Source organism: Sphingomonas zeae (assembly GCF_014197135.1).
Taxonomy (GTDB): domain Bacteria; phylum Pseudomonadota; class Alphaproteobacteria; order Sphingomonadales; family Sphingomonadaceae; genus Sphingomonas; species Sphingomonas zeae.
In genome coordinates this window covers 115344-171467 of record NZ_JACIFA010000004.1, presented here as the reverse complement: position 1 = coordinate 171467, position 56124 = coordinate 115344, and the positions used below count along the sequence as shown (strand labels likewise).

At 65.8% G+C, this 56124-nt stretch carries 54 protein-coding genes (2 of these 54 running past the window's edge); 30 read left to right on the top strand and 24 right to left on the bottom strand.

The window, feature by feature from the left end; translation table 11 throughout:
- From thrS to GGR45_RS07825, 3 genes are all read right to left on the bottom strand, one after another.
- A protein-coding gene (gene thrS / locus GGR45_RS07835; protein ID WP_175311644.1) for a threonine--tRNA ligase crosses the window boundary here: on the bottom strand, positions 1 to 1770 show its 5' portion. It extends 234 nt beyond the left edge of the window; 1770 of the gene's 2004 nt are visible here — the first part of the coding sequence; the start codon lies at positions 1768 to 1770; its stop codon lies beyond the left edge, outside the window.
- A 96-nt stretch (positions 1771 to 1866) separates the two neighbouring features.
- Positions 1867 to 2616, bottom strand: coding sequence for an EAL domain-containing protein (locus GGR45_RS07830; RefSeq protein ID WP_175311795.1), 750 nt, complete (start codon positions 2614 to 2616; stop codon positions 1867 to 1869).
- Positions 2617 to 2879: 263 nt separating this feature from the next.
- On the bottom strand, positions 2880 to 3695 hold the full coding sequence (locus GGR45_RS07825; protein ID WP_175311645.1) for an LD-carboxypeptidase: 816 nt from the start codon (positions 3693 to 3695) through the stop codon (positions 2880 to 2882).
- A 74-nt stretch (positions 3696 to 3769) separates the two neighbouring features.
- On the opposite strand from GGR45_RS07825, the gene GGR45_RS07820 reads away from it, so the two are divergent.
- The 10 genes from GGR45_RS07820 to GGR45_RS07775 all read left to right on the top strand — a co-directional run bounded on the left by GGR45_RS07820 (position 3770) and on the right by GGR45_RS07775 (position 9819).
- Complete coding sequence (locus GGR45_RS07820; protein ID WP_175311646.1) at positions 3770 to 5158, top strand: UDP-N-acetylmuramate--L-alanine ligase; 1389 nt, start codon at positions 3770 to 3772, stop codon at positions 5156 to 5158.
- Between the two features lie 64 nt (positions 5159 to 5222).
- The gene (locus GGR45_RS07815; protein ID WP_175311647.1) at positions 5223 to 5630 is read left to right on the top strand and encodes a hypothetical protein; all 408 of its coding nucleotides are present in this window, start codon (positions 5223 to 5225) and stop codon (positions 5628 to 5630) included.
- A complete protein-coding gene (locus tag GGR45_RS07810; RefSeq protein WP_175311648.1) occupies positions 5627 to 5827 on the top strand; it encodes a helix-turn-helix transcriptional regulator in 201 nt (66 codons plus the stop codon). The genes GGR45_RS07815 and GGR45_RS07810 overlap by 4 nt, the downstream gene beginning before the upstream one ends.
- A 61-nt stretch (positions 5828 to 5888) precedes the next feature.
- A complete protein-coding gene (locus GGR45_RS07805) occupies positions 5889 to 6143 on the top strand; it encodes a DUF6356 family protein (protein WP_061780966.1) in 255 nt (84 codons plus the stop codon).
- A 128-nt stretch (positions 6144 to 6271) separates the two neighbouring features.
- Positions 6272 to 6994: an alpha/beta hydrolase gene (locus tag GGR45_RS07800; protein ID WP_175311649.1), complete on the top strand. Its 723-nt coding sequence runs from the start codon at positions 6272 to 6274 to the stop codon at positions 6992 to 6994.
- Positions 6991 to 7752 (top strand): tetratricopeptide repeat protein, encoded by a 762-nt coding sequence (locus GGR45_RS07795; protein ID WP_175311650.1) that lies wholly within the window; start codon positions 6991 to 6993, stop codon positions 7750 to 7752. The genes GGR45_RS07800 and GGR45_RS07795 overlap by 4 nt, the downstream gene beginning before the upstream one ends.
- A gap of 92 nt (positions 7753 to 7844) precedes the next feature.
- Positions 7845 to 8261: a VOC family protein gene (locus GGR45_RS07790; protein ID WP_175311651.1), complete on the top strand. Its 417-nt coding sequence runs from the start codon at positions 7845 to 7847 to the stop codon at positions 8259 to 8261.
- Between the two features lie 10 nt (positions 8262 to 8271).
- Complete coding sequence (gloB, locus tag GGR45_RS07785; protein WP_175311652.1) at positions 8272 to 8988, top strand: hydroxyacylglutathione hydrolase; 717 nt, start codon at positions 8272 to 8274, stop codon at positions 8986 to 8988.
- Between the two features lie 34 nt (positions 8989 to 9022).
- Positions 9023 to 9451, top strand: coding sequence for a hypothetical protein (locus tag GGR45_RS07780; protein WP_175311653.1), 429 nt, complete (start codon positions 9023 to 9025; stop codon positions 9449 to 9451).
- Positions 9451 to 9819 (top strand): hypothetical protein, encoded by a 369-nt coding sequence (locus GGR45_RS07775; RefSeq protein WP_175311654.1) that lies wholly within the window; start codon positions 9451 to 9453, stop codon positions 9817 to 9819. Before GGR45_RS07780 ends, GGR45_RS07775 begins: the two co-directional genes overlap by 1 nt.
- Positions 9820 to 10046: 227 nt before the next feature.
- On the opposite strand, the gene hslU is transcribed toward GGR45_RS07775, so the two are convergent.
- From hslU to phaR, 3 genes are all read right to left on the bottom strand, one after another.
- Positions 10047 to 11345 carry an ATP-dependent protease ATPase subunit HslU gene (gene hslU / locus GGR45_RS07770; RefSeq protein ID WP_175311655.1) on the bottom strand — a complete coding sequence of 433 codons (1299 nt, stop codon included), beginning with the start codon at positions 11343 to 11345 and terminating at the stop codon, positions 10047 to 10049.
- A 12-nt stretch (positions 11346 to 11357) separates the two neighbouring features.
- The gene (gene hslV / locus GGR45_RS07765; protein WP_175311656.1) at positions 11358 to 11900 is read right to left on the bottom strand and encodes an ATP-dependent protease subunit HslV; all 543 of its coding nucleotides are present in this window, start codon (positions 11898 to 11900) and stop codon (positions 11358 to 11360) included.
- A 407-nt stretch (positions 11901 to 12307) separates the two neighbouring features.
- Entirely contained in the window at positions 12308 to 12865 is a 558-nt protein-coding gene (gene phaR / locus GGR45_RS07760; RefSeq protein ID WP_175311657.1) for a polyhydroxyalkanoate synthesis repressor PhaR, read from the bottom strand.
- A 72-nt stretch (positions 12866 to 12937) separates the two neighbouring features.
- On the opposite strand from phaR, the gene GGR45_RS07755 reads away from it, so the two are divergent.
- From GGR45_RS07755 to GGR45_RS07745, 3 genes are all read left to right on the top strand, one after another.
- The gene (locus tag GGR45_RS07755) at positions 12938 to 13951 is read left to right on the top strand and encodes an alpha/beta fold hydrolase (protein WP_246358112.1); all 1014 of its coding nucleotides are present in this window, start codon (positions 12938 to 12940) and stop codon (positions 13949 to 13951) included.
- A 22-nt stretch (positions 13952 to 13973) separates the two neighbouring features.
- Positions 13974 to 15146 (top strand): acetyl-CoA C-acetyltransferase, encoded by a 1173-nt coding sequence (locus GGR45_RS07750; protein ID WP_175311658.1) that lies wholly within the window; start codon positions 13974 to 13976, stop codon positions 15144 to 15146.
- Between the two features lie 188 nt (positions 15147 to 15334).
- Positions 15335 to 18646, top strand: coding sequence for a TonB-dependent receptor domain-containing protein (locus GGR45_RS07745; RefSeq protein ID WP_175311659.1), 3312 nt, complete (start codon positions 15335 to 15337; stop codon positions 18644 to 18646).
- A gap of 74 nt (positions 18647 to 18720) precedes the next feature.
- Here the strand turns inward: GGR45_RS07745 and alr are convergent, their stop codons facing one another.
- The 3 genes from alr to GGR45_RS07730 all read right to left on the bottom strand — a co-directional run bounded on the left by alr (position 18721) and on the right by GGR45_RS07730 (position 22171).
- Complete coding sequence (alr, locus tag GGR45_RS07740) at positions 18721 to 19749, bottom strand: alanine racemase (RefSeq protein WP_175311660.1); 1029 nt, start codon at positions 19747 to 19749, stop codon at positions 18721 to 18723.
- 531 nt (positions 19750 to 20280) lie between these two features.
- The gene (locus GGR45_RS07735; RefSeq protein WP_175311661.1) at positions 20281 to 21054 is read right to left on the bottom strand and encodes a metallophosphoesterase family protein; all 774 of its coding nucleotides are present in this window, start codon (positions 21052 to 21054) and stop codon (positions 20281 to 20283) included.
- A gap of 28 nt (positions 21055 to 21082) precedes the next feature.
- A complete protein-coding gene (locus GGR45_RS07730; RefSeq protein WP_175311662.1) occupies positions 21083 to 22171 on the bottom strand; it encodes a catalase family protein in 1089 nt (362 codons plus the stop codon).
- A gap of 196 nt (positions 22172 to 22367) precedes the next feature.
- Here GGR45_RS07730 and GGR45_RS07725 point away from each other — a divergent pair, with 196 nt between their 5' ends.
- Genes GGR45_RS07725 through GGR45_RS07715 form a run of 3 tightly spaced genes read left to right on the top strand, consistent with a single transcriptional unit; the run spans position 22368 to position 27032 of the window.
- Positions 22368 to 23396, top strand: a complete 1029-nt coding sequence (locus tag GGR45_RS07725; RefSeq protein ID WP_175311663.1) for a quinone-dependent dihydroorotate dehydrogenase — start codon at positions 22368 to 22370, stop codon at positions 23394 to 23396.
- A gap of 46 nt (positions 23397 to 23442) precedes the next feature.
- Complete coding sequence (ggt, locus tag GGR45_RS07720; protein WP_175311664.1) at positions 23443 to 25185, top strand: gamma-glutamyltransferase; 1743 nt, start codon at positions 23443 to 23445, stop codon at positions 25183 to 25185.
- A gap of 59 nt (positions 25186 to 25244) precedes the next feature.
- Positions 25245 to 27032, top strand: coding sequence for an AMP-dependent synthetase/ligase (locus tag GGR45_RS07715; RefSeq protein WP_175311665.1), 1788 nt, complete (start codon positions 25245 to 25247; stop codon positions 27030 to 27032).
- A gap of 79 nt (positions 27033 to 27111) precedes the next feature.
- On the opposite strand, the gene GGR45_RS07710 is transcribed toward GGR45_RS07715, so the two are convergent.
- The gene (locus GGR45_RS07710; protein ID WP_175311666.1) at positions 27112 to 28635 is read right to left on the bottom strand and encodes a fumarate hydratase; all 1524 of its coding nucleotides are present in this window, start codon (positions 28633 to 28635) and stop codon (positions 27112 to 27114) included.
- A gap of 115 nt (positions 28636 to 28750) precedes the next feature.
- On the opposite strand from GGR45_RS07710, the gene GGR45_RS07705 reads away from it, so the two are divergent.
- The 4 genes from GGR45_RS07705 to GGR45_RS07690 all read left to right on the top strand — a co-directional run bounded on the left by GGR45_RS07705 (position 28751) and on the right by GGR45_RS07690 (position 34734).
- The gene (locus GGR45_RS07705; RefSeq protein WP_246358111.1) at positions 28751 to 31408 is read left to right on the top strand and encodes a putative bifunctional diguanylate cyclase/phosphodiesterase; all 2658 of its coding nucleotides are present in this window, start codon (positions 28751 to 28753) and stop codon (positions 31406 to 31408) included.
- Between the two features lie 79 nt (positions 31409 to 31487).
- The gene (locus GGR45_RS07700) at positions 31488 to 31958 is read left to right on the top strand and encodes a DUF3429 domain-containing protein (protein WP_175311667.1); all 471 of its coding nucleotides are present in this window, start codon (positions 31488 to 31490) and stop codon (positions 31956 to 31958) included.
- Between the two features lie 414 nt (positions 31959 to 32372).
- A complete protein-coding gene (locus GGR45_RS07695) occupies positions 32373 to 34232 on the top strand; it encodes a ribonucleoside-diphosphate reductase subunit alpha (protein WP_415640720.1) in 1860 nt (619 codons plus the stop codon).
- Positions 34233 to 34263: 31 nt separating this feature from the next.
- Positions 34264 to 34734 (top strand): endonuclease domain-containing protein, encoded by a 471-nt coding sequence (locus GGR45_RS07690; RefSeq protein WP_175311669.1) that lies wholly within the window; start codon positions 34264 to 34266, stop codon positions 34732 to 34734.
- A 77-nt stretch (positions 34735 to 34811) separates the two neighbouring features.
- On the opposite strand, the gene GGR45_RS07685 is transcribed toward GGR45_RS07690, so the two are convergent.
- Positions 34812 to 35063, bottom strand: coding sequence for a DUF2171 domain-containing protein (locus tag GGR45_RS07685; RefSeq protein ID WP_175311670.1), 252 nt, complete (start codon positions 35061 to 35063; stop codon positions 34812 to 34814).
- 56 nt (positions 35064 to 35119) lie between these two features.
- On the opposite strand from GGR45_RS07685, the gene GGR45_RS07680 reads away from it, so the two are divergent.
- Together GGR45_RS07680 and GGR45_RS07675 are read left to right on the top strand one after the other, a co-directional pair.
- Positions 35120 to 35317, top strand: a complete 198-nt coding sequence (locus GGR45_RS07680; RefSeq protein WP_175311671.1) for a hypothetical protein — start codon at positions 35120 to 35122, stop codon at positions 35315 to 35317.
- Between the two features lie 51 nt (positions 35318 to 35368).
- A complete protein-coding gene (locus GGR45_RS07675; RefSeq protein ID WP_175311672.1) occupies positions 35369 to 36424 on the top strand; it encodes a ribonucleotide-diphosphate reductase subunit beta in 1056 nt (351 codons plus the stop codon).
- A 466-nt stretch (positions 36425 to 36890) separates the two neighbouring features.
- Here the strand turns inward: GGR45_RS07675 and GGR45_RS07670 are convergent, their stop codons facing one another.
- From GGR45_RS07670 to GGR45_RS07645, 6 genes are all read right to left on the bottom strand, one after another.
- On the bottom strand, positions 36891 to 37223 hold the full coding sequence (locus GGR45_RS07670; protein ID WP_246358124.1) for an HNH endonuclease: 333 nt from the start codon (positions 37221 to 37223) through the stop codon (positions 36891 to 36893).
- Positions 37224 to 37317: 94 nt separating this feature from the next.
- Positions 37318 to 37959 (bottom strand): outer membrane protein, encoded by a 642-nt coding sequence (locus GGR45_RS07665; RefSeq protein ID WP_175311673.1) that lies wholly within the window; start codon positions 37957 to 37959, stop codon positions 37318 to 37320.
- 232 nt (positions 37960 to 38191) lie between these two features.
- Positions 38192 to 38518, bottom strand: a complete 327-nt coding sequence (locus tag GGR45_RS07660) for an MliC family protein (RefSeq protein WP_175311674.1) — start codon at positions 38516 to 38518, stop codon at positions 38192 to 38194.
- A complete protein-coding gene (locus GGR45_RS07655; protein WP_175311675.1) occupies positions 38515 to 38856 on the bottom strand; it encodes a DNA primase in 342 nt (113 codons plus the stop codon). Before GGR45_RS07655 ends, GGR45_RS07660 begins: the two co-directional genes overlap by 4 nt.
- 65 nt (positions 38857 to 38921) lie before the next feature.
- Positions 38922 to 40169, bottom strand: a complete 1248-nt coding sequence (locus GGR45_RS07650) for a multidrug effflux MFS transporter (RefSeq protein ID WP_175311676.1) — start codon at positions 40167 to 40169, stop codon at positions 38922 to 38924.
- 87 nt (positions 40170 to 40256) lie between these two features.
- The gene (locus tag GGR45_RS07645; protein ID WP_175311677.1) at positions 40257 to 40838 is read right to left on the bottom strand and encodes a class I SAM-dependent methyltransferase; all 582 of its coding nucleotides are present in this window, start codon (positions 40836 to 40838) and stop codon (positions 40257 to 40259) included.
- A 149-nt stretch (positions 40839 to 40987) separates the two neighbouring features.
- On the opposite strand from GGR45_RS07645, the gene GGR45_RS07640 reads away from it, so the two are divergent.
- Both GGR45_RS07640 and GGR45_RS07635 read left to right on the top strand, forming a co-directional pair.
- Positions 40988 to 41485: a hypothetical protein gene (locus tag GGR45_RS07640; protein ID WP_175311678.1), complete on the top strand. Its 498-nt coding sequence runs from the start codon at positions 40988 to 40990 to the stop codon at positions 41483 to 41485.
- A gap of 70 nt (positions 41486 to 41555) precedes the next feature.
- Complete coding sequence (locus GGR45_RS07635; protein ID WP_175311679.1) at positions 41556 to 42512, top strand: isopenicillin N synthase family dioxygenase; 957 nt, start codon at positions 41556 to 41558, stop codon at positions 42510 to 42512.
- Between the two features lie 192 nt (positions 42513 to 42704).
- On the opposite strand, the gene GGR45_RS07630 is transcribed toward GGR45_RS07635, so the two are convergent.
- Complete coding sequence (locus tag GGR45_RS07630) at positions 42705 to 43994, bottom strand: homoserine dehydrogenase (RefSeq protein WP_175311680.1); 1290 nt, start codon at positions 43992 to 43994, stop codon at positions 42705 to 42707.
- Between the two features lie 123 nt (positions 43995 to 44117).
- On the opposite strand from GGR45_RS07630, the gene GGR45_RS07625 reads away from it, so the two are divergent.
- On the top strand, positions 44118 to 44681 hold the full coding sequence (locus tag GGR45_RS07625) for a 3'-5' exonuclease (RefSeq protein WP_175311681.1): 564 nt from the start codon (positions 44118 to 44120) through the stop codon (positions 44679 to 44681).
- Positions 44682 to 44703: 22 nt separating this feature from the next.
- On the opposite strand, the gene GGR45_RS07620 is transcribed toward GGR45_RS07625, so the two are convergent.
- The 5 genes from GGR45_RS07620 to GGR45_RS07600 all read right to left on the bottom strand — a co-directional run bounded on the left by GGR45_RS07620 (position 44704) and on the right by GGR45_RS07600 (position 47569).
- Positions 44704 to 45132, bottom strand: a complete 429-nt coding sequence (locus GGR45_RS07620) for a hypothetical protein (protein WP_175311682.1) — start codon at positions 45130 to 45132, stop codon at positions 44704 to 44706.
- 16 nt (positions 45133 to 45148) lie between these two features.
- The gene (locus GGR45_RS07615; RefSeq protein WP_175311683.1) at positions 45149 to 45544 is read right to left on the bottom strand and encodes a hypothetical protein; all 396 of its coding nucleotides are present in this window, start codon (positions 45542 to 45544) and stop codon (positions 45149 to 45151) included.
- A 236-nt stretch (positions 45545 to 45780) separates the two neighbouring features.
- On the bottom strand, positions 45781 to 46047 hold the full coding sequence (locus GGR45_RS07610; RefSeq protein WP_175311684.1) for a hypothetical protein: 267 nt from the start codon (positions 46045 to 46047) through the stop codon (positions 45781 to 45783).
- 45 nt (positions 46048 to 46092) lie between these two features.
- Positions 46093 to 46527: a CoA-binding protein gene (locus GGR45_RS07605; RefSeq protein WP_175311685.1), complete on the bottom strand. Its 435-nt coding sequence runs from the start codon at positions 46525 to 46527 to the stop codon at positions 46093 to 46095.
- A gap of 88 nt (positions 46528 to 46615) precedes the next feature.
- Positions 46616 to 47569: an Mrp/NBP35 family ATP-binding protein gene (locus tag GGR45_RS07600; protein ID WP_175311686.1), complete on the bottom strand. Its 954-nt coding sequence runs from the start codon at positions 47567 to 47569 to the stop codon at positions 46616 to 46618.
- Positions 47570 to 47640: 71 nt separating this feature from the next.
- On the opposite strand from GGR45_RS07600, the gene hflK reads away from it, so the two are divergent.
- From hflK to GGR45_RS07575, 5 genes are all read left to right on the top strand, one after another.
- The gene (hflK, locus tag GGR45_RS07595) at positions 47641 to 48780 is read left to right on the top strand and encodes a protease modulator HflK (RefSeq protein WP_175311687.1); all 1140 of its coding nucleotides are present in this window, start codon (positions 47641 to 47643) and stop codon (positions 48778 to 48780) included.
- Positions 48777 to 49655, top strand: coding sequence for a protease modulator HflC (gene hflC / locus GGR45_RS07590; RefSeq protein WP_415640717.1), 879 nt, complete (start codon positions 48777 to 48779; stop codon positions 49653 to 49655). The genes hflK and hflC overlap by 4 nt, the downstream gene beginning before the upstream one ends.
- A 106-nt stretch (positions 49656 to 49761) precedes the next feature.
- A complete protein-coding gene (locus tag GGR45_RS07585; protein ID WP_175311688.1) occupies positions 49762 to 51291 on the top strand; it encodes a Do family serine endopeptidase in 1530 nt (509 codons plus the stop codon).
- Positions 51292 to 51354: 63 nt separating this feature from the next.
- On the top strand, positions 51355 to 53010 hold the full coding sequence (locus tag GGR45_RS07580) for a helicase HerA-like domain-containing protein (protein ID WP_285138749.1): 1656 nt from the start codon (positions 51355 to 51357) through the stop codon (positions 53008 to 53010).
- A gap of 357 nt (positions 53011 to 53367) precedes the next feature.
- Complete coding sequence (locus GGR45_RS07575) at positions 53368 to 55329, top strand: OPT family oligopeptide transporter (RefSeq protein ID WP_175311690.1); 1962 nt, start codon at positions 53368 to 53370, stop codon at positions 55327 to 55329.
- Here the strand turns inward: GGR45_RS07575 and GGR45_RS07570 are convergent.
- Positions 55304 to 56124, bottom strand: the 3' portion of a protein-coding gene (locus GGR45_RS07570; RefSeq protein ID WP_175311691.1) for a glycoside hydrolase family 130 protein. 463 nt of this gene lie beyond the right edge of the window; 821 of the gene's 1284 nt are visible here — the last part of the coding sequence; the start codon falls outside the window, past its right edge; its stop codon occupies positions 55304 to 55306. The genes GGR45_RS07575 and GGR45_RS07570 overlap by 26 nt on opposite strands.

The window sequence follows — 56124 nt, the reverse complement described above, 5'->3', positions numbered from 1 at the left end:
CAGCTTGGCCGCCGCTTCTTCCGCATAGCCGTCCGCGTCCGACACGATGGTCGCGACCACCGCCTGCACCGGCGCCAGCCAGACGGGGAAGCGGCCGGCATAATGTTCGATCAGGATGCCGATGAACCGCTCATACGATCCGAAGATCGCGCGGTGGAGCATGATCGGGCGATGCCGCTCGCCATCCTCGCCGATATAGGATGCGTCGAGTCGCTCGGGCAGGACGCGATCGGACTGGATGGTGCCGACCTGCCAGGTGCGGCCGATCGCGTCGGTCAGGTGCCATTCCAGCTTGGGCGCATAGAATGCCCCCTCACCCGGCAGCTCTTCCCAGCCATATTGCTCGGTGGCGAGGCCCGCCGCGACGACCGCGTTGCGCAGTTCCTCCTCGGCCATGTCCCACATCTCTTCGGTGCCGAAGCGCTTTTCGGGGCGCAGCGCCAGCTTGATCGAATAGGTGAAACCGAAATCCTTGTAGATCCGGTCCGCCAGTTCGCAGAAGGCGCGGACTTCCTCGACGATCTGGTCCTCGCGGCAGAAGATATGCGCGTCGTCCTGGGTGAACTGGCGCACGCGCATCAGGCCGTGCAGCGCGCCGTGCGGCTCGTTGCGGTGGCAGCAGCCATTCTCATAGAAACGCAAGGGCAGGTCGCGGTACGACTTGATCCCCTGGCGGAAGATCAGGACATGCGCCGGGCAGTTCATCGGTTTCAGCGCCATCCACTGCGCGTCGTCCGACACCAGCGGGCCTTCATCCTCGACGTTGGGCACCTCGTCGGGGATCACGAACATGTTTTCGCGATACTTGCCCCAATGGCCCGACTGTTCCCACTGGCGCGCGTCCATCACCTGCGGCGTCTTGACCTCGCGATAGCCGGTGGCGTCGATCGCGCGGCGCATATAGGCCTCCAGCTCGCGCCAGATGCGATAGCCCTTGGGGTGCCAGAAGACCGAGCCATGCGCTTCCTGCTGGAGGTGGAACAGATCCATCTCGTTGCCCAGCTTGCGATGGTCGCGCTTGGCGGCTTCCTCCAGCCGGGTCAGATGCTCGGCCAGCTGCTTCTTGTTCAGCCAGCCGGTGCCGTAGATGCGGCTGAGCATCGCGTTCTTCTGGTCGCCGCGCCAATAGGCGCCCGACACGCGGGTCAGCTTGAAGGCATTGGGGTCGAGCTTGCCGGTCGAGGCCAGATGCGGCCCGCGGCACATGTCGAGCCACGCATCCTCGCCCTTGCCCGCACGATAGACGGTCAGTTCCTCGTCGTCGGGCAGTTCGGCGGCCCATTCGGCCTTGAAGCTTTCCCCTTGCGCCTTCCAGCGTTCGATCAGTTGCTCGCGGGTCCAGACCTCGCGGATCAGCGGCTCGTCCTTCGCGATGATCTTGCGCATCTCGGCCTCGATCGCGGGCAGGTCCTCCTCGGTGAAGGGCCGGTCCTTCGGCGCGAAGTCGTAATAGAAGCCGTCGTCGGTCGCGGGGCCGAAGGTGATCTGCGTGCCGGGGAACAGCGCCTGCACCGCCTCGGCCAGCACATGCGCATAGTCGTGGCGGGCGAGTTCGAGCGCATCGGCCTCGTCCTTCGCGGTCACCAGCGCGAGAGCGGAATCGCCGTCGAATGGCCGCATGATATCGCGCAGCTCGCCATCGACACGCGCCGCGATCGCCGCCTTGGCGAGGCCCGGCCCGATCGCGGCGGCGATGTCCGCGGGGGTAGTTCCGGGCGCGACCTCACGGACGGAACCGTCGGGCAGCGTGATACGGAACATCGCGGACATGGATACTCTCTTCGATAATTATGGGTCATACGCCAGCGGAGCCCGGCGCGAGGGGCTCTATAGGGAAGAATCCCCGGCAGGTATATGGGGTGGCGGTCAGGCGTGCGCCCGGATCTCCGGTAGCTGCTCCAGCGCAGGCCGGGCATACCAATAGCCCTGGTGATAGCGGACGCCGAGTTCGTTCAGCGTCGCCGCCTCCGCCGCCGTCTCGATCCCCTCGGCGATCAGCAGCGTGTCGAGTTCGGCGCACATGCCGACCATGGCGCGCACGATGGCGCGGCGGCGGGGATCGGTGTCGATGTCGCGGACCAGCTCCATGTCCAGCTTCACCTCGTCGGGGGCGAAGCGGACGAAGCGGTCCAGCCCCGAATGGCCTGCGCCGAAATCGTCGATCGCGACCGAAAAGCCGATCTGCTTATAAGTGTCGATGATGCCCGCGACATGCTCGGGCGAGCCCATCTGCTCATTCTCGGTGAATTCGAAGATCAGCCGGTCGATCGGCAGCCCCTCGGCCCGGGCGGTGCGCAACGTCAGCTGGATGCAGGCCATCGGCGAGTAGACGGCGTTGGGCAGGAAGTTGATCGACAGCCGCGCGTTGCTGTCCATGATCCCGGCCGCCATCGCGGTTTCGATCGCCTTCACCCGGCACGCCTGGTCGAAGGAATAGCGGTTCGCCTCGGTCACCTGCGACAGCACGCTATAGGCGCTCTCGCCGTCAATCCCCCGGATCAGCGCTTCATAGGCAAAGGGACGGCCGGTCGCGGTGTCGACGATCGGCTGATACGCCATCGCGAAGGGGATTTCGAAATCGATACCGTCGCGGCATCCGCTGCAGATTTTGCGCATTTCCATCTGGGCGAACCTACGCGCCAATGGTTAACGCGATGCCTCATAACGTTTTTCCCGCGAAAAGGAGCGGCGCCGCCATGGCTGGCCTGGCCGCCCTTGCGACCCGGGCCACTGTGCGCGCCATGTCTCGAGCGTCATCCGATCCGGCGGCGGGCCGTACCCAGGTCCGACATCAGGTTCCGACACGGCGAGCGCGTCCGTCGGCGGCAGTCCTGGCAGGGCGGTTGGCCATGACGTCTTCAGGACCCCGCCTCTTTCCCTCACGCAATCCCGAACGGCACCAGATGATTGTCCTGTATGTGCCCGATGCGCGCGCGCCCCAGATAGGGCACGCCCATCTCGGTGCACCAGCGCTGGATCATGAACTCCAGCGTCTCGCCCCATTCGGGTTCGTTGGGCTGCACATTGCTGACCGCGCCCAGTCGCACGCCCGCCACGCCCTTTAGCTGGGTGGCATTCGCCATGGTGAACAGCATCCGGTCGACCGCATACATATGCTCCGACACCTCCTCGATGATGAGGACATGGTCGGTCAGGTCGGGAAGCCAGGGCGTGCCGATCAGCGCATGGAGGATCGACAGGTTGAACGCCGCCGCCGGACGGCCGTCCAGGCCCGGCTCCAGCCCCTGCCGGTCGCCGCTGGTGAACCAGCCGAGCGAGCGCGCCACCGTCACATCACCTTGCTGCCGCCTTATGTCGCTCGCCATCGGCCCGTGCACCGGCCGCCCGATCCGCCGGGCATAGAGCGCGCCCAGCACGAAGCCCAAGTCGGAGTATCCGATATAGGTCTTGTGCCCTGCCGCCGCGTTCAGATTCGGCATGACCCGCGACAATATGCGGTTCGATCCATATCCCCCGCGCAGGAACCAGATCGCGTCGATGCCGGGATCATTGGCGAACTCCAGAAAGGCCGAGGCGCGGCGTTCGTCATTCCCGGCGAAATGCCCGTCCTGCTCATAGCATTGCGGATGGAAAATCAGGTCGACGTCCGGATAGGCGATCGCGGCAAAGGCGCTGACCGGTGCTTCGGCGGCGGGGTTGCCGATGCTGGCGGGCGCGAGGATTCCGATCTTCATGTCAGCGCGTCCCCTTGTATCCCCATCCGGCCGGGCATTGCCCTGTGCCGCAGAACCGCCGATAGCGTGGGCTTATGACCAACGGCAATTCCTGTTTTCTGGTGGGTATCGGCGGATCGGGGATGATGCCGCTGGCGATGATCCTGCGTGCGCGTGGATGGACGGTTGCGGGTTCCGATCGTGGGCTCGACCAGGGCCGCGTCGCGGCGAAGTTCGAGGCGCTGCGGGCCGCCGGCATCGCGCTCTACCCGCAGGACGGATCCGGCGTCACTTCGCCCGATCAGCTCGTCATCGCCTCGGCGGCGGTCGAGGAGACGGTGCCCGACATCGTCGCCGCCAACCGGCTGGGCTGTCCCCGCGCCACCCGGGCGCAGATGCTGGCCAGCCTGTTCAACGACAGCAAGCTCCCCATCGGCGTGGCCGGGACCAGCGGCAAGTCGACCGTCACCGGCATGATCGCCTTCATCCTGCACCAGACGGGCCGCGATCCGACCGCGATGAACGGCGCGGTGATGAAGGATTTCGTCTCGCCCGACAGCCCCTTTGCCAGCGCGCTGGTCGGCGGCGGCGACGCGTTCGTCAGCGAAGTGGACGAAAGCGACGGCTCGATCGCGCTCTACAACCCCGCCATCGCGGTGCTGAACAATGTCAGCCTCGACCACAAGTCGCTGGAGGAATTGCGCGACCTGTTCGGCGGCTTCGCAACGCGCGCGGCGCATGTCGTTGCCAATGCGGGCGATGCGGAAACGGCGGCGCTGCTCGCCGACCTGCCCAACCTCACCACCTTCGCGGTGGAGGGCGCGGCCGATCTCGTCGCCGAGGCGCTGAAGCCCGAACCCTTTGCGATCAGCTTCGACCTGATCACCGGGGGGGCAGGCTATCATGTCCGGCTGTCGGTGCCGGGCCGCCACAATGTCTCCAACGCGCTGGCCGCGATCGGCGCCAGCGTGGCGGCGGGCGTGCCCCTGATCGACGCGATCCGCGCAGTCGAGCGCTTTACCGGCCTGAAGCGCCGGTTCGAAAAGGTCGGCATGGGCGGCGGCGTGACCGTCATCGACGATTTCGGCCACAACCCCGACAAGATCGCCGCGACGCTGGACACGCTCCACGCCTTTTCCGGGCGGTTGCTGATCCTGTTCCAGCCGCATGGCTATGGCCCGCTCAAGGTCATGCGCACCGAGCTGGTCGATAGCATCGCCGCGCGGATGAAGCCGGAAGACGTGCTCGTCCTGCCCGACCCGGCCTATTTCGGCGGTACCGTGGCACGCGAAGTGACCAGTGCCGACATCGTCGCCGACCTGCGCGTGCGGGGTATCGACGCCCGCCACATCGCCGACCGTGCCGAGGCGGCGGCGGCGCTGGTGGCGGAGGCGCGGCCGGGCGACCGCATCGTGGTGATGGGCGCGCGCGACGATACGCTCAGCCTGTTGGCGCAGGACATAGTAGACCAACTTGCCACGTAAAGGACGCTTGACGTAAAGCGAACTTTCCATGTAAAGCCTCCTTCACATTCGAAGGAGGTTCGTCATGTCCCTACGCCCTGAAATGAAGCGCTATACCTATCGCCTGCTCCTGACCTTCTGCGTGTACGCTATTGCGCTGGTGGGGGCGAATATGTGGTTCCGCCATGCACCGCCCTCGGGCTTGCTCGCCTATGTCGTCGCTATATTGCCCGCACTGCCGATCATGGGTGTCTTCGTCGTGATCGGCCGGTTGCTGGTCGAGATGCGTGACGAATATGTCCGTATGCTCATGGTCCGACAGTCGCTGATCGCGACCGGCTTTGCCCTGTCCGTATCCACCGCCTGGGGATTTCTGGAAGGCTTTGGGCTGGTCGAGCATGCGCAGGGCTATTGGACGACCGTCCTGTGGTTTGCGGGACTGGGGCTGGGCGGCTGCTTCAACGCCTTGACCGAATGGCGGGCGGCGCGATGAACAACCACCTGCGCACCCTGCGCGCCGAGCGCGGCTGGAGCCAGCAGGATCTGGCCGAGCGGCTGGACGTCAGCCGCCAGAGCGTCAATGCGATCGAGACGGGGCGCTATGATCCGTCGCTCCCCCTGGCCTTCAAGATCGCCGAACTGTTTGCTTGCGCGATCGAGGACATCTTCGTCAGTCCCTCCAAAGGCTGATTTGGCCAATTCCCATCACCGTGATAGGATCGGCGCGAACGGCCCTAGGAGAACGCCCGTCATGTTCCGCCGCCTGTTTACCGAACATCCCGAAAGCGTCGGCGAAAGCTATGTCGAGCATTTCGGCGTCGCGGCGCGTTTCGGGGGCATCATGATCGTCGGCGGGCTGGGCGCGATCGTCCATGCGGTGGTGCCGGGGCTGTGCACCACCACGGGCAGCGACACCGTGGCGCGGCTTCATGCCGAGATGGTGGCCAAGCGGCGCAAGAAACAGGCCGCGCAGGCGCAGATGAAGAGTGTGGAATATGTGATCTGAGCGGAGGGATGGCCCGTCCACCACCGCTTCGCGGCGGTCCGTTCAGCCTGAGCGAAGAGGGGGGATTGGCGGGCGGTGATTCTGACCGTCGGGTTTCCATTCCCTCGCCCGCATCCTAAATCCCGGTCATGACCGACACCCCCCGCCCCAAGCTCGCTTACAATTGGACGCCGGGCATCGGCCCCGCGATCGTCTTCCTGCCGGGCTATGCCTCGGACATGCAGGGGTCGAAGGCGGTGGCGTTGGAGGCATGGGCCAAGGCCAACGGCCGGGCGTTCCTGCGCTTCGACTATGGCGGCTGTGGCGAATCGGAGGGCGCGTTCGAGGATCAGGCGCTGGCCGACTGGCGGGACGACGTCGTCGCGATGCTCGACAATGTGGTGAAGGGTCCCGCCATACTGGTCGGGTCGTCGATGGGCGGCTGGCTGATGCTGCTCGCCGCGCGGGCTCGGCCGGATCAGGTCCGGGCACTCGTCGGCATCGCGCCCGCCCCCGACTTCACCGACTGGGGCTTTTCGGAAGGCGAGAAGATGACGATCCTCCAGGCCGGGCGGCTGGAGCGGGCCAATCCTTACGGCCCCGCCCCCACCGTCTATACCCGCCGTTTCTGGTCGTCGGGGGAGGCCAACCGGCTGACGTTCGGCCCGATCGCGTTCGACGGGCCGGTACGTCTGCTCCAGGGGATGGCGGATCCCGATGTGCCGTGGAACCGGACCACCCATCTGGCGCAGCTGTTCCGTTCAGCCGATGTGCAGACTGTTTTGATCAAGGACGGAGACCACCGGCTGTCGCGTGAGGCCGACATCGCGCTGCTGATCCGGGCCGTCGAGGACGTGTTGCACTGCCTATGATCCTGTTTCCCCTGGCGCTTGCCGCCGCCGTCCAGTCCGCGCCCAAGACGCCGCCCCTCCCCAGCGATCCACGCGAGGCGCGCTATCAGCGCTGCGTCACGCTGGCCGAGCGCGATCCCGCCGCTGCCAAGATCGAAGCGGGCAAGTGGCGACTGGCGGGCGGCGACTATTTCGCGCAGCAATGCCTGGGGCTGGCCTTCGCGACCGAGCGGAACTGGAGCGCCGCCGCTAGTGCCTTTGAACAGGCCGCCCGCGCCGCCGAGACCGCGCATGACGTGCGCGCCGCCAATTACTGGGCGCAGGCGGGCAACGCTTTTCTGGCGGCAGGCGATGCCACTCACGCCCGTTCCGCGCTGGATGCCGCACTGGCGGCGGGCGAGCTGAGTGGCTTTGCGCTTGGCGAAGCGCAGCTCGACCGCGCTCGTGCCTCGGTCGCGGGCGGGCAGATGGCCGCGGCGCGGGTCGATCTGGATGCGGCGCTGACCCATGCCCCCGCCGATCCGCTCGCCTGGCTGCTCTCGGCAACGCTGGCACGGCGAATGAAGGACTTGCCCCGTGCGCAAAAGGACATCGCCCAGGCGCTGGCCCGTTCCGCCGACGATGCCAGCGTCCAGCTGGAGGCGGGTAACATCGCCGCCGTCGCGGGCGACGAAGCGGGTGCGCGCAAGGCGTGGAGCGAGGCCGCCCGCCTGTCCCCCCCCGACAGCCCGATCCGCGCCGAAACCGCCAAGGCGCTGTCGCAATTTCCGTCCCGCTGATCGCTTATCGTACGTAAAGGTCCGGTATCTCCGATCGGGATAGCATAGCCCACCCCCGCCCGAACGGCCCCGTTGAACAGGCAGAACATCCGATGCGCTATCTCCACACCATGATCCGCGTCAGCGACCTGGACGCCAGCATCCGCTTTTTCGAGTTGCTGGGCCTGCGCGAAGTCCGCCGGATCGACAATGACCGCGGCCGCTTCTCGCTGATCTTCTTGGCCGCGCCTGGGGACGAAGGCCGCGCCGAGGTCGAGCTGACGCACAATTGGGACCCCGAAATCTATACCGGCGGACGCAATTTCGGGCATCTCGCCTACCGCGTCGACAATATCTACGAAACCTGCCAGCGGCTGATGGACGCTGGAATCACCATCAACCGCCCGCCGCGCGACGGCCATATGGCCTTCGTCAAGACGCCCGACGGCATCTCGATCGAGCTGTTGCAGGACGGTGCGTTGCCGCCCACCGAACCCTGGGCCTCGATGCCCAATGTCGGAAGCTGGTAAGAGCGACGTCATGGAAATCGTTCGCGTCCCCGTCCTCTCGGATAATTACGCCTGGCTGATCCATGATGCGGGCCAGACCGTCGCGCTCGACCCCGGCGAGGCCGCACCCGTCGCGGCGGCGGCCGCGGCCCGCGGCTGGACGATCGATCAGGTCTGGCTGACCCATTGGCATCCCGATCATGTCGGCGGCGCCGCTGCGCTGAAAGCGCAAGGGGCCAGGGTAGCGGGTCCGGCGGCGGAGGCGGCGAAGATCGACGGGCTCGACACGCTGCTGGCCGAGGGCGATACCATCGCAGTCGGCGATGCGGCGGCGACGATCTGGTCGGTGCCCGGCCATACGGCGGGGCATATCGCCTTTCATATCCTGGACCGGGCGACCATCTTCACCGGCGACACGCTGTTCGCCATGGGATGCGGGCGGCTGTTCGAGGGGACGGCGGAACAGATGCACGCCAATATGCGCCGGTTTGCGGGGCTGCCGGGTGACACCCGCGTCTATTGTGGGCACGAATATACCCTGTCCAATGCCCGCTTCGCCGCGGCCGCCGAACCGGAGAATGACGCCATCGCCGAGCGGCTGGCCGATGTCGTCGCGATGCGCGAACAGGGCGAGCCGACCATCCCGACGACCATCGCGCTGGAGCGGGCCACCAACCCCTTCCTCCGCTCGGTCGATGCCGAGGAACTGGCGCAGCGTCGTGCAGCCAAGGACGCGTTCAAGGGTTGAACCAGGGCTACAGGGGCATTTTGACGGAGACGGAATGATGCGTATCGTGACGTTGTTATCTGTTGTGATCCCCATGGCGGCCTTGGGCGGCTGTACGTTGACTCCGGCGCAAAAGGCGCAGGTCGAACAGCGCGCCCAGACCGAGCGCGCCGATCTCGACAAGGCGCTGCGCGGCCTGACGCCGGGCACGCCGACCATGTGCATCAGCCAGTATCGGACGCAGCAGGTCCGCTCCTATGGCCCCACTTTGGTCTATACCGTGTCGCCGCGCCTGAAATATGTCAGCCGGACGGCGGGCGGATGTAACGGGGTGGGCGGGTCGGGCAACAACATCTTCGTGACCCGCACCACCACGGGCCAGCTCTGCTCGGGCGACATCGCCCAGACGGTCGACCGCAGCTCGGGCTTCTTCACCGGCAGTTGCAGCTTCGGCGAGTTCACCCCCTATCGGAAGCAGGGGTGATGCGCAGCAAAACGACCATCGCCGCTGCTCTCGGCTTGGCGCTGACCCTATCAGCGGCCAAGTCCGACCCCTTTGCCGGGCGCGTCGCGGGGCCGCCAGCGCAGTGCGTCGATACCGGCACCGCCATGTCGGGGCCGGTCATCGCCGACAAGGATACGATCATTATCAACGCAGGCCCCCGTCTGTGGCGCGCCAAGGTGCGCGGGCAATGCGCGGGGATTCAGCCGTTCAACACGCTGATGATCGAGCGCTGGGGCTCGCAAGTGTGTCGCAACGACCGGTTCCGGGTGTTGCAGCAGGGTCTGTCGATCCCTTCGCAATGGTGTTTCTTCGACGGGTTCGTGCCGTATGACCGGGTGAAGAAATAAGCATTTTCGCTTGGGGCCTGCCCTCCCCCATCCCAGTTTCAGGTAAACGATGCCCCGCATCGTTTAGGTCATGCCGGGGGCATGACCGACCTGAAACTCGCCTGCGGGAGGGGAGCGGCAAGATCAGCCGTTGCGCCTCTGTTCCTACGTGTCGATCTGGGCACGCCCCTCCCGTAAACGGGAGGGGATGGGGGAGGGCTTCGGTGTCTCACCGAGCCCCACCCCGATCACAAAACAAACCGGCTCAAATCCGTATTGCGCGCCACCGCTGACAGCTGCTTGTCCACATAGGCCGCATCCACGATCAGCGTCGAACCCTGGCGGTCCTCCGCCTCGAAGCTGACCTCCTCCAGCAGCTTCTCCATCACCGTCTGAAGCCGCCGCGCGCCGATATTCTCGACCTGACCGTTCACTTCCGCCGCGATCCGAGCGATCGCCGCGATGCCGTCCTCGGTGAAGGAAATCTCGACCCCCTCGGTGCCGATCAGCGCCTTGTACTGGGCGGGCAGCGACGCCTTGGTGTCCGACAGGATCGCGACGAAATCGCTCTCGGTCAGCGCCTTCAACTCGACCCGGATCGCCAGGCGGCCCTGCAACTCGGGCAGCAGGTCGGACGGCTTGGCGACATGGAAGGCCCCGCTCGCGATGAACAGGATATGGTCCGTCTTCATCGGGCCGTATTTGGTCGAGACGGTCGTCCCCTCGATCAGCGGCAACAGGTCGCGCTGCACGCCCTCGCGGCTGACCGAACCGCCGCGCACGTCGGACACCGCGATCTTGTCGATCTCGTCGAGAAAGACGATCCCGTTCGCCTCGGCATCGGCCAGCGCGGCGCGGCTGACCTCGTCCTGGTCGAGCCGCTTGTCGGCCTCTTCCTCGACCAGCTTGGTCCAGGCGGCGGAGACGGTCAGCTTGCGGCGCTTGAGCGGCTGGCCGCCGCCGAACGCCTTGCCCATCATTTCCGACAGGTTGATCATCTGCGGCGCGGCGCCGGGGATTTCGAACGGCATGGCCGGGGCCTGTTCCAGTTCGATCTCGATCTCGGTCTGGTCGAGATGGCCGTCCCGGAAACGCTGGCGAAAGGCTTCACGCGTCGCCTGGCTCGAATCCTTGCCGACCAGCGCGTCGAGCAGGCGGTTCATCGCCGCGTCCTCGGCCTTGTCCTTCACCGCGACGCGGCGGCGTTCCTTTTCCAGCCGGATCGCTTCCTCGACCAGGTCGCGGGCGATCTGTTCGACGTCGCGGCCGACATAGCCGACCTCGGTGAACTTGGTCGCCTCGACCTTCACGAACGGCGCGTCGGCCAGCTTGGCGAGACGGCGGCTGATCTCGGTCTTGCCGCAGCCGGTGGGGCCGATCATCAGGATGTTCTTGGGCGTCACCTCGTCACGCAAATCCGCGCCGAGCCGCTGGCGGCGCCAGCGGTTGCGCATCGCGACGGCGACGGCGCGCTTGGCGTCGGCCTGGCCGATGATATGCGCGTCGAGGGCGGCGACGATCGCCTTGGGGGTCAGCTGGTCGTTCATGGAAATCCTGGCTTACTGTGCGCCGTCGATGGCTTCGAGCGTGACGCGGTCATTGGTATAGACACAGACATCGGCGGCGATCGCCATTGCCTTGCGTGCGATCGTCTCGGCATCCTGTTCATAGTCGACGAGCGCCCGCGCCGCGGCGAGCGCGTAATTGCCGCCCGAGCCGATCGCGCAGATGCCGTTTTCCGGCTCCAGCACGTCGCCGTTTCCGGTCAGGATCAGCGTCACGTCCTTGTCGGCGACGATCATCATCGCCTCCAGATTGCGCAGGAACTTGTCTGTCCGCCAGTCCTTGGCCAGCTCGACCGCCGCGCGCAGCAGCTGGCCGTTATGCCGCTCCAGCTTGGCCTCCAGCCGCTCGAACAGGGTGAAGGCATCCGCCGTCGCGCCCGCAAAGCCGCCGATGACCGAGCCGTCGCCCAGCCGCCGGACCTTCCGCGCATTGGGCTTCATGACCGTCTGGCCCATCGAAACCTGACCGTCTCCGGCCACCACCACCCGGCCGCCACGGCGCACCGAGCAAATCGTCGTGCCATGCCAGCTGGGCATGGCGTGTTCATTCCCGCTCATGCGCGGCGATATGGATGCGCGGGGCGACGGGTTCAATGGAGGGATGAAGGTCCGCCCACGACCTCCGTTCAGCCCGAGCGAAGTCGAAGGCCCAAGGCGCGCCATAGCGGCTGGGTGTACCTATTCCTCCCCTTGCGGGGGAGGTGGCAGGCCGCAGGCCTGACGGAGGGGTGTCACGGGTTGAGGGGAAGAGGACTGTCCTCGCAGCCGGTGACACCCCTCCGTCAGCTTCGCTGGTCCCCCTCCCCTTGCAGGGGAGGAATAGAGAAGGCCCTGCGTTTACCGTTACAGCATGGCCTTCGACTTCGGAGCGATGCGCCGAAGTTTATCCTGAGCGGCTGGCTTGCCAGCCAGTCGAAGGGCTCAGGCTGCACGGAAGACGGGAATTACTCGCCCAGCTTCTCGATCTTGTCCTTCAATGCCGCGAGTTCGGCCTTCAGCGCAGCCATCTCGGCATCCTTGCTCACCGCCGGAGCGGCCGGCGTCGGAGCGGGCGCAGGTGCTGCGGCCTGGAACCCCTGCGTCGCGGCCTCGAACATCGCCAGGTTGCGCTTGGCCATGTCGGCGAAGGGCGTATTGGCAAATGCGCCCTCGACCGCAGACTTGAACTGTTCCTGATTGCGGCGGAAGCTGTCCATCGACGCCTCCAGATAGCCCGGCACCATCGCCTGCATCGAATCGCCGTACATCGAGATCAACTGGCGCAGGAAATTGACCGGCAGCATCGTTTCGCCCCGGCTTTCCTCTTCCATGATGATCTGGGTCAGGACATTATGGGTGATGTCCTCGTCGGTCTTGGCGTCGACCACCTTGAAGTCGCGCCCCGCCCGGATCATCGCCGCCAGATGATCGAGCGTGATGTAGGAGGAGGTTTCGGTGTTGTAGAGCCGCCGGTTCGCGTATTTCTTGACGATCACGACGCCGTCCGATGCCTGCTTCTTCATGGACCCCCGCCTTTCATGGTTTTGCCGCAGCCTAACGCCTTGGATTTCGCATCGCAACATGGTCCGCGACCCTTGCCGCTGTTCCTGGCGATGCTGCGCAGCGAAGCCGCGGAAAATCCTGAACTCGCGCGACGGGCGCTGGCGGGGCTGGTCCGGTTTCAGAAAGCAAAGCGCGAGCGGCCGATGCGTGCGCTCCCTGTCCGGCGGCGGCGCGGCCGGGTGCGCTTGCGCGATGGCGGGGGTGACGGGCGGCCGGTGCTGTTCATCCCCTCACTGATCAATCCACCGTCGATCCTCGACATCTCTCGCGACCGCTCCCTGATCCGTTGGCTAGGCGGACGAGGCTTTCATCCCTGGCTGATCGACTGGGGCACGCCGGGCGTGAAGGACCGCAACCTTGATGTGGCGGCGCATGTCGAGCGCTTCCTGATGCCCTTGATCGCGACATTTCCGCAGCCGCCCGTGCTGGTCGGCTATTGTCTGGGCGGCACGCTGGCCGTGGCGGCGGCGGCGCGCAGCAGGGTCGCGGGGCTCGCCGCCATTGCCGCGCCCTGGCACTTCACGGGCTATGGCGAGGAGGCTCGCGCCGCGATGGCCGCGCAATGGGCGACCATCAAACCGACCTCCGAAGCGCTGGGCCTGGTCCCGATGGAGGCATTGCAGGCAGGCTTCTGGCGGCTCGATCCCGCGCGCACCGTCGCCAAATATGCGGCCTTCGCCGATCTCGATCCCCGCAGCGAGGCAGCGCGCCGGTTTATCCAGTTGGAGGACTGGGCGAACCAAGGCGCCCCCCTGCCCCACGCCTTTGGCCGCGAGCTGTTCGAAGACCTGATCGCCGAAGATCGTCCTGGTCAGGGGCAATGGCGCGTCGCGGGGGCGACCGTCACACCCTCGCAATGCGACGCCCCTAGCGTCGAGTTCATCGCCACCGCCGACCGGATCGTTCCCGCCGCCACCGCCATCGGCCTGTCCGATCGACGAGCGGGGGGCTCCGGCCATGTCGGCATGGTCGTCGGCGGCCGTGCGGAGCAACAGCTCTGGCAGCCGCTCGCCGACTGGATCACCGCCCTCCCACCACCTAGATAGACGCGAACCTAAAGGAGCCTTCATGACCGAGATCGTCATCACCGCCGCCAAGCGCACCCCCGTGGGCAGCTTCCTGGGCGCCTTTGCCGCCACGCCCGCGCACGAACTCGGCCGGGTGGCGATCACCGCCGCGCTGGAGCAGGCGGGCATCAAGGGCGAGGACGTGTCCGAGGTGATCCTCGGCCAGGTGCTGACCGCCGCGCAAGGCCAGAACCCCGCCCGCCAGGCGTCGATGGCGGCGGGCATCCCCAAGGAAGTCCCCGCTTACGGCGTCAACCAGGTCTGCGGCTCGGGCCTGCGTGCGGTGGCACTGGGAATGCAGGCGATCGCCAATGGCGACGCGACCATCGTGGTGGCGGGCGGCCAGGAGTCGATGTCGCTCTCGCCCCACGCCCAGACGATGCGCGGCGGCACCAAGATGGGTCCGCTGACCATGGTCGACACCATGGTCCATGACGGCCTGACCGACGCCTTCAACGGCTATCACATGGGCATCACCGCCGAAAATCTGGCCGAGCAATATCAGGTCACGCGCGACGAGCAGGATCGGTTCGCCGTCCGCTCGCAGAATCTGGCCGAAAAGGCGCGCGGCGAAGGCCGGTTCAAGGACGAGATCGCGCCCGTCACCATCAAGGGCCGCAAGGGCGAGACGATCGTTGCCGACGACGAATATATCCGCGCCGGTGCCACGATCGAAAGCGTCTCGGGCGTTCGCCCCGCCTTCAAGAAGGACGGCACGGTGACCGCCGCCAACGCCTCAGGCCTCAACGACGGCGCTGCCGCCATCGTGCTGATGAGCCGCGAGGAGGCCGAGAAGCGCGGCGCCCCCGTGCTCGCCACCATCAAGAGCTGGGCCTCCGCCGGCGTCGATCCCTCGGTCATGGGCATCGGCCCCGTCCCCGCGACGAAGCGCGCGCTGGAAAAGGCGGGCTGGAGCGTCGGCGACCTCGACCTGATCGAGGCCAACGAAGCTTTCGCTGCACAGGCGCTGTCGGTTGGCAAGGAACTGGGCTTCGACCCCGACAAGGTCAACGTCAACGGCGGCGCGATCGCGCTCGGCCACCCGATCGGTGCCAGCGGCGCGCGCGTGCTCACGACTCTGATCTATGAGATGCAGAAGCGCAACGCCAAGAAGGGCCTGGCGACGCTGTGCATCGGCGGCGGCATGGGCATCGCTATGTGTATTGAGCGATAAACACGCCACTTTTCGAAAATTTCACGCTTAACCGTTATATTGCAGGGATGTGTCGAACGTGTCACATCCCTGCAACAAGCCTGACCTTTTTTTCATCTCGTGTTCTACATACGCTTGTCTTGGCGCTCAAAATTTCTTTCCCTTGGATGAACGGACATAAAAGTCCGGATATAAGGGGGTAAACCTAAATGAAATTTCGGGCACTTTTGGGTGTGTCGGCGCTCGCCAGCACCCTGGCTCTCGCCTTTCCCGCGAATGCACAAACGACCTCGGACGCTCAGGCTGCCGACCCCACTATCGGTGGTCAGACCGTCGATTCGAATAACCCCAACAGCGATGCCCAGGCAAACGAGCAGGACGCCGCGAACCGTGATGTGGTCGTGACGGGCTCGCGCATCCGTCGTCCCAATGACGAGTCACCAGTTCCGATCACGACCCTGACCGCGGCCGAATTGGGCGTGACCGCCCGTACCGCGATCGGTGACGTGCTGAACGACTTGCCTCAGCTCCAAAGCACCTACAGCCAGGCAAATTCGACGCGCTTCCTCGGCACTGCCGGCCTCAACCTGCTCGATCTGCGCGGTCTGGGCACGCAGCGTACCTTGGTATTGGTCAACGGCCGCCGTCACGTCGGTTCGGACATCCTGGTCAACGCGGTGTCGGTCGACATCAACACCATCCCGACCGACCTCATCAAGAGCGTCGATCTGGTAACCGGCGGCAACTCGGCTACCTATGGCTCGGACGCGTTGGCGGGTGTCGTCAACTTCATCCTGCGCGACGATTTCGAAGGGCTCCAAGTCCGTGGCCAGGGCGCGGTCAGCTCGCGCGGCGATGCGGGCAGCTATTTCACCAGCGTCCTCGGAGGCAAGAACTTCGCCGAGGGCCGCGGCAACATCGCGGTGAACCTGGAATATTCGCATCAGAACGAACTTTACGCCTCGCAACGCGACTATCTGCGTCAGACCGATGGCTTCGTGGCGGTCGATTCGGACGCGGCGGGCCGCGCCGCCGGACAGCGGTTCATCAACTATGACGGCATCCCTGATTCCGTCTTCTTCCGCGACGTTCGCGTCGGCACATTCTCGGCAGGCGGCACCGTCGCCTTCGCGAGCCCGAGCGGAGCTTGCGGACGCGACAACACCCCCACTGCCGCGTTCGGCAATGCGGGTCGGCCCTTCACCTGCAATTATCTGTTCCAGCCGGGCGGCAGCCTGGCGGCGCAGACAGGCTCGCGCGTTGGCCTGGGCACCACGATCGGCAGCGGCACGGCAGCCAACCCGATCTCGGCCAGCAGCACGCCGACCGGCGCGTTCATCGGCGGCAATGGCGACACCCGTCGTGAGGGCCAGTTGTTGCAGATCCTGCCGCGTTTGGATCGCTATTCGGCCAATCTGATCGGCCACTTCACGGTCAGCGACGCGTTCGTCCCCTTTATCGAGGCGAAATATTCGCGCACCGACTCGCTTGGCCAGGGTTCGTCGGGGCCGGCGTTCTTCACCGGCAGCACCCTCGACGCCTTCTATGAGCGTCCGCGTCTGGACAACCCGTTCCTAAGCGCCGATGCGCGCGCTACACTGACGGCGCAGGCGCTGGGGCTCGCCAATGCGGGCTTCAACCCGACCAACGGCCAGCGTTTCCAGGCGACCTCGACGCTGACAGCAGCGCAGGTTCAGGCCAATACGGTCAATGCGATCAACAGCGGTTCCTATCGCTTCATTCTCCGCAAGAACCTGACCGATCTGGGCGTCCGCACCGAAGAGGCGCGTCGTGAAACCTTCCGCATCGTCGGCGGCGTTCGCGGCGACTTCAACGACGACTGGAACTACGAACTGTCGGTCAACTATGGTCAGTTCAACGAACGGACCAAGGTGCTCGGCAATTTGAACACGCAACGTGCCCTGCTGGCGCTCGACGCAGTGCGCAATTCGTCGGGACAGATCGTCTGCGGATCGCAGATCGACCCAAGCCGAGCCTATGACGACATCACCGGCAATGCGGCGACCCTGGCCGCCGACATCGCCGCCTGTCAGCCGCTTAATCCGTTCGGCGTGGGCAGCGTGTCGCAAGCCGCCAAGAACTATGTGCTGACCGACACCGTATCCCGCGGCAAGATTACCCAGCTGGACGTGATGGGTTATATTAGCGGCGATCTCAGCCAGCTGTTCACCCTGCCGGGTGGCGATGTCGGATTCTCGCTGGGCGGTGAATATCGTCGCGAGACCGCCTTCTATCAGCAGGATCCTTTGGTCGAGCAGGGCTATACCTTCTACAACGCCATCGCGAAGTTCGCGCCGCCGTCGTTCGAGGTAAAGGAAGCGTTCGGCGAAGTCCGTATTCCGCTGCTTAAGGATCTGCCGCTGATCCAGCAGTTGGCGGTCGACGGCGCAGCGCGCGTGTCTGACTATAAGGGATCGGCCGGCACGGTCTGGGCTTATAGCGGCAACGTGGTCTGGGCGCCGGTGCGCGACCTGCGGTTCCGTGCGAACTATTCGCGTTCGGTCCGTGCGCCCAACCTGGCGGATCTCTATTCGCCGCAGTCGCAGAATTTCGCCAGCGTCGGCGATCCCTGCTCCGCGCGTAACATCGCGGGTGGCACGCAGTACCGTGCCGCCAACTGCGCTGCGGCTGGCATTCCGTCCACTTATGACTATGTCTATGCCCAGACGCTGGAAATCCTCAGCGGCGGCAACCCGGATCTGAATGTCGAAAAGTCGGACTCCTACACTTATGGTGTACAGTTCCAGCCGTCGTTCATCCCGGGCTTGTCGATCTCGGCGGACTATTACAACATTAAGGTCAATGACGTGATCACCGCGCCGAGCGCGCAAGGGATCATCAATTCGTGCTACGATTCGCCTACGGCCGGCAATCAGTTCTGCCAGTTGTTCCAGCGCGTCCCCGCTGGTCAGACCGGACCGAACGGCGAAGAAGCCTATCGCATCATCGAGGGCAGCCTTCGGCAGACCCTGCTGAACTATGCAAAGCTGCAGGTCCGCGGCATCGATTTTGCGCTGAATTATGACAAGCGCATCGGCAACGTGTTGCTGACCAATCACATCATCTATACCCACGTCTTGCAGAACGACTCGTTCATCGATCCGACGCAGCCGGGCTATGCTGACACCGTGGTCGGTGAACTGGGAGCGCCGCGCGATCAGGTGAACTGGAACATCGGCGCCGACTTTGGCACGGTCTTCGCCAACGTCCAGATGCGCTACCTGACCAAGCAATCGGTGGGTGCGATCGAGAACCACACGACCTTCCAGGGTCGCGAGCCCCAGAACATGGATGACTATGACATCCCCTTCTATCCGGATGTCTTCTACATGGATCTGAAGTTCGGCGTGAACATCACGAAGTTCACCAACTTCTACTTGGGCGTCGACAACGTGACCGATCGCCTGCCGCCGTTGGGTGCCAGTGGCATCGGCGCGGGCAGCGGCATCTTCGAGCCGCTGGGTCGCAAATTCTATGCGGGCTTCCAGGCGCGCTTCTAAGACACAAACTTACCCTCGGGCCGACAGGAAACTGTCGGCCCTTTTTTATGCGCGCGTCATTTTGAAAAGCGGGATCACCCCCGACCGAACCGCCGCCCTAATCCGGTCAGCAGTTCGTACTGCGACACGCCCGATGCGGCCGACGCGGTCGCCAGGTCATAGCCCATGGTCAACCAGTCGCCTTCGGCAAGGTCGGGGCGCACGGTGACGTCGATGGCGAGCAAATCCATCGACACCCGACCCAGCACCGGCAGTCTCACGCCGTCCACCACCGCTGCGCCCAGGCCGGACAGCGCGCGACGATAGCCATCGGCATAGCCCAGGTTCAGGATCGCCACCTCGGTATCGGCGGGCGCGGTCCAGGTGGCGTTGTAACCGACCGTCTCGCCCGCGGGCACGTGGCGGCGCTGCAGGATCTGCGCCTCGGGAAAAGCGACCTGGCGGAGAAGCTCAGCCATGTCGGGGCGCGGTATGCCACCATAAAGGGCCAGGCCCGGCCGGGTCAGGTCGAAATGATAACCGGCCCCCAGCCCGATCCCCGCGGAATTGGCAAGGCTCATCCGCCTGGCGTCGGTGCGCCCGGCCAGGCTGGCAAAGGCCGCCCGCTGCCGCGCGTTCATCGCGACATCCTCATCGGCGCAGGCGAGGTGGCTGATCAACGTCTCGATCGTCAAACCGTCGAGCAGGCCGCCCTGTACCGCCTCTACCGATACTCCCAGCCGGTTCATGCCGGTATCGACCATGACATCGCAGGCCCCGCCGCCACTATCCCGCCAGCGTCCGATCTGTTCAGGCGTGTTGAGCACCGGGCGGGCCAAACCGGCCCTGGCGGCAGGAACGTCCTCGGCACGCAAGCCGTGCAGGACGGACAGCGTGAGCCCTAGCGGCGCCAGCGCCTGCGCCTCGGCCCAGCTGGCGACGAAAAAGTCGCGGCACCCGGCCCGTACCAACGTCTCGGCGACCAGCGACGCGCCCAGGCCATAGCCATTGGCCTTGACCGCCGCGCCGCACGCCGCCGCCCCGCTGAGCCGATCGAGCGCCTGCCAGTTGGAGACAAGCGCATCGCGATCGATGCGCAGGCGGAGGGGGGCCGGTATTTCCATCACCCTCCGGGCTTTAGGCCGCATTGGTCAGGGGGAAAAGGCGGGTTCGGCTATCCACGCCACTTCCCGACCGACTCCCAACCCCCGTTCAGCCTCGTCTTATCGATGTGGCGTCATATGGTGGCCGCGGAGGATGCAGTACCGGGTCAGGAGTCGCCATCCCTGGCCCGGCGGCCGGATCGGGTTCATCCGATTCCGCAAGGGAACGCAGCTCAGCCGGACCGCGGCCGCCACTCCACCGGGTCCTCATGGGTATCGGGCTGGAGGCCTTGGGCCAGTACGAACAGGGCGGTGGCGGCGCAACCGCGCCAAGTCCGCGCCTTGCCCTGTTCTGCCTGAAACCGGCCAGGAACGACAGGCTCGATGCCGCGCTGATCGCGCGCTGCAGAGCCGAACTCGACAGCATGCGCGAGGCCCCCGACCCGCTATCTCACGCTGATCCAAAGCGTCCCGGACGGCGGACACCGGGGCCGGCGTGCGTGCTACGCCGCAGCTCTGCCCGCCAGTTTCCGATGGAATCGACACGGCCGATCACCCCGTGCGCATATCCTCGGTAATCACATGCGGCGCGGTTTCGCCGAATCGGCGGACCAGCGTCTCGAATCCCTGCCCTTCGATCCGAAGTTCGTTGAATGCGGGCGGCGTCTTGCGCGTGCGCTTCGACAGGGTGCCTGCGCCGACCATGCGGATGATCCAGCCATTGCGGTCGACCGGCACGTCGAACGGATCATGGACATGGCCGCTCAGCACCGCATGAGCCCCCGCCGCCGCCAATTGCGTGAGCGCCGCATCGCCGTTGCGGGTCTTGGCGGTCCCCTTGGTCCCGCCCTCGATCAGCGGGTGATGCGCAGCGACCAGGATCAGATGGTCCTTGGGCGCGGCCTCGATCAGCGCCAGTGCACGCCGGAGCGAGCCGAGGCTGACCCGCCCCTTCGACCAGTTCCACCGCCACTGGGCGCGCGCCGTCGTCTTGAGCGGCACCACCGTCACGCCGGGCAGGTCGAGCGGCTTCTCGATCATCCGTTCGATCGCGGCATAGCGCTGATATGGCGCGAACAGCCGTCGGAACGGATCCCAATAATAGGGGATGTCGTGATTGCCGACCTCGACCGTCACCGGCACGCCCAGCGATTGCAGCCATGCACCGCCCGCCTGAAACTCGCGCTTGGTGGCGCGCATGGTCAGGTCGCCGGTCATGATGACCGCATGCGGTTTCTCCTCCGCGACCCGCTCGGCGAACCAGGCGAGCGCGGCGGGGTCCTCGGCACCGAAATGCACATCGCTGACATGAAAGAGGCGGATCATGCTGCCGGTCCTAGCGCGTCCGTCCCCGTCACGGCAATTCGGCCATTTCGCGCGGCTCGTGCATCGGGCAGCCATTCACCCGCCCCCGATAGTCCGCCGAGAAACGATAGGTGTCCTTGCGCGCCCGGTTGATATTGCCCAGCGGTCGATGCGCGGCCAGGCCGTGCCAGATGCTGTAAGACAGCGCATCGTCGATCGCGTTGGTCTGACCATCCTGCCAACTGATTTGGGGCGGCGCCGTGAAGGTCGCCACGGTGATGTAGGGGCTGTCCTCCTCGCTCCACTCGGCGGTGGCATCCTCGATCGGCATGGCTTCCAGATCGTGGTTGAGCTGAACGCGCAGTTCCCACTGGCCGCCCTGCTCGATCATCACCTCGCGCACGACCTCGCGCAGCGCATCCGGGCGGCCGTGCGTGTTCACCGTGTCGCCGGTCAACTGGGTCAGCGCGGGGCTGACGGGCGCGAGCGAGAATTTGGCGATATGCGCGCCGTAACGGAACGGCGTCTGGCTGTAATAGGTCTCGCCCAGCGGGTGCACCGGCTTGGCCCCGCCCAGCGTCTGGAGCGTCGGGCTTTCGATCCCGACGGTCTCCAGTGTCGCCTCGATCCCGCGCAATATGCCGGACAGCAGCTTCTTTCCGCCCTCCATCCTGTCGGTGGTCGCGGCAAGCATCTTCAGGTTCTTGGCAAAGGCGTCCGCCGTCGGCGCGGTGAAGACCGGCGCGTTGGCCATCACGAAATCCTGCGTCGCATCGCCCTCCGAGCCGGACAACCGGTCGCCCTCGACCCCGATGACCTTGAGCGCGAAACCGCGTGGCAGGCCGATGGCGTCATCCAATATGTCGCCCGGATTGGTCGAGATACGACCGACCGCGTCATATTCGCCGCCTCGCGCAAAGAGCCCCTGCGCCAGTTCGGGTGGCAAATTGTCATGGACCTTCAGCTTGCCCCGGATGATGCCATGCGCCTTGGCATGGACCGCGCGGACGCCGTGGCCATAGTCGTTGGAAGTCGTATCGAGGATATGCGTGAACGACTGCTTCATCTGGTCGACGGTGTCGCCTTCCTCGGGCTTCACGTCTTCGACCTGGGGGGTGAATACGACGGGGGTCTTCATCGGGGCTCTCCCTGTGGGTCCCCACCAACCCATGTTGGGTGATAGCGTTCCTTTGAGTTCCTGACTTGGCGAAGGCGCAAGCCCGCTGATCTTGCCGCTCCCCTCCCGCCTGCGGGAGGGGAGAAAGAAAAGCGGAAGAAAGCAGCGACAGCCACCCACCTTCCCCCTCTCCCGGCAATCCGCTAACCGGTCCGACATGGCCTTTTATCACCCGCTCCTCTTCGCGCTCGATGCCGAGCGCGCCCATGGTCTCACGGTGGCGATGCTGTCGCGCTGGGGTTCGCTGGGCGCGCCGCTGGGGGCCGATCCGGCGCGCTATCCGCGTCTGGCGACCAAGATGGCGGGGATCGACTTCGCCAACCCGCTGGGGCTGGCGGCAGGCGTCGACAAGAATGGCGAGGCGATCGACGGCTTTTTCGGCCTGGGCTTCGGCATGGTCGAGATCGGCACGCTGACGCCCAAGCCCCAGCCCGGCAACCCCAAACCCCGGCTGTTCCGGCTGGTCGAGGACAGGGCCGTGGTCAACCGCTATGGCTTCAACAATGCCGGGCTGGACGCCGGGCTGGCGCGAGCGAAGGCCGCCCGGCGCAAGGGCGTGCTGGGCATCAATGTCGGCGCGAACAAGGACGCCGTCGACCGGATCGCCGATTATCGCCACGGCGTAGCCCATGCCGCGCCGATCGCCGATTACGTCACGATCAACATCTCCAGTCCCAACACGCCGGGACTGCGCGATTTGCAGCATGGCGCGGCGCTGGCGGAGTTGCTGGCCGCCGCACGCGAGGCCGCGGGCACGGTGCCGCTGTTCCTGAAGGTCGCCCCCGACCTCGAACCCGCGCAGATCGACGAGATCGCGCGCGCCGCGATCGACAACCGGCTGGACGCGATCATCATCGGCAACACCACCATCACCCGCCCCGATGTGCGAAGCGACAACGCCCAGGAAACCGGCGGCCTGTCGGGTCGCCCCCTGGCCCCCCTCGCCCGGGCGCGACTGGCCGATTTCCGCAAGGCGACCGGCGCGGCGCTTCCCCTGATCGCAGCGGGCGGCGTGGATTCCGGCGCGGAGGCCTATGCCCGCATCCGCAGCGGGGCGAGCCTGGTCCAGCTCTATTCGGCGCTCGTCTATCAAGGCCCCGGCCTGGCCGCGCGCATCCTGACCGATCTCGACGCGCTGCTCGCTCGCGACGGTTTCACCAGCGTATCAGACGCCATCGGCGCCTGACGTTACGGCTTGGCGCGGGGCGAGCCTTGTCGCTAGGGTAACCTATATGAAACAATGGCTCCTCTCCGTGGCGGCGCTCGCGCTCGCTCCATCCCTGCCCGCCGAGGCGCGCCAGTCCCCTAAGGCCCCGACCGAGGGCATGGTCAGCGCCGCCGATCCCCGCGCGGCGGCCGCCGGGGTGGAGATCCTGCGTGCCGGGGGCAGCGCCACTGACGCCGCCATCGCGACCATGCTGGCGCTGAACGTCGTCGAGCCGCAAAGCTCCGGCATCGGCGGCGGCAGCTATTGGGTCCGTCATGGCACCAAGGGCACCGATACCATCGACGCGCGCGAGACCGCGCCGATGGCGGCCACCCCGAACTGGTTCTACGGCCCCGATGGTCGTCCGCTCAGCCATGCCGAAGCGGTGCCCGGCGGACGCAGCGTCGGCGTACCCGGCGCGCTGCGCGGGATGGCGCTGGCGCACGCCCAAGGGGGCAGACTGCCCTGGGCGCGGCTGTTCCAGCCCGCGATCCGGCTGGCGCGCGACGGGTTCAAGCTGACCCCGCGCCTCCAGACCGCGCTCACCCGCTATGGCGGGCATGTCGACGCCGCCACCCGCGCGCGGCTGACCGGCCCCGACGGACAGGTGCTCCCGCTCGGCAGCATCATCCGCAATCCCGAACAGGCCGCTCTGCTGGAGCGGATCGCCAAGCTCGGACCCGACAGCTTCTATGTCGGCCCGCAGGCGCAGAAGCTGGTCACGACCGTAAACACCGCCACGCGCAATCCGTCGAAGATGACGGCCGGCGACCTGGCTTCCTATTCCGCCAAGCCGCGTCCGCCACTCTGCGCGACCTATCGCGCCTATCGGATTTGCAGCATGGGGCCGTCTTCGGGCGGCGGATCGACGATGCTGTCGATCCTGAAACTGCTCGAACGCTTCGACATGGGGCGACTGGGCAAGGATTCGCCCCAGGCCTGGCATCTGTTCGCGGAGGCCTCACGCCTCGCCTATGCCGATCGCGACATGTATCTGGGCGATCCCGATTATGTCCGGGTGCCACTGAAGGGTCTGTTCGACCCTGCCTATATCGCCAGCCGTTCGGCGCTGATCGCCCCCGACCGGACGATGGCGTCGGTCTCGCCGGGCACGCCCCCCGGTGCGCCGCCGCGCGTGCGTGCTCCGGTCAGTGAGGTGCCCGGCACCACCGACCTCGTCACGGTCGACAGCGCGGGCAACGTCGCCGAGGTGACGACGACGGTCGAGGGATCGTTCGGCTCCGGCCTGTCGGTCGACGGGACGATGCTCAATAACGAGCTGACCGATTTCGACATCGTGCCCGCCAAGAATGGCGATCTGGTCGCCAACCGGGTCGAAGGCGGCAAGCGGCCGCGCAGTTCGATGGCGCCGACCATCGTCTATGGCCCCGACGGCAAGGTTCGGTTGGCGATCGGCGCGGCGGGCGGATCGACCATCATCGCGCAGGTCGCCAAGGCGATCATCGGCGTCATCGACTGGAAGCTGAGCGCGCAGGACGCGATCGCGCAAGGCCTGCTTTTCGCGCCATACAAGGTCGCGACGGTCGAACAGGGCACTACGCTTGAGGCACTCGTTCCCGGTCTGCAAGCGCTGGGCGAGACGGTGGTGGTCGCGCCGATGGGGTTGAAGGCCAATGCCATCGAACGCGTCGGCGGTCGCTGGGTCGGCGCCGCCGATCCGCGCAGCGAGGGCGCGGCGATCGACGTGACGGGTCGGACGACCGTCATTCAAAGGGTGGGCGACAAACCGAACCGTCCGGCGGAATAAGAAAACAAAGAGCCCGATCGCGCGTTACGCTCGCGACACGGGCCGGTGGGAGAGGCACCATGCGTACGCTCGAATATTTCCCCAATCTCGTGACCATGTTCTTTACGCGCGCCGCCGAAAAGGGCGACGCGCCCTTTCTCTGGCGCAAGGAAGGCGAGGCCTGGCGCTCCATCAGCTGGGCTGAGGCGGCGCATCGGGTCGCCAGCCTGTCGGCAGGCCTGAAGGCGACCGGCCTACAACGCGGCGACCGGGTGATGCTGGTGTCGGAGAACCGGCCCGAATGGTGCATCGCCGACCTCGCCATCATGGCGGCGGGCGGCGTCACCGTGCCGACCTACACGACCAATACCGAACGCGATCACGCGCACATCATCGAGAATTCGGGCGCGCGCGCGATCATCGTCTCGACGCAAAAGCTGGCGACGACGCTGATGCCCGCAGCACTCCGCTCCAACCATGTCCAGACGGTCATCGGGATCGAGCCGCTGAAACTGGGGCCGAGCCAGATCGAATGCCACCAATATGACGCGATGATCGCCGAGCATCCGGCCGACCCCGTCGTGGTCGCGGCGCAGGCCGATTTCACCCGCGAGGACCTCGCCTGCATTATCTACACCTCGGGCACCGGCGGCGCACCGCGCGGCGTGATGCAGCATCACGGCGCGATCCTGCACAATTGCGCCGGATGTAGCGCGGTGATCGCCGAGGATTTCGGCTGGGGGGACGAGGTGTTCCTGTCCTTCCTCCCCCTCTCCCACGCCTATGAGCATACCGGGGGCCAGCATTTCCCGATCTCGCTTGGCGGGCAGATCTATTATTCCGAAGGGCTCGACAAGCTGGCCGCCAATATTGAGGAGGTACGCCCGACGATCATGTTCGTCGTGCCCCGCCTGTTCGAGGTGCTGCACACGCGCATCACCAAGGCGATCGAGAAAAAGGGCGGGCTGAGCGCGCGGCTGCTCGACCAGGCACTGGCGCTGGGCGCGAGGAGTTACGACGGCAAGCTGCGGCTGATCGATCGTCCCGCGCAGCTGGCCGTCAACACGCTGTTCAAGCCCAAGATCGCAAAAAGGTTCGGCGGCCGGCTGAAGGCGATGGTGTCGGGCGGCGCGCCGCTCAATCCCGAGATCGGGCTGTTCTTCCACGCGATCGGCCTCACCCTGCTGCAGGGCTATGGCCAGACCGAGGCCGCGCCGGTCATCGCCTGCAACCGTCCACGCGCGGGCGTGCGGATGGACACGGTCGGCCCTCCGCTCGACAATACCGAGGTGCGGATCGCCGAGGACGGCGAGATCCTGGTGCGCGGCGAGCTGGTCATGCACGGTTATTGGCGCAACCCGACCGAGACCGAGCGGGTGCTGAAGGACGGCTGGCTCCACACCGGCGACATCGGCGAGATCGATGCGGCGGGCCGTCTGCGCATCACCGACCGCAAGAAGGATCTGATCATCAACGACAAGGGCGAGAATGTCGCCCCCCAGAAGGTCGAGGGGATGCTGACCCTGCAGCCCGAGATCGGTCAGGCGATGATCGCGGGCGACCGGCGGCCCCATATGGTTGCGCTGATCGTGCCCGATGCGGAATGGACGGCCGAATGGTGCGCGAAGTCGGGGACGGGGTGCAACCGCGCCGCGCTGGACGACGATCTCGATTTCCGCGCGGCGATCTCGGCGGCGATCGACCGGGTCAACAGAGACCTGTCGGTGACCGAACGCATCCGCCGCTTCATCATCGCCGACGAACCCTTTTCGATCGAGAACCAGCAACTGACGCCGTCGCTGAAGATCCGCCGCCACGTCCTGCGCGAGGTTTACGGCGAACGCCTGGACGCTCTCTACAGAAATTGAGGCTTATCGCTTCTGCGGCTAGGCACGCCCCTCCCGTTTACGGGAGGGGCAAAAAAAGGAGAAGGTGGCGGTCCCAGCCTTACGCCGGGGTCAGCAGACCTTCCTTGGCGATCTTCTCGCGCCACACCAGCGGCGCCAGCGTGTGGACATTCTGGCCTTCGGAATCGACCGCGACGGTGACGGGGAAATTCTCCACGTCGAATTCGTAGATCGCTTCCATGCCCAGGTCCTCGAAGCCGACGACCTTCGATCCCTTGATCGCGCGCGCCACCAGATAGGCCGCGCCGCCCACCGCCATCAGATAGGCGGACTGGTGGTCGCGGATCGCCTCGGTCGCGGCGGGGCCGCGTTCGGCCTTGCCGACCATCGCCAGCAGGCCCTGGTCCAGCATCATGCGGGTGAACTTGTCCATGCGGGTCGCGGTGGTGGGACCGGCGGGGCCGACCACTTCCTCGCCGACCGGATCGACGGGGCCGACATAATATATGACGCGGCCCTTGAACTCGACCGGCAGTTCCTCGCCGCGGTCGAGCATGTCCTTGATCCGCTTGTGCGCGGCATCACGGCCGGTCAGCATCTTGCCGTTCAGGAGCAGGCGGTCGCCATGCTTCCAGCTCTTCACTTCTTCCGCCGTCAGCGTGTTCAGATCCACCCGCTTGGCGGCCTGGAGGTCGGGCTTCCAGTCGACCTTGGGCCATTCGTCGAGCTTAGGCGCCTCCAGATAGACGGGACCCGAGCCGTCCAACGTGAAATGCGCGTGACGGGTCGCGGCGCAGTTGGGGATCATCGCCACCGGCTTGGACGCGGCGTGGGTCGGCCAGTCGAGGATCTTGACGTCGAGGATGGTCGACAGACCGCCCAGCCCCTGCGCGCCGATGCCCAGTGCATTGACCTTGTCGAACAGCTCGATGCGCAGCGCCTCGATATCGTTCCTGGGGCCGCGCGCCTTGAGCTGCCCCATGTCGATCGCGCCCATCAGCGATTCCTTGGCGAGCAGCACCGCCTTTTCGGCCGTGCCGCCGATGCCGATGCCCAGCATCCCCGGGGGGCACCAGCCCGCGCCCATCTGCGGCACCATTTCCAGCACCCAATCGACGATCGAGTCGGACGGGTTCATCATCTTGAACTTGGACTTGTTCTCGGACCCGCCGCCCTTGGCCGCGACGTCGACGGTGACCTTGTTGCCCGGCACCATCTCGACATGCAGCACGCTGGGCGTGTTGTCGCGGGTGTTGCGGCGGGTAAAGGCGGGGTCGGCGAGGATCGAGGCGCGCAGCTTGTTCTCGGGGTGGAGATAGGCACGGCGCACGCCCTCATCGATAACGTCTTGCAGCGAGCGATCGCCCGACAGGCGGCAGTCCTGGCCCCATTTCACGAAAACCGTGACGATGCCGGTATCCTGGCAGATCGGGCGGTGCCCCTCTGCGCACATCCGGCTGTTGGTCAGGATCTGAGCGATGGCGTCCTTGGCCGCCGGGCTTTTTTCGGCCTCATAGGCCTCACCCAACGCGCGGATATAATCCATGGGGTGATAATAGCTGATGAACTGGAGCGCGTCGGCCACGCTCTCGATCAGGTCGGTGTCGCGGATGAGGGTCGTCATGCGCCGTCCTTAGCGAAAGCGGCGCTGCCCGCGCAATGCGCAGCGCCGACTTCAAGCAATCTTAACCGCAGTTTCGCTAGAAAGAATCCAGTCAACTGGAAACCCGCCCGCCTGCATGTCGCCCGCTCCCTCCAAAGATCTGTCCTTCCTCGCCGTGATGGGTCTGGTCGAGGATAATGACGAGCTGCTGGTGTCGCTGCATCTGGCGCGATTGACGACCTTGTGTCGCACATGGCCGCTGGCGATCCTGCAGAATCTGGTCGCCGTGGCGACCATCCTGGGGATCGGGGCTTTTGCCGAGCCCCCGTCCCAACTGGCTGAAAAGGCAGTGGCCGGCGGCCTGATGGTGGCCGCCGCCCTCACGTTCGGCGTCGTATTGTGGCGCGGCGTGGCCCGCCAATGGCCCTTCTACCGACTGAAACAATGGCTGAGCATCATGGGCCTGCTGGTCGCGCTCGCCACCGGGCCGATGCTGCTGATCGTGGCGAACACGCATCATGGCACCACCGGATGGGTATCGGCGCTGACGCTGGCCTGTACGATGTGGGCGACGGCTTCGATGCTGAACGCGGTACGGGGCGCGTTGCTGGGCTATTCCTTCGGCTTCGCGTTTCTCGCGCCCGTCACGGCGCTGGCCTGGGGCGTGTCGATCATGCCCGTCCTGGCGGCGGTCGCCCCGCCGATGTTGTTCCTGGTGCTCAAGGCCCGGCGCGTCGGTCGGATCGATTATGACGGCGCCCGCGCGCGCGCCCATGCCTTTGGCCAGGGGCAGCAGGCCGTGAAGATGATTGCCGAGTTCGAGGAACACGGCACTGGCTGGTTTTGGGAAACCGACCGGCATGGGCGGCTGACCTATCTGTCGGATAAGGTCACGCGCGATCTGGCGGCCTCTGGAATCGACAGTCATGGCCGGTTGCTGACCGAACTGTTTCAGATGGATCCCTCCGCGCCGGGCACCGAGCGCACGCTGCCCTTCCACATGGCGTCACGCACCAGCTTTTCCGACTATACGGTCTGCGCGGTGGTGAAGAACGATGCGGTGCCCGAACGCTGGTGGTCGATCTCGGGCCGTCCGATCCTGGACAGTATCGGACGGTTTCGCGGCTTTATCGGCTCGGGCTCGGACCTGACCGAAAAGCGCCGGTCGGAGGCGGAGATCACACGTCTGGCGCTGTTCGACAGCCTGACCGGGCTGGCCAACCGTCAGCGGATGACGCTGTCGCTCGACAAGACGTTGAAGCAATCGGTCCATCCCTGGCGGCCCAACGCGCTGTTCCTGATGGACCTCGACCGGTTCAAGGCGGTCAACGACACGCTGGGCCATCAAGCGGGCGATCTGTTGCTGCAACAGGTCGCGCGGCGGCTGGAGAGAGTGGTCGGCGATGTCGGGCTGGTCGGACGGCTGGGCGGTGACGAGTTCCAGATCCTGCTGCCTGGAATCGACGCGCGCGACCGACTGGCGCTGTTGGCGGAGGGGATCATCGCGGCCTTGTCGCGTCCTTACGACATTCAGGGCAACGAGGTGACGATCGGTTGTTCGATCGGCATCGCCATCGCACCGCATGACGGCGAGGATTCGCATACGCTGATCCGCAATGCCGATCTGGGGCTTTATGCCGCGAAGGGCGACGGGCGCGGCGTCCACCGCTTCTATGCCGAGGCGATGCTCGAGGGTGCGCGCAGCCGCAAGCGGATGGAAGAGGATTTGCGCGTCGCCGTCGCGCAGGGCCAGTTGCGCCTCGTCTACCAACCGATCGTGTCGACTCGCGATGCGATGGTCGTCGGCTATGAGGCGCTGCTGCGCTGGGATCACCCGGTACAGGGCAATATGCCGCCTTCGCAGTTTATCCCCATCGCCGAGGATTGCGGTCTGATCGAGCAGATCGGCGAATGGGTGATGCGCACCGCCTGCACCGAGGCGGCAGGCTGGCCGCAGGCCGCCCGCGTCGCGGTCAACGTCTCCTCGATCCAGTTCGCCAAGCCGCATCTGCCCGCGCTCGTCGCGCAGGCGCTGGCACAGTCGGGACTCGCCCCATCGCGACTGGAGCTGGAGATCACCGAGAGCGTCTTCCTGAACCAAGACCAGGAATCGCACCGCCAGTTCGCCGCGTTGAAGTCGCTGGGCATCCGATTGGCGCTCGACGATTTCGGCACCGGCTATTCGTCGCTCGGCTATCTGCGCCATGCGCCGTTCGACAAGATCAAGATCGACCAGTCCTTCGTGCGCGGCGCGATCGGCACGGATAGCCGCAATGCGGCGATCATTCGCGCGATCGTGACGATGGCGGACACGCTGGGCATGGAGACGACCGCCGAGGGGGTCGAGATTCAGGACGAGATCGAACTGATCCGCAATCTGGGGTGCAGCCATATCCAGGGCTTTGTCTATGGCAAGCCGATGGAGGCGGCTGACGTCGCCCAATCGATGAGCGAACATGGTGGTCGTGCCGAGCCGGTCGGTCTGAAATCCCATCGTCGTCCGCGCCTGAAGATCCTGCGCGCCGCCCAGATTCTTTCCGACGACGCAACGATCGACGTGCGCATCCGCGACCTGTCGGCCACCGGGACCATGATCGAGGGTCTGCCCCCCGCCTATATCGTGGGTGGGGCGGCGGTGGGCATCCGGATCGGCGCGTCGTCGCCGATCCGCGGCTATATCCGCTGGGAACGCGAAGGGCGGGTCGGCATCTCGTTCGCCACGCCGCTGCCCGAGGATCATCCCTTGCTGGACAATGCCCAGGACGCGGGGGACTCGCCGCGCCAATCGGCGTGACGGGCTCCGGTCGCGCCATGAGGGGATCGGGACGAAATAGCGCGGGGATAGGAACGCCGCGCCGCACGTTCGCGCCGTCATGACCACCCTTTCTCCCACTCCGGCCCCCACACCGGAGGGCGCATCGCCCCGCGTTCCCGTGCTCAGCCTCGTCTTCGGCTACGGCCCGGCGCTGGTCCTGCCGCTGGCCGCTCTGGCCGTCTGGGCGGGCATACCGGCGGCGCTGCTGGTCGGACAGATATGGGGCGCGGCCATCCTGATCTTTCTGGCGGGGGTCGCACGGGGCCTGAGCTTCTTCACGCCGGGCGGCACCCATGTGTCGCAGATGGCGATCATGATCCTACGCTTCTCGCTGGGGTTGCTGGCGTTGATCGCGGGGCCGTCGACCGGCTTCGCGCTGCTGATCCTGGGCTATGCCTCGATCGCGCTGACCGATCCCTGGCTGGCGAGTTGGGGCGGCGCGCCGGGCCATTTCGCGCGGCTGCGTCCGCCCCAGATGGCGGTCGCGATTGTCGGGCTCGTCGGGCTGTTCCTGCTCGCCCTGCGCTGACCCGCCGAACCGAAAAAAATTTTTAGGGGCTTGCGCTTCCAGAACCCCGCGGACATCCATGCGTCGCGGCTTTTGGGCGGCCCAAACGCGCTCGCCATTCGTCGCAACCAACCCCCTCTCCACGCTTTACCCTCTTGCGGTGCCGCCCGGGATTTTCCACTATGGATAGTGGAAGAGGTCGGGGGCGGCCCCAAGTACTGGTAGGATGGGGTCATGTCGAAATGCATGATCGGATGCGCAGAAAGACCCGAAATCGGGGATTTCGGCCTCCCCCTCGTTCCAATCGCGACGCGCATGGCGCGCGGTGCTAGGGGTTGGACACCGACTCGAACGTAACAAGAACAAGGAGCGGCGTCAGTGATGGATTTCAGGGATAGCCGGGATAGCGACATGACGACTGATATGCTCGAAAAGATGGCCGCGGACACGGCTGCTCCAGTGCCGACCCCGGCGGATACCAAGTCGGTGCGCCCGCAACCTTATCCGGTCGAGGTTGACCATGCCCGCGACGCGCGGCTGACCGACTTCGGCAAGGAAACGCTGAACGACCGCTACCTCCTGCCCGGTGAAAGCTATCAGGACCTGTTCGTACGCGTGGCCTCGGCCTATGCCGACAATGCCGAACATGCGCAGCGGCTGTACGACTATATCTCGAAGCTGTGGTTCATGCCCGCCACGCCCGTCCTGTCGAACGGCGGCACGGGTCGCGGCCTGCCGATCAGCTGCTATCTCAACTCGGTGCCCGACAGCCTGGACGGCATCGTCACCACCTGGAACGAGAATGTCTGGCTGGCGTCGCGCGGCGGCGGCATCGGCACCTATTGGGGCCAGGTGCGCGGCATCGGCGAGCCGGTGGGCCTGAACGGCAAGACCAGCGGCATCATCCCCTTCGTCCGGGTGATGGATTCGCTGACGCTGGCGATCAGCCAGGGTTCGCTGCGGCGCGGCTCGGCCGCCTGCTATCTCGACATCTCGCACCCCGAGATCGAGGAGTTCCTGGAAATCCGCAAGCCCAGCGGCGACTTCAATCGCAAGGCGCTGAACCTCCATCACGGCGTCCTGATCCCCGACGCCTTCATGGAAGCGGTACGCGACGGTGCCGAATGGCATCTCAAGAGCCCGAAGACCGGCGAGGTCCGCGCCACGGTCGACGCACGCGCGCTGTTCCAGAAGCTGGTCGAGACCCGTCTGGCGACCGGCGAGCCGTACATCGTCTTCGCCGACCATGTGAACAAGAACATGCCCAAGCACCACCGCGAGCTGGGGCTGAAGGTGTCGACCTCGAACCTGTGTTCGGAAATCACCCTGCCGACCGGCATGGACCATAAGGGCAAGGACCGCACCGCCGTCTGCTGCCTGTCCTCGCTCAACCTGGAAACCTGGGACGAGTGGAAGGACGACAAGGGCTTTATCGAGGACGTGATGCGCTTCCTCGACAATGTCCTTCAGGACTATATCGACCGTCACGAGCCGGGCATGGAGCGTGCCGCCTATTCCGCCGCGCGCGAGCGTTCGGTGGGCCTGGGCGTGATGGGCTTCCACAGCTTCCTCCAGGCACGCGGCATCCCCTTCGAGGGTGCGATGGCCAAGTCGTGGAACCTGCGGATGTTCAAGCACATCAACGCGCAGGTGAACCAGGCTTCGATGACCCTGGCGGTCGAGCGCGGGCCGTGCCCCGACGCGGCCGATGTCGGCGTGATGGAGCGGTTCAGCTGCAAGATGGCGATCGCGCCGACCGCGTCGATCAGCATCATCTGCGGCGGCACCAGCGCCTGCATCGAGCCGATCCCGGCGAACATCTATACCCACAAGACGCTGTCGGGCTCGTTCGTCGTCAAGAACCCGTATCTGGAAAAGCTGCTGATCGAAAAGGCGAAGAACGCCGAATCGGTCTGGAATTCGATCCTGGAGCATGGCGGTTCGGTCCAGCATCTCGACTTCCTGAGCCAGGAAGAAAAGGACACCTTCAAGACCTCGTTCGAGATCGACCAGCGCTGGCTGCTCGAACTGGCGGGTGATCGCACGCCCTATATCGACCAGGCCCAGTCGCTGAACCTGTTCATTCCGGCGGACGTGGAAAAGTGGGACCTGCTGATGCTCCACTTCCGCGCCTGGGAGCTTGGCATCAAGTCGCTCTACTATCTGCGCTCCAAGTCCGTGCAGCGCGCCGGGTTCGCGGGCTCAGGCGGCGTCGAAGCCGACAACACGATCAGCGCACCGAAGTTCGAGATCGGCGAGACGACCGATTATGACGAGTGCCTGGCGTGTCAGTGAGGTGATAACTGCCTGACGGGACGGCCAAACCATGGACCCTCACGCCCCCAAACCTCCCTCTCCCCTTGTGGGAGAGGGAAGGGGCCTGCGGCCGGAGGCCGTGGGAAGGGTGAGGGGAAACGCCCAAGGCCTGACCAAAAGGCAATTATTGCCCGCGACCACGGTCGGCCGATCGCGTGAGCTGCGCAAAAATGCTGGCGAACCCGAACGCCGACTGTGGCGCGCCCTACGTGAGACGTTGCCGGGTATGAAGTTTCGCCGGCAAGTCCCGATGGGTCCGTACCACGCCGATTTCTGCTCGCATTCGGCACGGCTGGTCATCGAGATCGACGGCGACGACCATATGTCGAAACAGGAAAGCGATGCCGCGCGCACCGGCTTTCTCGAACACGAAGGTTATGACGTGATCCGCTTCACCAATACCGATGTGATGACCAATCTCGACGGTGTCTTGGATAGAATCGGCGCGCGGATCGCGCATGAGCAAAAGGGCCGTCCATGATGGACGACCCCCTTACCCTCCCACGGCCTGCGGCCGCGGGTCCCTCCCTCTCCCACAAGGGGAGAGGGGGTAAAGAATCACTCCGCCTCTTCGAACTGGTCGACGGCGTTCTGCGCGGTGGCCGACAGGCGGACCTTGTCGCCCTCGACCTCGGCGACCAGGCCGATCGGCAGATAATGATGCTTGGCGCCCTGCCCGTCCTGGGTCTGGGGACTGTCGTTCTTGGTCAGCTTGATGCGGTCGCCATCGACATGGTCGACGGTGCCGACATGGACGCCGTCCGCACCGATGACTTCCGCATGTTCCTTGATCTGGCTGACATCGACCATTTTGAGTCTCCTGTGTTGGGTTCGGTTTCGGAACGCGCAACGCCGGAAATGGTCGCATGACGGGTGCTGCGATCATGTACGCCGTTGCGGCGATCTTAACCGGCATCGGCGCAACGCTGCTGCTGCAACTCCGCTCGCCCCGGTCGGATCAGGGCCGCTACGCCCGGCTGATCGCGGGCACCATGTTCGCCATGGGCGGGATCATTCTCGCCGGTTTCGCCACCGCTTTGCGCTCCTGGGCGAGCAGCGGCTGAACCGGCCTTCACCCTCTTCACCTCATTTGATTTGTATCCGGAGTAACCCCGATGCCTCTCCTCCAAGCCTCCAAGCAGTATAAGCCCTTCGAATACCCCTGGGCGTTCGAGTTCTGGAAGCGCCAGCAACAACTTCACTGGCTGCCCGAAGAAGTGCCGCTGGGCGAGGATTGCCGTGACTGGGCGCAGAAGCTGACCGATCATGAGCGCAATCTGTTGACCCAGATCTTCCGCTTCTTCACCCAGGCGGATGTCGAGGTGCAGGACTGCTATCACGAAAAATACGGCCGGGTGTTCAAGCCGACCGAGATCAAGATGATGCTGACCGCCTTCTCCAACATGGAGACGGTGCACATCGCCGCATACAGCCATCTGCTCGACACGATCGGTATGCCCGAGAGCGAATATGGCGCCTTCCTCGAATATGCCGAGATGAAGGACAAGCACGACTATCTGCAGAAGTTCGGCGTCGACAATGACGAGGATATCGCACGCACGCTCGCCATGTTCGGCGGGTTCACCGAGGGCGTGCAGTTGTTCGCATCCTTCGCGATGCTCATGAACTTCCCGCGCTTCAACAAGATGAAGGGCATGGGCCAGATCGTCACCTGGTCGGTGCGCGACGAGTCGCTGCACTGCGAGGGCATCATCCAGTTGTTCCACGCCTTCACCAAGGAGCGCCAGTGCCTGACCAAGACGGTCAAGGATGACATCGCCGACCAGTGCCAGACGACGGTGCGGCTGGAGGACAATTTCATCGATCTGGCGTTCGAAATGGGTCCGGTCAGCGGCATGACGGCGAAGGATATCAAGAAATATATCCGCTACATCGCCGACTGGCGGTTGGGCCAGCTGGGTCTGAAGCCGATCTACATGATCGACGAGCATCCCCTGCCCTGGCTGACCCCGCTGCTCAACGGCGTGGAACATGCCAACTTCTTCGAAACCCGCGCGACCGAATATTCCAAGGCGGCGACGCGGGGCCAGTGGAACGACGTCTGGGACGCCTTCGACAAGCGCCAGAAGGCCAAGACGGGCAAGGCCGCCAACGAAGAGGCGAGCGAAACCGGCGACATGTTCTCGGCCGCCGGCGTCGCGGCGGAGTGAACCGAAAGGGCGGGCTTCGGTCCGCCCTTTTTTTATCGCGCGAAGCCGCGATGGCGCGAAGAAGGTTGGTTCGCGCGGAGGCGCGGAGGTTTTTGGTTCGCGCAGAGGCGCAGAGGTGCAGAGCCGCAGAGGGGAAGCGCGGCTGGCTTATTCCGGCCATCCCCCCTTCCGTTCAGCCTGAGCGTAGTCGAAGGCCAAGGGAATCCCTCCGCCCCACAAGGCAATTTCGGACCGAAGGCCCTACCTGCTTCCCTAAAAGCGTTTACCCAGGAGGCGGCTCGCGTGGCCAAGGCTATCCCGTGCCCTTCGGCTACGCTCAGGCGGAACGGAGCGGGGCACCTACCCTGCTATAATCTTCTTCTCTGCGCCCTCCGCGCCTCTGCGCGAACCCAAAAAATTCCGCGTCTCCGCGCCTCCGCGCGAACCAACCTTCTTCGCGTCATCGCGGCTTCGCGTGAGCCAAAAATCACCGAGCACCCCGCGTCGGCGCATGGAAATCCGCCGGTTTCCCCGCAATCCACCGCAGGAACCGTGCCATATCCGGGTGGGCGCGCAACAGCGCGAAATCGGAATAACCCCGCGCCAGTTCCGCATTGGACAACGTCGCATGGATGGTCCGGTGACAGATCGGGTGCACCGGCACCGTCTCGCGCCCGCCTTCGCTCTTGGGAACGGGGTGGTGCCATTCCACCTTCACCCCCAGCGGCCGGTCGCATAACGCACATGCGAACGGCGCATCCCGCTCGATCCGTTCGGCGGCCGCCACCAGCCCCGCCTTGCGCTTCACCCGTCCGACCATCGTCCCCGATATGGGGAGCCGGACACGCATAAAAAACGGGGTCCGGCATCACTGCCGAACCCCGTTCCTTTACGCCAACTGGATCCGATCAGGATCAGAAGTGTGCGACAACACCCGCCATCGGACGGAAGGAGTGCGCGTCATCGAAGGTCGAAACTTCCATACGCAGGCGCAGACCCGAGTTGCCGGTCAGGCCGCCCAGACCGATGTCCTTCGGGCCGACTTCGGCGCCGACGCCGTACACGGTCGCGTGATAGTCCTGCTTCAGGTCACCGACGACGCCCGGAGCGAAGTTGTGGAAGTTGTTCCAGCGATAGCCGACCTTGCCGTAGAACAGGCCGCTCTCACCGGCGCGGAAGCCCGCGCGGCCATAGGCGCCATACTGCCAGTCGATGTCACCCGACACGCCCTTGGCGACCGCGCCCTCGGCGCCGACGAACACCGGACCCAGCGGCACGTTGAAGCCGACGATACCTTCGACCAGCGCGCCGTCCAGATTGTAGCCCTTGGGCTGCGCGGGGATGCCGGCGACCGACTGGCGATCGAACTGCTCCCAACCACCCATGATCGCGACATAGGGCTCGATACCAAAGGCGCGGGTGCCGTCGGGAGCGGTCGCGGTGTCAGCGGCCGGGGCCGGAGCCGCCGCCGTATCGGTGGTGTTCATGTCCTGAGCCATGGCAGGCACGGCAACGAACGCAGCCGCCGCAGCGGCGACGAGGGAAAGCTTACGCATGTGAGATACCCTTCTCTTATTCTATGTGGGGCGGCGGATCGAACCGCTCAGCCCAGGCCCGCTTAACCGGCAACAAGGCCAGGGGTTGCACGGGATCTGAGATTTTTGGTCGCCTTGTCGGAACCTGTTGCACCATGGCCACAGTTCCTGTCACCAAGATGAACCAAATGGGGGCGGAATACGGCAATGGCGGATTTCCGCCACTTTTCGGCCGTGTTTCCACCCCCTCTCCTTACCGGGCAGCCGTGCAGCGCAGAGAATCACCCGTGGGGCGTGTCAAAACAACCTCACCCCCTTTACCGCGAAGATCGTGACCAAAGCCTGCATAATGGATGCCGGAGGCGACGGGCTGTCCCTTCAGCCGCATCTCCAGATCATCGTCGAAACGCACGAGCGCGCTGTCGTCGCGATTGTCGAAGCGCACCCAGAAGCGGCTGCCATTCTCACATTGAAAAGTCGTGGAGACCATTGGCGGCAGTGCGGCCCGCGGATCAGGCATGGCCGAACAACCGACCAGCACGATCCCGCCCGCCGCCAAGGCAACAGGAAGCCGGTTCATGGCCGCAAGGCGGTATCGTCGGCCTCGTCGATGTCGCCGTCCGCGACCGTGTCGTCCTCGAAATCTTCCTGGAGATCGTCTTCGTCGATATCCTCGGCCTCCATGTCGACCGAAGCATCGCTGGTCCCGACTTCCTCCGAGTCCATGTCGATCTCGTCGATCGGCTCGTCCTCGACGCTGTCATCGCCCAGATCGGGTTCGATATCGGTCAGCAGCACGCCATCGCTCGGGCCGTTGCGCGTCACCTCCAGAATTTCGGCGCGCTGGCTCTCGTCATAGCCTTCCTCGTCCCAGCCATCATCGCCGGGTCCTTGGCTCGGGACCTGATGTCCGCCCATCTCTGCCTCCTCTTGAACTGTGAAGGAGGAACACGGGGGCAGGCCGGGCGGTTCCCGCGCGTCGCTTATGCGGGGCGGAACATCCGCCCACGCTCGGTCATGAAGACAAAGCCAAAGGCCACGCATCCGGCGATCAGAAAGCCCAGCGTCAGTGGCTGCGTCGTCCCGTCATAGGCGTGGCCGATCCCTGCGCCGATCAGTGAGCCGATGGTGACGCTGGTAAAGCCCTGCACGCTCGACGCGGTGCCAGCGATCCGCCCCATATTCTCCATCGCCATCGACGAGAAGTTGGAGGTCGCCAGACCGAAGCACGCCATGGTGATCGCCTGGAGCACCGCGAAGACGATCAGCGACTCGCCGCCGAAATGCGCGATTCCCAGGTGGATCGCCGACACGAGGATCAGGATCGTGACCGAGCTGTGGCTGATGAGCCGCGTGCCCAGCCGCATGACGATCCGCGAGTTGAGCAGGTTCGCCGCCGCCATCGTGACCGAGGTCGTGGCGAAGATCAGCGCGAGCAGCTTTTCGCGACCAAAGGTCTGCGCCATGATCGGCTGTACCGAATTGAGATAGCCGTACAGCGCCGCCATCAGCGCGGTGGCCGCCAGCGTATAGCCCAGCGACAGCCGGTCCCCGAGCGTCTCGCGCCATCCGCCGAGGATCCGCGACAGCGAAATGGGCAGTTGCGCCTCGGGCGCCAGCGTCTCGGGCATCCGCAGCGAGAACCAGGCAAGGACCAGCGCGGCGAGCGCGGCGATCGTCCAGAAGATCAGCCGCCAATTGCCGAACAGCAGCACCAGCTCTCCGAACGCAGGCGCCAGAATCGGCACGATCATGAACACCATGAAGGCAATCGACATGACCTGCGCCATGGCCCGCCCGTGATAGCAGTCGCGGACCAGCGCCACCGTCGCCACCCGCGTCGCCGCGATCGCTGCCCCGGCGCAGACCCGCGCGACCAGCAACAGGGTAAAGCTGCCGGCCACCGCGGACGCGCCATTGGCAACGATATAGATGACCAACGCGACGATCAGCACCCGCCGGCGCCCATAGCGATCCGCCAGCGGCCCATGCACCAGCTGCGCGACCCCGAACCCGATCAGGAAGGCGGTGACGACGAACGGCCGCGCGGCGGGCGACGCCCCCAACGCCTCCCCGATGGCGGGCAGCGCGGGCAGCATCGAATCGATCCCCAATGCGGTCAGCGCCATCAGCGCCGCGATCAGCAGGACGAATTCGACAAAGCCGATAGGCGCGCCGGGGGGCTCGGCGGCGACGGGCGTCACCGGATCAGCGGAACGGGATTCGGACATGATGCCTGCCCCATAAGGGAGATGGACGGAGAGGGGAACCGGGAAAACCCGGCTGGCGCCTCATGGTTGCCCTTCCGACTTTCAAGGTCAGCCGGGTTTGGCCGCATCGTAATAATGATTCTGCCCTTCATCGGTCAGGCGATCGGCCAGGACCAGACCGCACCCCTGCAACCGCGCGGCATAGGCCTCCACGCCCAGCGACCGGGACATGCGCCCGGTCAGGCTGTCGCGCCATTCGCATCGCTGGTGCGGGGCACTGAACAGGAAGCGTCCACCCGGTTCCAACGCCTTCGCCACCTTCGCCAGCAGCCTGTCCTGATCGGCCTCCCCCAACAGGAACATCAGGCCGATCGCCACGACACCGGCAAAGCGCCGCCCGAAAAACGCGCTGTTCTGCACCGGCTCGCAAAGGGCGGGCATGTCGGGAAAATTGCTCCGATAGGCGGCGATGAGCGACGGGGACGCATCGATCCCCCACACTGCAAAGCCTTCGCCGACCAAAGCCTGCGCGATCGGCATCCCGGAGCCGCAGCCCAAATCCAGGATCGCCGTCGATGGCGGGAAGGCGTCCATTGCCCAGCAGCGAACGACATTCGCGCCGACCTCCGAACGGATCGCCATGAACGTCTTCGCAACGGCGTCCCAGCCTTCGGACGTGTCGGTCGTCACCCCATGGCTCCTTCCAGCATTGCCGCGCCCTTGGCACCGACAGCGCCATCCATCTGTTAAAGGCGGACATTCAGCGTGGCTAAAGCATAGCGGGCCGACAATCCCCGGCCAGCCATATCGGCCCACAGGACGCGTAAGGAGTTTACCCCATGTCCATCCTGTCCCGCTCCCCCCTTGCCCTTCCACTCGTCGCGGCCCTGGCGCTGTCGGCCTGCGATCGGCCCAACCCCGGTACGTCGATCACGGTGAACAGTTCGGACGGCGAGACATTGGCGTCGGTCGACGGCAAGTCGGGAGAGGTGAAGCTGGACCTGCCCGGCTTTTCAGGGGCGTTCACGCTGCCCAAGGTATCGCTGGAGGCCGATAATTTCGAGCTGAACGGCGTGCACCTCTATCCGGGGTCGAAGATCCGCAATGTCGATGTCGGCAATGGCCGCGACAAGGCGTTCACCATGACCTTCGACAGTCCGGCCGATCCGGCGACCGTGCGCGACTGGTTCCGCGACAAGATGGGCGAGGCGGACTTCACGCTGACGGATCAGGGCGGTGCACTGGTCGGCAGGACGGCGGAGGAAAAGCCGTTCCGTGTCGACCTTAGCCCGGCGGGCAGCAACCGATCGACCGGGACGATCACGTTAGGCGGATAAGTCGCCCTGTTCCGAAAATTCAGGCACGCTATACAGATGACAGCCTGTTAGATTTTCTGGACATATTGCCATGACCGACACCCGCTCCGCCGAGGTTCCGACGCTCAGCCTCGCCGACCAGGACCGCGATCCCGAGGGCTTTGCCGCCGCGCTGGGCGAATCCTTCGAGCGGTTCGGCTTCGCCATCGTTGCGGATCATGGCGTCCCCGCCGGGCTGATCGACCGCGCCTGGGCGCAGACCAAGGCGCTGTTCGACCTGCCCGAGGAGGAGAAGCGCCGTTACCATGTCCCCGGCGGCGGCGGCGCGCGCGGTTATACCCCGTTCAAGACCGAGATCGCCAAGGACGCCAAGGTCGTCGACCTGAAGGAGTTCTGGCATGTCGGCCGCGAACTGCCCGAGGGCCACGCTTATGCTGACCGGATGCCCGCCAATATCTGGCCCGACCGGCCGGAGGGGTTCCGTGAGGATTTCGTCGCGCTGTTCTCGGCGTTCGATCGCGCGGGCGACCGGCTGCTTTCGGCGATCGCGCGGCATCTGAAGCTCAATCCGCACTGGTTCGATCCGGCGGTCAAGGACGGCAACTCCGTGCTGCGCCTGCTCCATTACCCGCCGATCTCCGCGGATGCGGAAGGGGTGCGCGCGGGTGCGCATGAGGATATCAACCTCATCACCTTGCTACTCGGCGCGGAGGAAGCGGGCCTCGAACTGCTCGACCGCGATTCGGGCGAGTGGTTGGCAATCCGTCCGCCCGAGGGCGCGATGGTGGTCAATGTCGGCGACATGCTCCAGCGGCTGACCAACCATGTCCTGCCCTCGACCACCCACCGCGTGGTCAATCCGCCGGTCGAGCGGCGCGGCTTCTCGCGCTATTCCATGCCCTTCTTCCTGCATCCGGCGCCCGATTTCCTCATCAAGACGCTGCCCGGCACAATCAGCGAAGGGCATCCGGATCGCTATCCCGAGCCGATCACGGCGCATGACTATCTGTTCGAGCGGTTGGTGGAGATCGGGTTGATCAAGAAGTAACGCAGGGCGTCGCCTGGAGCCTGCCCTCCCCCATCCCCTCCCGCTTGCGGGAGGGGAGCGGCAAGATCAACGGTCTGAATTTGAATAACTCCCCTCCCGCTTGCGGGAGGACCCTCTTAAGCTCCCCTCCCGCAAGCGGGAGGGGCCGGGGGAGGGCAACGGGGTCTCACCGAGCCCACACTCCCCCAACAATCACCCCAGAATATGCATCAACAGCGGCTGGCCGACCAAACTCTGACTCCCCCGCAACCGCTCGAGCGCCTGCGCCACCGCACGTTCCGGCCCCTCATGGGTCACGATCGCGATCATCACGCCCCCATCCGCCGCTTCGCCGCGCTGGATCAGGCTTTCGATCGAGACCCCCGCATCGCGCATCGCGGCGGCGATCTCGGCCAGCACGCCGACCTTGTCCTGCACGGTGAAGCGCAAATAGGCGCGGCCACGCCGTTCGCCGCTATCGGCCTTGGCCGCGGGGATCAGCTCGTGCGCGGGCATGGCGAAGGACGCGCCATATTCGCCGCGCGCGATGTCGATCAGGTCGGCGACCACCGCGCTGGCCGTCGGGCCATCGCCTGCGCCGGCGCCTTGGAACAGCAACCGCCCGACGAAATTGCCCTCCGCGACCACCGCATTGGTCGAGCCGGTGACATGCGCCAGCGGATGGTCGAGTGGAACCAGATGCGGGTGGACCCGCTGGAACAGGCCGTTGGCGCCTTCCTCCGCCACCCCGACCAAGCGGACGCGATACCCCAGAGACGCCGCCTGCGCGATGTCGGCGGCCAGCACATGGCGCACGCCGCCGATCGCGACATCGGCAAAGGCAGGTTGCGTCCCGAAGGCGATCGCGGCCAGGATCGACAGCTTGTGCGCGGCATCGACACCGTCGATGTCGAAGCTGGGGTCGGCCTCGGCATAACCCAGCGCCTGCGCCTCGCTCAGCACCTCGGCGAAGTCGCGGCCTTCGGCTTCCATCTTCGACAGGATGAAATTGCAGGTTCCGTTGAGGATGCCATAGACGCGCGCAATGGCGTTGGCCGCCGCGCCCTCTCGCAAGCCCTTAATGACCGGGATGCCGCCCGCGACCGCCGCCTCGAATTTCAGGGCTGCGTTCGTTTCCTCCGCCTTCTGCGCCAGTTCCAGCCCATGATGCGCCAACATCGCCTTGTTCGCGGTCACGAAGCCCCGCCCGGCCCCCAGGGCGGTGCGCGCCAGCGTCAGCGCCGGGCCGTCCGACCCGCCGATCAGCTCGACCACCACATCGGCATCGGGATGCGAAGCCAGCGCGGCGGTGTCATCCACCCAGGCGAAGCGCGACAGGTCGACACCGCGATCTTTGGTCCGGTCACGCGCCGAGACGGCGACGATCTCGATCGGGCGACCGGCACGCCGGGTAATCAGGTCGCGGTTCGCATCGAGCAGGCGAATGACGCCGCCCCCCACCGTTCCCAATCCCGCCAAAGCCACTCGCAAAGCATCGCCCATCGTCCAAATCCTGTATCCGGAGCGTTTGTTGAGTGCAGGCGGGTAGCGGATAGAAATGGTCGCTGTCGAGCCGGCCAGCGACCTTTTATTGCTTGAGCGCGGTCAAGCCGCTAAGGGCTGTTCATGATTTCCCCCGATTTCGTGGTCATCGACGTCGAAACCGCCTGTTCGCGGACCAGCAGCATCTGCCAGATCGGCATCGTCGGCTATGCGGCGGGCGTCGAGGTGCTGGCCTATGAAACCCTGGTCGACCCCTGCGACGAATTCAGCGTCTTTAATATCAACATTCATGGCATCACCGCCGACCATGTGCTGGGCCAGCCGACCTTCGCCGCGCTGCATTCCGAACTGGCAGGGCATCTGGGTGGTCGCGTGACGGTGGCGCATTCGGGATTCGACAAGGGGGCGCTCGGCCGCGCGTGCGAGCGCGATGCCCTGCCCCCCATCGCCGCGCGCTGGCTGGACAGCGTGACAATCGCCCGGCGGGCCTGGCCGGAACTGCCCAATCACAAGCTCAATACGCTGGCGGCGTTCCTCGAACTGGAACACCGCCATCATGACGCGCTTAGCGACGCGCGGGCGGCGGGCCAGGTGGTTCTGCGCGCGATGGCCGCGACGGGCATGACGCTGGCCGACTGGTTCCTGCCGCCGCCGTCGGCACGGTCGCGGCGGCAGGGCCTGCGCTGAAAGGCGTGAAATCCGGGGGCGCCTAGGGTTCGAGATGCCCCCGCGGCCCCGGCCCATCGAGGGAGATGGGAATGCGGTCGCCTTTGTCGCGCATCTTGTCGGCCAGCTTGCTGATCCCGATCCGCGCCTCATTGGCGAGCAGCAGCGCGGGCGTCATCAGATCGAACCCGACCTGACATCCGCCTTGCCGCGCCGCGCAGGGTGTGGACGATGTCTGCAACGCCCCGATACCCGTCAGTTGAGGATTGGAGGGCGTCGGTCCGGTCGGCGGCTCATCGCGGATCTGCGGAACCCGGTCATCGGCCTGACGCCGCCCGCAGACGATGATGTCCTCCCTCGATCCGCCAGAAGCCGGACAGGGATCAGCCGCGAGGATAGAGAAGCGCTCGCTTCCCGGTGCCGGCGGCGCGGCGGGGGCACCCTGCATGGCGATCAGCAGCAGCGGGATCATCGACCTTCCCCTTCGATCATGGCGCGGGCTTGCGCAGCGTCGGCTTGCCGCCGCTGCCCTTGGCATTGGTGTCCATCGCGACCCCCGCAAAGCCGCCGCCGACCTGAAAGGGCGACAGGTCCTTGACCGGCGTGGTCCGGGCGAGCAGCCGGGTCCGCTCCTCCATCACGCCTTCATGTCGGGGATCGCCGGGTTCGGGCGGCACCTCGAACGGAATGCGGAAGCGATCGGCGTTGCGACGGCCGCAAACGGTGATGTCGGTGGCGTTGGGGTCGTAGACGCAGCGCGTCTCGACGCTCGTCAGCCGCCGGGTCTGGGCGAGGATCGTGTCGACCGAGGGTGGCGCGGCTCCGGCATCGCCCCCCTGCCCCGCCATTCCCGCCATCACCATGACCAGCATCGTCGCAATCATGACGCCCTCCCGGCATCGTCCGCCCCTGCGCCTGAAGACGGGGGCGAACCCTAACATGCCGGGTTTCTCGGTCGACCGCCAGCGTCATGACGGCCTCGTGTCGATCAGGGCTCGAGATGGCCTTGTGGTCCCGGACCATCGAGCATGATCGGCACCCGCGTGCTCTTGTCGCGCATCCCGTCGGCCAACTTGCTGAGCCCGGCTCGCGCCTCATTCGCGAGCATCAGGCGTGCACGCTAATCAATCGCGGTGCGAAACAGGGTGCGCGGCTTGCTGGTGCAATATTTGTCGCCGACCACCGCGCAATAGCTGCCATCATTGGCGAAGGCCCGCGCCTTGGAGTCGGTCGGCACCGCATGGCTGGGCGTCAGGCGATAGGGCGAGGCACGCTTGCCGCCATGGCAGCTGGACAAGGTGCAGGACGAAGTCAGGCGTGGCAGGGACAGCCTGTGCTCCTGCTCCGGAACTGGAGCGGCCCATAGCAACAGCAGCGGCGCCATCATCACTCTCCCCTTGCTTCTATCTGTCCCAATTCACCCTTTTTGATGTCAGTCCTGCCCGACCGGCGCGACGCCGAGGCGCGGAATCTCGATCGCAGGGCAGCGGTCCATCACGACCTTCAGCCCGGCCGCCTCGGCACGCGCGGCGGCGGCGGCGTTGACGACGCCCAATTGCATCCAGACCGCCTTGGCCCCGATCGCGATCGCTTCGTCCACGACGTCGCCCGCCGCCTCTGACCGGCGAAAGATATCGACAATGTCGATGGGGTCGCCCAGCTGGCCCAGTTCGCGAAAGACGAACTCGCCATGGACATGCTCGCCGGTGATCTGCGGATTGACCGGGATCACGCGGTAGCCATGGTCCTGCAACCGCTTCATCACGCCGTAGGACGGACGGTCCGGCCGATCCGAAGCGCCGACCAGCGCAATGGTCCGCGCATTCGCCAACAGATCACGGATATCGTCATCGGCAGTCAACGGCATGGACACATCCCCTGTTGGCCGCCCCGAATCAGGATTCGGACGAAAATGGCGGGCTATTGGGCCTCAACGCCCCGCCATGCCGCCGGTTTCATGCCTGGCCGTCCAGCCAGCCCGCGATCCGTTCCGCCAGCGGCGCAAAGACCGAGTCTCCCTCCCCGGCCGCAGGCGGCTCCCCTGCGTCGGAGGCGGTGCGAATCGCGATGGTCAGCGGCACCCGGCCCAGGAACGGGATGCCCAGTTCCTTCGCCGCCGCCTCGGCCCCGCCTGATCCGAACGGATCCGACATGCTGCCGCAATGCGGGCAGCAATAACCCGCCATATTCTCGACCAGACCGATGATCGGCACCCCGGCCTTGGCGAACAGATCGATCGCCCGGCGCGCGTCGATCAACGCCAGGTCCTGTGGCGTCGAGACGATCACCGCCCCCGCCGGGCGATGCTTCTGCACCATGGTCAGCTGCACGTCGCCGGTACCGGGCGGCAGGTCGAGCACGAGAAGCTCGGTCGCACCCCAGTCGCCATCGACTAGTTGGCTGAGCGCGCCCGCCGCCATCGGCCCGCGCCAGGCGATGGCCTTGTCCGGCTCGACAAGCTGCCCCATCGACAGGAGGGAAACGCCAAAGCGTGTGGGCACCGGTTGCAGCTTGCCGTCCTGCGCGACCGGCTTCACCCCCTCGGCCGCCATCAGGCGCGGCTGTGACGGGCCATAGATATCGGCATCGACCAGCCCGGTCTTGGTCCCGCGTCGCGCCAGCGCGATGGCGAGATTGGCCGACAGGGTCGACTTGCCCACGCCGCCTTTGCCGCTGGCCACCGCAAGGATGCGCCGCTCCCGCTTCTCGGCAGTCAGGACGACGCGCACATCCTCGACGCCGGGCTGCATCGCGGCAGCCTTCACCTCTTGCTCCAGCGCCTGCCGCCCCGCCCCGTCCAGCCCGGTGGTGTCGAGCACGACCCCCGCCCGTGTGCCCTCCATCCGCACGTTCGCGCGCTTGCCCGCCACCGCGGCAACCGCCGCCTTTACCGTCTCGATAATGCTCATAGGCCGCAGATAGGACGCGATACGCGGCTTGGCACTGTTTTTGTCGGCGAACCGTTCCTATAACGATGAGTATGAGAAAGCTGACGGGCCGGTTTCAACGCCCCCCCATACTAGCCGCCAACACGCCAAAAGGCCCGTGGGGCGGGTCCGGCGAGGACCCCGACGGTGGCCCCCGCAACCCGTGGGCGGTGCCGCCGGGCGGCCGCAAGGCGCCAGGCAAGTCCACCGCGCTGGACGAGTTCATCCGCAAGGCGCGCGGATCGGGCGGCGGCCCCGGCGAAGGGCCGGGCGGCCCTGGCGGCGGCTTTGGCGGGATTCCAGGCGCGCCGGGCGGGCGCACGCTCTGGGCGATCGGCGCGGCCATCCTGATCGGTATCTGGGTGCTTTATACCTCGATCCACCCGATCGGTCCGCAGCAGCGCGGCGTCGTCACCTATTTCGGTCGCTATACCGGCATTCTGGATCCGGGCATCCAGATCACTGCCCCCGCCCCGATCGCCAGCGTTCGGGTGCTGGACGTGCAGAAGATCCGCACCGAGAATTTTCCCGAAGGATCGGGCGAGAATCTGGTCCTGACCAGCGACCAGAATATCATCGACCTGACCTATTCGGTCCGCTGGGACATCGCCAACCCGCGCGACTATGCCTTTCGTCTGGCGCAGCCGCAGGAAACCGTGCGCGCCGCGGCCGAAAGCGCGATGCGCGCGGTGATCGCCGATACCTCGCTCGACCAAGCGCTGGGTTCGGGCCGCACCGGCATCGAACAAAAGGTCCAGGAACTGACACAGGCCATCCTGAACGAATATCGTTCGGGTGTGCGAATTCAGGGCGTGGCGATCAAGCAGGCCGCGCCGCCGCAGCAGATCGTCGACGACTTCAACAAGGTGACGGTCGCGCAGCAGCGCGCGGTGGCCGACGTCAACCAGGCGCGTTCCTATGCGCAGCAGGTGGTGGCCCGCGCGCAGGGCGAAGCGGCGCAGTTCGACAAGGTGTATGAACAATATCGCCTCGCCCCCGAAGTGACCCGCCGCCGCATGTATTACGAGACCATGGAGGCCGTGCTGGCCAAGTCGGACAAGACCATCGTCGAGACGCCGGGCGTCGTTCCCTATCTGCCCTTGTCCAAGGGGCAGGCCAAGCCGCTGCCGCCCGAAATCACCGCAACGGCCCCCAGTGCGACGGCCGGTACCGCGCAGGGAGGTGGCCAGTGAACGGCCTGCCCCATGGCCTGACCGCGCGGAACCCGATCGTGCTGGGCGTCGCCCTGCTGATCGCGGTCATCATCGCGGCATCGACCTTCGCCATTGTGCCCGAGACCAGGCAGGCGGTGATCTATCGGTTCGAACAGCCGCGCCGGGTGGTCAACGGCTATAGACCCGGCGAAGACCTGGGCAATAGCGGCGCGGGTCTGATCGCGCGCATTCCCTTCGTCGACCGGATCGTCTGGGTCGACAAGCGCGTACTCGACCTCGACCTGGAAAAGACTCAGGTGTTGTCGACCGACCAGCTGCGCATGAATGTCGATGCCTTTGCGCGTTTCCGGGTCACCGATCCGCGCCGGATGCTGGCGACGGCGGGCGGCGTCGACGGCGTCATTAACCAGCTTCGGCCGATCTTTGGCTCGGCCCTGCGCAACGAACTGGGCAAACGGCGCTCGTCCGAACTGCTCAGCCCCGAGCGTGGTCAGGTGATGGATGCGATCCAGGTGCGACTCGACCGGATCGCGCGCCAGTACGGCGTCCAGATCGTCGATGTCCGCATCAAGGAGGCCGAACTGCCGCCGGGCACCCCGCTGCAAAGTGCCCTCGCCCGGATGCAGACCGCACGTCAGCAGGAAGCGATCACCATCGCCGCGCAGGGCCAGAAACAGGCGCAGATCGTGCGTGCCGACGCCGATGCCGAGGCCGCGCAAATCTATGCGCAGGCGTTCGGCAAGGATCCGAACTTCTATGATTTCTACCGCGCGATGCAGTCCTATCGCCACACATTCGGCGCGGACGGCAACAATCAGGAACGCGGGGCCACGCAGATCATTTTGTCGCCCGAGAACAGCTATCTGAAGGAATTCACCGCGCCGGGCCGATAGGTGGATATCCCACCTTTCCGCTCGTTCATATTCAAGCGTCGTTCAGCCAAACCGTGGCAAATAGGTCACGGTCAAACTGAATTTTCTTTGAGAGGACCTTAGCCCAGTGCGCTACGCCTACGCCATTACCAGTGCGCTCCTCCTCGGTGGCGCGACCGCGACCCTGGCCCTTCAGCCCGGAACCGCCCAAGTCGCGCAGAACGAACCCGGCGCGATCCAGGCGGTCGCCCCGCGTGCCGGCGCTCCGATGAGCTTTGCCGACATGGTCGCCAAGCTCCAGCCCGCCGTCGTCAACATCTCGACCAAGCAGTCGATCACCACCAAGCAACAGGCGAACCCATTCGCCGGTACGCCGTTCGAGGGCTTTTTCGGCCAGTTCGGCGGCCAGGCCGGACCGCAGCCGCAGAAGCGTGAGGGCATGTCGCTGGGCTCGGGCTTCCTGATCTCGCCGGACGGCTATATCGTCACCAACAACCACGTCATCGCGCCGGGCGCGGCGGGCGCGTCGGTCGATTCGATCACCGTGACGCTCAACGACCGCAAGGAATATACCGCCAAGGTCGTCGGCCGCGACGAAACCTCCGACCTCGCGGTCCTGAAGATCGACGGCAAGAACCTGCCCTTCGTCCGCTTCGGCGATTCGTCGCGCGCACGGCCGGGCGACTGGGTGCTGGCGATCGGCCAGCCCTTCGGCCTGTCGAGCACCGTCACCGCCGGTATCGTCTCGGCCGTGCACCGCGTCACGGGCCAAGGCGGCGCGAACGATCGCTTCATCCAGACTGACGCCGCGATCAACCAGGGCAATTCCGGTGGCCCGATGTTCGACATGAACGGCAATGTGATCGGCATCAACAGCCAGATCTATTCGCAGTCGGGCGGCAATATCGGCATCGGCTTCGCCATCCCGGCCGAGGACGCCAAGCCGATCATCGACCGGCTGATGAAGGGCCAGAAGATCGAGCGCGGCTATCTGGGCGTGCAGATCGGCGGGCCGGTCACCGACGATGTCGCCGCATCGCTGGGCGTGCCCAAGGGCCAGGGCGAGATCATCGCCAAGGTCGAACCCGCCGGTCCTGCCGCCAAGGCCGGGCTGAAGGCGTTCGACGTCGTGACCAAGGTCAACGGCCAGTTGGTGACGCCCGAGCAGACCCTGTCCTATCTGATCGCGAACGTCCCGCCGGGCGGCCGTGTCAACCTGGAGGTGCTGCGCAACGGCAAGCCAGTGTCGCTTACCGCCACCGCCGCGACCCGCCCGTCGAACGAGGAACTGCGCTCGACCCTGGGTGACGGCTCGGACGCCTTCCCCGACGAGGACGACGATGCGCAGACCACCCCGACGCCCGGTGGCGGTCTGGGCCTGGCAGTACAGGTGCTGACCCCGGCGATCGCGCGCGCGATCAACGTCGATCCGTCGACGCAGGGCGTGGTCGTCGCGGCGGTCGATCCGTCGAGCGACGCGGCGTCCAAGCTGAAGCGCGGCGACGTCATCACGGCGGTCAACGGCACCCCTGTGCGCAGCGCCGCCGATCTCCAGCAGGTCGTCGCCGCCGCCAAGGCCGCGGGCCGTCCGCAGGTGCTGGCGCAGATCACGCGTGGCAAGATCGCCGGTGCGCTGATCCCGCTGCGGATCAAATAAGGCGTCTGCCTCGATAGGCAGCCATGAAAAGGCCGTCGTGTATCCGCACGGCGGCCTTTTGCTATTCCCGCCCCCGTCTGGCGCGATACAATGCCCGTCATGGACGGCATCTTCATCGGCATGGGCGGCGGCCACCGCCAAACGATCGACCTCAAGCGGGCAAACCGGCACGGCCTGATCGCGGGCGCGACCGGCACCGGCAAGACGGTGACGCTGCAAACCATGGTCGAGGGCTTTTCGCGCGCGGGCGTGCCCAGCTTCGTCGCGGACGTGAAGGGCGATCTGTCGGGCCTGGGCATGGCGGGATCGGCAATGGGCAAGACCCATGCCGCCTTCACCGCGCGCGCCGCCGAACTGAGCATGACCGACTGGTCCTATGAGGCCACGCCCGTGCAGTTCTGGGACCTGTTCGGCCAACAGGGCCATCCCGTCCGCGCCACCGTGTCCGAGATGGGACCGCTGCTGCTCGCCCGCATGATGGGGCTGAACGAGACGCAGGAGGGCGTGCTGACCATCGCCTTCCATATCGCGGACAAGGAGGGGCTGCTGCTCCTCGACCTGGACGATCTCCAGGCGATGCTGGCCGAATGCGCCGCGCGGGCCGACGAGCTGACCACCACCTATGGCAATGTCTCGAAACAGTCGGTCGGTGCGATCCAGCGCGCTTTGCTTCAGTTGCGCACCCAAGGGGGCGAACATTTCTTCGGCGAACCCGCCCTCGAACTGAACGATCTGATCGCGGTCGATGATTCGGGGCGCGGCGTGGTCAACATTCTGGCGGCCGACCAGCTGATGGCCAGCCCCAAGCTCTACGCCACGTTCCTGTTGTGGCTGCTGTCCGAACTGTTCGAGCAGCTTCCCGAGATCGGCGACCCCGACAAGCCCAAGCTGGTCTTCTTCTTCGACGAAGCGCATCTGCTGTTCGACGACGCCGCGCCCGCGCTGGTCGACACGATCGAACGGGTCGTCCGGCTGATCCGGTCGAAGGGCGTCGGCGTCTATTTCGTCACCCAGAACCCGATCGACGTGCCCGACAAGATCGCTGGGCAACTCGGCAACCGGGTCCAGCACGCGCTGCGCGCCTTTACCCCGCGCGATCAGGCCGCGGTGCGATCGGCGGCGGAAACGTTCCGCGCCAATCCCGGCATCGACGTCGCGAGCGCGATCACCGAATTGAAGGTCGGCGAAGCGCTGGTCTCGCTGCTCCAGCCCGACGGCTCGCCCTCTCCAGTCGAGCGCACGCTGATTGCTCCACCGCGCAGCCGGGTCGGCCCCGCCACGCCCGAGGAGCGCAAAGTGCTGATCGAAACCGATGCGGTCGGTGCGAAGTACGATCAGCCGCTCGACCGCGAATCGGCCGAGGAACTGCTCGCCGCCAAGACCCAGGAAGCCGTTGCGGCCGCCGCCGAGGCGAAGGCGGCGACCGAGGCCGACAAACAGGCGGCACAAGCTGCCAAGGCCGACGCGAAGGCCGCCAAGGAGGCCGCCAAGGACGCCGAACGCGCCCGCATCGCCGAACAGCGCGCGGCGGCCAACTCCCCCTGGGCCAAGATGGCGACCAGCGCGGCGCGCTCGGCCAGTTCGTCGATCGGGCGACAGGTCGCCAACGAGATCGGCAAGCAGATGTTCGGCGGCGGCTCGCGCCGGCGGTCGAGCAGCGGCGGCGGGATCGTCGGCGCGGTGGTGCGCGGGGTGCTGGGGAATCTGTTCCGGGGATAGTGGTCCCGGCGTAGCGAAGTCGAAGGCCACGGGAGTCCACTCATTCCAAACGCGCACCCCAGCGAAGGCCGGGGTCCAGTGGCCATGGGCCATCGAAGGCACGGCATCTTTGCCTCCCCGCAACGGTTCGCCCATTACGCGCTTCGCGGGATCTGGCCCCCCGGCCTCCGCCGGGGTGCGGCCTTGAGGACTTTGGCGGGGGTGAATTGCGTGGCCTTCGACTTCGCTCAGGCTGAACGGGGGTTGGGAGGGATATTCCCCCGCTCCCGCCGAGCGAGGTCGAAGCGCATTCCCCGCACGAAATGCTAGGCGCGCGCCCCACCTTCTGCCACATCTGCGCGCATGAGCCGCACCCCCATGACCGACCGCCCCGTCGCCGAACTCACCCTTCGCGGCATCGCGCTGGGCGGGATCATCACCCTGTTGTTCACCGCCGCCAATGTCTATCTGGGGCTCAAGGTCGGGCTGACCTTCGCCACCTCGATCCCGGCGGCGGTCATCTCGATGGCGATATTGCGCTATCTGCCGAACAGCTCGGTGCTGGAGAATAATATCGTCCAGACGGTCGCCTCGGCAGCGGGCACGCTGGCGGCGATCATCTTCGTGTTGCCGGGCCTGGTGATGATCGGCTGGTGGCAAGGTTTTCCTTACTGGCTGACGGCCGGGATCACCGCAACGGGCGGCATTCTCGGCGTCATGTTCTCGGTACCCTTGCGCCGCGCGCTCGTCGTCGACACCGACCTTCCCTATCCCGAAGGCCGAGCCGCCGCCGAGGTGCTGAAGGTCGGCGCGGGCAGCCGTGAGGGCGAGGTGGAGAGCGCAACCGGCCTGCGGTTGATCGTCGTCAACGCCGTTGCCTCGGCCGCGTTCGCGATCCTGACCCAGACCAAGCTGGCGGTGGCCGAAGCGAGCGTCTGGTTCCGCACCGGCGCGGGCGCGACCGGGATTTCGGGCGGACTGTCCTTCGCGCTGATCGGGGTCGGTCATCTGGTCGGCCTTTCGGTCGGCGTTGCGATGCTGGCGGGCATCGCCATCGGCTGGTGGGTGGCGCTGCCCATCCTGACCGCCATGGCCCCCTCGACCGGGCCGGTCGCGGAGTGGGCAGGCGGTATCTTTAGCCGCGACGTGCGCTTTCTGGGCGCGGGCGTGATCGGGGTGGCGGCGATCTGGACGCTGCTCAAGATCATCGGGCCGGTCATCGGCGGTATCCGTTCCTCGCTCGCCGCCGCCTCCGCCAAGCGCGACGGAGCCGTGCTGGCGATCGGCGAGCGCGACCTGCCGATCGGGATCGTCACCGTCGTCGCACTGGCGACCCTGGTGCCGATCGCCGGACTGCTCTGGTCGGTGATCGCAGGCGGGCCGCTGGCCGCGTCGGGCGTGGCGCTGATCGGTGGCGCTCTGCTGTTCATTCTGCTCATCGGCCTCGTGATCGCGGCCGTGTGCGGCTATATGGCGGGCCTGATCGGCGCGTCGAACAGCCCGGTGTCTGGCATCGGCATCCTGTCGGTCCTCGCCGCCGCGCTGCTGCTCGTCGGGCTGTTCGGACGTGGAACCTCGCCCGAGACGACTCAGGCGCTGGTCGCCTATGCCCTGATCGTCACCGGCGTCGTGTTCGGCGTGGCGACCATCTCCAACGACAATCTTCAGGACTTGAAGACCGGCGAGCTGGTCGGCGCAACGCCGTGGAAACAGCAGGTGGCGCTGGTCATCGGTGTCGTCTTCGGCAGCCTGGTGATCCCGCCCGTGCTCGACCTGCTCAACGCCACGCTCGGCTTTGCCGGCACGCCGGGTGCAGGGCCGAACGCGCTGTCCGCCCCGCAGGCCGCGCTGATCTCTGCGCTGGCCAAAGGCGTGCTGGGCGGCGATCTCAACTGGGCGATGATCGGGGTCGGGGCGCTGGTCGGCGTCGGAGTGATTATCATCGACGAGGTACTGGGCAAGCTGGGCTGGCTGCGCCTGCCGCCGCTGGGCGTGGGGCTGGGAATCTATCTGCCCATGTCCGCGACGCTGCCGGTCGTGCTGGGGGCGGCGATCGGGCATGCCTATGACCGTTGGGCGCGGCGCAGCGCCGATCCGGAGGCAGCCGAGAGGCTGGGCGTGCTGGCCGCGACCGGCTTGATCGTGGGCGAAAGCCTGTGGGGCGTCGGGTTCGCGGGGATCGTCTATATGACCAACTCCGATGCGCCGCTGGCGCTGGTCGGCGATGGCTTTGCGCCCCCCGCACTGATCGGGGGGACGATCCTGTTCCTCGGTATCGTGGCGGCGCTGTATCGCTACACGCGCCGCCAGGTCGTTACATTGCCGCCAGCAGCTCGCTGATCTTGACGAAGGCAAAGCCGATCGAACTGTCCGCGATGCCGTAAGGCAGGAACAGCGAGTCGCCGTGGCGGATCGCGCCGCAGGAATAGACGACGTTGGGCACATAGCCCTCGCGGTCCTGATCCTTGGCGGCGAGGATGGGCTGCTTGGTCCGGCCGAGCACCTTGGACGGGTCGTTCTTGTCGAGCAACGCGGCGCCGATCGAATATTTGCGCATCGCGCCGACGCCGTGGGTCAGCAACAGCCAGCCCTCTTCCGTCTCGATGGGCGGTCCGCAATTGCCGATCTGCACCAGCTCCCAGGGATAGACCGGGGTGAGGATCTTCTCGCCTTCGTCCCAATGGGTCAGCGAATCGGATTTGAGCAGGAACAGATTTTCGCCGTCCTGGCGCCCGATCATCATATACTGCCCCGCCACCTTGCGCGGGAACAGCGCCATGCCCTTGTTGCGCGCCGCAGCACCCGTCATCGGCACCAGGTCGAACGCGCGGAAGTCGCGGGTGCGCATCAGTTCGGACTGAATGCCCGAGCCGTCATAGGCGGTGTAGGTGCCGATCCACTCGACCGCGCCGTCATCATGGGTGAACTGGACGATGCGCATGTCCTCCAGCCCCTTGGACTGGGCCTGGGTGATCGGGAAGATGACGGTGCCCGACAGCGTCGAGTCGCGGTGGCGGTGCACCGTGATCGGGCCGCTCGGCATATCCTCATCGCCCCAGCCGTGCACATCGGTCGCGGTCGCGAAGGGCGGCTCGGGTGCGAGGCGGAGCTGATTCTGATCGTTGATGATGCCTT

What these genes read in the sequence shown, in the direction of transcription:
- GGR45_RS07830 (WP_175311795.1), bottom strand. Translation starts at nt 2,616, where the DNA reads ATGCGCAAAATCTGCAGCGGATGCCGCGACGGTATCGATTTCGAAATC.
- GGR45_RS07825 (WP_175311645.1), bottom strand. Translation starts at nt 3,695, where the DNA reads ATGAAGATCGGAATCCTCGCGCCCGCCAGCATCGGCAACCCCGCCGCC.
- GGR45_RS07820 (WP_175311646.1), top strand. Translation starts at nt 3,770, where the DNA reads ATGACCAACGGCAATTCCTGTTTTCTGGTGGGTATCGGCGGATCGGGG.
- GGR45_RS07815 (WP_175311647.1), top strand. Translation starts at nt 5,223, where the DNA reads ATGTCCCTACGCCCTGAAATGAAGCGCTATACCTATCGCCTGCTCCTG.
- GGR45_RS07810 (WP_175311648.1), top strand. Translation starts at nt 5,627, where the DNA reads ATGAACAACCACCTGCGCACCCTGCGCGCCGAGCGCGGCTGGAGCCAG.
- GGR45_RS07805 (WP_061780966.1), top strand. Translation starts at nt 5,889, where the DNA reads ATGTTCCGCCGCCTGTTTACCGAACATCCCGAAAGCGTCGGCGAAAGC.
- GGR45_RS07800 (WP_175311649.1), top strand. Translation starts at nt 6,272, where the DNA reads ATGACCGACACCCCCCGCCCCAAGCTCGCTTACAATTGGACGCCGGGC.
- GGR45_RS07795 (WP_175311650.1), top strand. Translation starts at nt 6,991, where the DNA reads ATGATCCTGTTTCCCCTGGCGCTTGCCGCCGCCGTCCAGTCCGCGCCC.
- GGR45_RS07790 (WP_175311651.1), top strand. Translation starts at nt 7,845, where the DNA reads ATGCGCTATCTCCACACCATGATCCGCGTCAGCGACCTGGACGCCAGC.
- gloB (WP_175311652.1), top strand. Translation starts at nt 8,272, where the DNA reads ATGGAAATCGTTCGCGTCCCCGTCCTCTCGGATAATTACGCCTGGCTG.
- GGR45_RS07780 (WP_175311653.1), top strand. Translation starts at nt 9,023, where the DNA reads ATGATGCGTATCGTGACGTTGTTATCTGTTGTGATCCCCATGGCGGCC.
- GGR45_RS07775 (WP_175311654.1), top strand. Translation starts at nt 9,451, where the DNA reads ATGCGCAGCAAAACGACCATCGCCGCTGCTCTCGGCTTGGCGCTGACC.
- hslU (WP_175311655.1), bottom strand. Translation starts at nt 11,345, where the DNA reads ATGAACGACCAGCTGACCCCCAAGGCGATCGTCGCCGCCCTCGACGCG.
- hslV (WP_175311656.1), bottom strand. Translation starts at nt 11,900, where the DNA reads ATGCCCAGCTGGCATGGCACGACGATTTGCTCGGTGCGCCGTGGCGGC.
- phaR (WP_175311657.1), bottom strand. Translation starts at nt 12,865, where the DNA reads ATGAAGAAGCAGGCATCGGACGGCGTCGTGATCGTCAAGAAATACGCG.
- GGR45_RS07750 (WP_175311658.1), top strand. Translation starts at nt 13,974, where the DNA reads ATGACCGAGATCGTCATCACCGCCGCCAAGCGCACCCCCGTGGGCAGC.
- GGR45_RS07745 (WP_175311659.1), top strand. Translation starts at nt 15,335, where the DNA reads ATGAAATTTCGGGCACTTTTGGGTGTGTCGGCGCTCGCCAGCACCCTG.
- alr (WP_175311660.1), bottom strand. Translation starts at nt 19,749, where the DNA reads ATGGAAATACCGGCCCCCCTCCGCCTGCGCATCGATCGCGATGCGCTT.
- GGR45_RS07735 (WP_175311661.1), bottom strand. Translation starts at nt 21,054, where the DNA reads ATGATCCGCCTCTTTCATGTCAGCGATGTGCATTTCGGTGCCGAGGAC.
- GGR45_RS07730 (WP_175311662.1), bottom strand. Translation starts at nt 22,171, where the DNA reads ATGAAGACCCCCGTCGTATTCACCCCCCAGGTCGAAGACGTGAAGCCC.
- GGR45_RS07725 (WP_175311663.1), top strand. Translation starts at nt 22,368, where the DNA reads ATGGCCTTTTATCACCCGCTCCTCTTCGCGCTCGATGCCGAGCGCGCC.
- ggt (WP_175311664.1), top strand. Translation starts at nt 23,443, where the DNA reads ATGAAACAATGGCTCCTCTCCGTGGCGGCGCTCGCGCTCGCTCCATCC.
- GGR45_RS07715 (WP_175311665.1), top strand. Translation starts at nt 25,245, where the DNA reads ATGCGTACGCTCGAATATTTCCCCAATCTCGTGACCATGTTCTTTACG.
- GGR45_RS07710 (WP_175311666.1), bottom strand. Translation starts at nt 28,635, where the DNA reads ATGACGACCCTCATCCGCGACACCGACCTGATCGAGAGCGTGGCCGAC.
- GGR45_RS07705 (WP_246358111.1), top strand. Translation starts at nt 28,751, where the DNA reads ATGTCGCCCGCTCCCTCCAAAGATCTGTCCTTCCTCGCCGTGATGGGT.
- GGR45_RS07700 (WP_175311667.1), top strand. Translation starts at nt 31,488, where the DNA reads ATGACCACCCTTTCTCCCACTCCGGCCCCCACACCGGAGGGCGCATCG.
- GGR45_RS07695 (WP_415640720.1), top strand. Translation starts at nt 32,373, where the DNA reads ATGGCCGCGGACACGGCTGCTCCAGTGCCGACCCCGGCGGATACCAAG.
- GGR45_RS07690 (WP_175311669.1), top strand. Translation starts at nt 34,264, where the DNA reads ATGGACCCTCACGCCCCCAAACCTCCCTCTCCCCTTGTGGGAGAGGGA.
- GGR45_RS07685 (WP_175311670.1), bottom strand. Translation starts at nt 35,063, where the DNA reads ATGGTCGATGTCAGCCAGATCAAGGAACATGCGGAAGTCATCGGTGCG.
- GGR45_RS07680 (WP_175311671.1), top strand. Translation starts at nt 35,120, where the DNA reads ATGACGGGTGCTGCGATCATGTACGCCGTTGCGGCGATCTTAACCGGC.
- GGR45_RS07675 (WP_175311672.1), top strand. Translation starts at nt 35,369, where the DNA reads ATGCCTCTCCTCCAAGCCTCCAAGCAGTATAAGCCCTTCGAATACCCC.
- GGR45_RS07670 (WP_246358124.1), bottom strand. Translation starts at nt 37,223, where the DNA reads ATGGTCGGACGGGTGAAGCGCAAGGCGGGGCTGGTGGCGGCCGCCGAA.
- GGR45_RS07665 (WP_175311673.1), bottom strand. Translation starts at nt 37,959, where the DNA reads ATGCGTAAGCTTTCCCTCGTCGCCGCTGCGGCGGCTGCGTTCGTTGCC.
- GGR45_RS07660 (WP_175311674.1), bottom strand. Translation starts at nt 38,518, where the DNA reads ATGAACCGGCTTCCTGTTGCCTTGGCGGCGGGCGGGATCGTGCTGGTC.
- GGR45_RS07655 (WP_175311675.1), bottom strand. Translation starts at nt 38,856, where the DNA reads ATGGGCGGACATCAGGTCCCGAGCCAAGGACCCGGCGATGATGGCTGG.
- GGR45_RS07650 (WP_175311676.1), bottom strand. Translation starts at nt 40,169, where the DNA reads ATGTCCGAATCCCGTTCCGCTGATCCGGTGACGCCCGTCGCCGCCGAG.
- GGR45_RS07640 (WP_175311678.1), top strand. Translation starts at nt 40,988, where the DNA reads ATGTCCATCCTGTCCCGCTCCCCCCTTGCCCTTCCACTCGTCGCGGCC.
- GGR45_RS07635 (WP_175311679.1), top strand. Translation starts at nt 41,556, where the DNA reads ATGACCGACACCCGCTCCGCCGAGGTTCCGACGCTCAGCCTCGCCGAC.
- GGR45_RS07630 (WP_175311680.1), bottom strand. Translation starts at nt 43,994, where the DNA reads ATGGGCGATGCTTTGCGAGTGGCTTTGGCGGGATTGGGAACGGTGGGG.
- GGR45_RS07625 (WP_175311681.1), top strand. Translation starts at nt 44,118, where the DNA reads ATGATTTCCCCCGATTTCGTGGTCATCGACGTCGAAACCGCCTGTTCG.
- GGR45_RS07620 (WP_175311682.1), bottom strand. Translation starts at nt 45,132, where the DNA reads ATGATCCCGCTGCTGCTGATCGCCATGCAGGGTGCCCCCGCCGCGCCG.
- GGR45_RS07615 (WP_175311683.1), bottom strand. Translation starts at nt 45,544, where the DNA reads ATGATTGCGACGATGCTGGTCATGGTGATGGCGGGAATGGCGGGGCAG.
- GGR45_RS07610 (WP_175311684.1), bottom strand. Translation starts at nt 46,047, where the DNA reads ATGATGGCGCCGCTGCTGTTGCTATGGGCCGCTCCAGTTCCGGAGCAG.
- GGR45_RS07605 (WP_175311685.1), bottom strand. Translation starts at nt 46,527, where the DNA reads ATGCCGTTGACTGCCGATGACGATATCCGTGATCTGTTGGCGAATGCG.
- GGR45_RS07600 (WP_175311686.1), bottom strand. Translation starts at nt 47,569, where the DNA reads ATGAGCATTATCGAGACGGTAAAGGCGGCGGTTGCCGCGGTGGCGGGC.
- hflK (WP_175311687.1), top strand. Translation starts at nt 47,641, where the DNA reads ATGAGAAAGCTGACGGGCCGGTTTCAACGCCCCCCCATACTAGCCGCC.
- GGR45_RS07575 (WP_175311690.1), top strand. Translation starts at nt 53,368, where the DNA reads ATGACCGACCGCCCCGTCGCCGAACTCACCCTTCGCGGCATCGCGCTG.